The organism is Thermoanaerobacter brockii subsp. finnii Ako-1 (assembly GCF_000175295.2).
Lineage (GTDB): Bacteria > Bacillota > Thermoanaerobacteria > Thermoanaerobacterales > Thermoanaerobacteraceae > Thermoanaerobacter > Thermoanaerobacter pseudethanolicus.
Genome location: NC_014964.1, coordinates 2,117,229 through 2,174,899 on the forward strand (window position 1 = coordinate 2,117,229; position 57,671 = coordinate 2,174,899).

62 protein-coding genes and 1 pseudogene (2 of these 63 cut by a window edge) are annotated in these 57,671 nt (G+C 33.8%); 3 read left to right on the forward strand and 60 right to left on the reverse strand.

Annotation, left to right across the window (positions count from 1 at the left end):
* The 28 genes and pseudogenes from gndA to THEBR_RS10580 form a co-directional block, all read right to left on the reverse strand.
* Window positions 1-900, reverse strand: partial view of an NADP-dependent phosphogluconate dehydrogenase gene (gene gndA / locus THEBR_RS10450; RefSeq protein WP_012269743.1) — the 5' portion only. 510 nt of this gene lie to the left of the window's left edge; the window shows 900 of its 1,410 coding nt (coding positions 1-900); the start codon lies at window positions 898-900; the stop codon falls past the left edge of the window.
* A gap of 194 nt (window positions 901-1,094) precedes the next feature.
* Window positions 1,095-2,102 carry a D-isomer specific 2-hydroxyacid dehydrogenase family protein gene (locus THEBR_RS10455; protein ID WP_012269744.1) on the reverse strand — a complete coding sequence of 336 codons (1,008 nt, stop codon included), beginning with the start codon at window positions 2,100-2,102 and terminating at the stop codon, window positions 1,095-1,097.
* A 125-nt stretch (window positions 2,103-2,227) separates the two neighbouring features.
* Window positions 2,228-2,860 (reverse strand): bifunctional 4-hydroxy-2-oxoglutarate aldolase/2-dehydro-3-deoxy-phosphogluconate aldolase, encoded by a 633-nt coding sequence (locus tag THEBR_RS10460; protein ID WP_009051961.1) that lies wholly within the window; start codon window positions 2,858-2,860, stop codon window positions 2,228-2,230.
* 29 nt (window positions 2,861-2,889) lie between these two features.
* Window positions 2,890-3,852 carry a phosphoglycerate dehydrogenase gene (locus tag THEBR_RS10465; RefSeq protein WP_012269745.1) on the reverse strand — a complete coding sequence of 321 codons (963 nt, stop codon included), beginning with the start codon at window positions 3,850-3,852 and terminating at the stop codon, window positions 2,890-2,892.
* 123 nt (window positions 3,853-3,975) lie between these two features.
* Window positions 3,976-4,476, reverse strand: coding sequence for a PTS sugar transporter subunit IIB (locus THEBR_RS10470; RefSeq protein WP_012268571.1), 501 nt, complete (start codon window positions 4,474-4,476; stop codon window positions 3,976-3,978).
* A gap of 118 nt (window positions 4,477-4,594) precedes the next feature.
* Window positions 4,595-5,482 carry a PTS system mannose/fructose/sorbose family transporter subunit IID gene (locus tag THEBR_RS12550; RefSeq protein ID WP_009051964.1) on the reverse strand — a complete coding sequence of 296 codons (888 nt, stop codon included), beginning with the start codon at window positions 5,480-5,482 and terminating at the stop codon, window positions 4,595-4,597.
* Window positions 5,483-5,500: 18 nt separating this feature from the next.
* Window positions 5,501-6,280 carry a PTS mannose/fructose/sorbose/N-acetylgalactosamine transporter subunit IIC gene (locus tag THEBR_RS12555; RefSeq protein ID WP_009051965.1) on the reverse strand — a complete coding sequence of 260 codons (780 nt, stop codon included), beginning with the start codon at window positions 6,278-6,280 and terminating at the stop codon, window positions 5,501-5,503.
* A gap of 229 nt (window positions 6,281-6,509) precedes the next feature.
* The gene (locus THEBR_RS10485; RefSeq protein ID WP_009051966.1) at window positions 6,510-6,920 is read right to left on the reverse strand and encodes a PTS sugar transporter subunit IIA; all 411 of its coding nucleotides are present in this window, start codon (window positions 6,918-6,920) and stop codon (window positions 6,510-6,512) included.
* A gap of 170 nt (window positions 6,921-7,090) precedes the next feature.
* On the reverse strand, window positions 7,091-9,838 hold the full coding sequence (locus THEBR_RS10490; RefSeq protein ID WP_012269746.1) for a sigma-54-dependent transcriptional regulator: 2,748 nt from the start codon (window positions 9,836-9,838) through the stop codon (window positions 7,091-7,093).
* 118 nt (window positions 9,839-9,956) lie between these two features.
* Entirely contained in the window at window positions 9,957-11,117 is a 1,161-nt protein-coding gene (locus THEBR_RS10495) for an MFS transporter (protein ID WP_003868262.1), read from the reverse strand.
* A 73-nt stretch (window positions 11,118-11,190) separates the two neighbouring features.
* Entirely contained in the window at window positions 11,191-11,838 is a 648-nt protein-coding gene (locus THEBR_RS10500; protein ID WP_003868263.1) for a bifunctional 4-hydroxy-2-oxoglutarate aldolase/2-dehydro-3-deoxy-phosphogluconate aldolase, read from the reverse strand.
* A gap of 19 nt (window positions 11,839-11,857) precedes the next feature.
* Window positions 11,858-12,820 carry a phosphoglycerate dehydrogenase gene (locus THEBR_RS10505; RefSeq protein WP_012269747.1) on the reverse strand — a complete coding sequence of 321 codons (963 nt, stop codon included), beginning with the start codon at window positions 12,818-12,820 and terminating at the stop codon, window positions 11,858-11,860.
* 45 nt (window positions 12,821-12,865) lie between these two features.
* Window positions 12,866-14,011, reverse strand: a complete 1,146-nt coding sequence (gene dgoD, locus THEBR_RS10510) for a galactonate dehydratase (protein ID WP_012269748.1) — start codon at window positions 14,009-14,011, stop codon at window positions 12,866-12,868.
* 91 nt (window positions 14,012-14,102) lie between these two features.
* Window positions 14,103-15,272 (reverse strand): UxaA family hydrolase, encoded by a 1,170-nt coding sequence (locus THEBR_RS10515; RefSeq protein ID WP_012269749.1) that lies wholly within the window; start codon window positions 15,270-15,272, stop codon window positions 14,103-14,105.
* Window positions 15,269-15,559 (reverse strand): UxaA family hydrolase, encoded by a 291-nt coding sequence (locus tag THEBR_RS10520; RefSeq protein WP_004399938.1) that lies wholly within the window; start codon window positions 15,557-15,559, stop codon window positions 15,269-15,271. Before THEBR_RS10520 ends, THEBR_RS10515 begins: the two co-directional genes overlap by 4 nt.
* Before the next feature lie 33 nt (window positions 15,560-15,592).
* Entirely contained in the window at window positions 15,593-16,552 is a 960-nt protein-coding gene (locus tag THEBR_RS10525; RefSeq protein ID WP_012269750.1) for a phosphoglycerate dehydrogenase, read from the reverse strand.
* Between the two features lie 142 nt (window positions 16,553-16,694).
* A pseudogene (locus THEBR_RS12725) lies at window positions 16,695-18,074 on the reverse strand (PTS transporter subunit IIC).
* A gap of 2 nt (window positions 18,075-18,076) precedes the next feature.
* The gene (locus THEBR_RS10535) at window positions 18,077-18,403 is read right to left on the reverse strand and encodes a PTS sugar transporter subunit IIB (protein WP_003868991.1); all 327 of its coding nucleotides are present in this window, start codon (window positions 18,401-18,403) and stop codon (window positions 18,077-18,079) included.
* A gap of 465 nt (window positions 18,404-18,868) precedes the next feature.
* The gene (locus THEBR_RS10540) at window positions 18,869-19,342 is read right to left on the reverse strand and encodes a PTS sugar transporter subunit IIA (RefSeq protein WP_003868990.1); all 474 of its coding nucleotides are present in this window, start codon (window positions 19,340-19,342) and stop codon (window positions 18,869-18,871) included.
* 54 nt (window positions 19,343-19,396) lie between these two features.
* A complete protein-coding gene (locus tag THEBR_RS10545) occupies window positions 19,397-22,336 on the reverse strand; it encodes a sigma 54-interacting transcriptional regulator (RefSeq protein ID WP_012269751.1) in 2,940 nt (979 codons plus the stop codon).
* A 178-nt stretch (window positions 22,337-22,514) separates the two neighbouring features.
* Window positions 22,515-22,931 carry a type II toxin-antitoxin system VapC family toxin gene (locus THEBR_RS10550; RefSeq protein ID WP_013570855.1) on the reverse strand — a complete coding sequence of 139 codons (417 nt, stop codon included), beginning with the start codon at window positions 22,929-22,931 and terminating at the stop codon, window positions 22,515-22,517.
* Between the two features lie 53 nt (window positions 22,932-22,984).
* A complete protein-coding gene (locus THEBR_RS10555) occupies window positions 22,985-23,218 on the reverse strand; it encodes a type II toxin-antitoxin system Phd/YefM family antitoxin (RefSeq protein ID WP_012269753.1) in 234 nt (77 codons plus the stop codon).
* A 141-nt stretch (window positions 23,219-23,359) separates the two neighbouring features.
* Window positions 23,360-24,172, reverse strand: a complete 813-nt coding sequence (gene pgeF / locus THEBR_RS10560) for a peptidoglycan editing factor PgeF (RefSeq protein WP_012269754.1) — start codon at window positions 24,170-24,172, stop codon at window positions 23,360-23,362.
* A gap of 47 nt (window positions 24,173-24,219) precedes the next feature.
* Window positions 24,220-24,345, reverse strand: a complete 126-nt coding sequence (locus THEBR_RS12660; RefSeq protein ID WP_012269755.1) for a hypothetical protein — start codon at window positions 24,343-24,345, stop codon at window positions 24,220-24,222.
* A 103-nt stretch (window positions 24,346-24,448) separates the two neighbouring features.
* Complete coding sequence (locus THEBR_RS10565) at window positions 24,449-25,567, reverse strand: DUF362 domain-containing protein (RefSeq protein WP_012269756.1); 1,119 nt, start codon at window positions 25,565-25,567, stop codon at window positions 24,449-24,451.
* A gap of 21 nt (window positions 25,568-25,588) precedes the next feature.
* On the reverse strand, window positions 25,589-27,154 hold the full coding sequence (murJ, locus tag THEBR_RS10570; RefSeq protein ID WP_003867289.1) for a murein biosynthesis integral membrane protein MurJ: 1,566 nt from the start codon (window positions 27,152-27,154) through the stop codon (window positions 25,589-25,591).
* Between the two features lie 12 nt (window positions 27,155-27,166).
* On the reverse strand, window positions 27,167-27,595 hold the full coding sequence (gene fabZ, locus THEBR_RS10575; RefSeq protein WP_003867290.1) for a 3-hydroxyacyl-ACP dehydratase FabZ: 429 nt from the start codon (window positions 27,593-27,595) through the stop codon (window positions 27,167-27,169).
* A gap of 164 nt (window positions 27,596-27,759) precedes the next feature.
* Window positions 27,760-28,950 (reverse strand): RNA-guided endonuclease InsQ/TnpB family protein, encoded by a 1,191-nt coding sequence (locus THEBR_RS10580; RefSeq protein WP_003867291.1) that lies wholly within the window; start codon window positions 28,948-28,950, stop codon window positions 27,760-27,762.
* A gap of 89 nt (window positions 28,951-29,039) precedes the next feature.
* Here THEBR_RS10580 and THEBR_RS11935 point away from each other — a divergent pair, with 89 nt between their 5' ends.
* Window positions 29,040-29,120, forward strand: a complete 81-nt coding sequence (locus THEBR_RS11935) for a MerR family DNA-binding transcriptional regulator (RefSeq protein ID WP_244261819.1) — start codon at window positions 29,040-29,042, stop codon at window positions 29,118-29,120.
* A 484-nt stretch (window positions 29,121-29,604) separates the two neighbouring features.
* Here the strand turns inward: THEBR_RS11935 and THEBR_RS10585 are convergent, their stop codons facing one another.
* The 11 genes from THEBR_RS10585 to THEBR_RS10635 form a co-directional block, all read right to left on the reverse strand.
* Complete coding sequence (locus tag THEBR_RS10585) at window positions 29,605-29,940, reverse strand: rod-binding protein (protein WP_012269757.1); 336 nt, start codon at window positions 29,938-29,940, stop codon at window positions 29,605-29,607.
* Between the two features lie 23 nt (window positions 29,941-29,963).
* Window positions 29,964-30,764 (reverse strand): flagellar basal-body rod protein FlgG, encoded by an 801-nt coding sequence (flgG, locus tag THEBR_RS10590; RefSeq protein ID WP_012269758.1) that lies wholly within the window; start codon window positions 30,762-30,764, stop codon window positions 29,964-29,966.
* 14 nt (window positions 30,765-30,778) lie between these two features.
* Complete coding sequence (gene flgF, locus THEBR_RS10595; protein ID WP_004399953.1) at window positions 30,779-31,534, reverse strand: flagellar basal-body rod protein FlgF; 756 nt, start codon at window positions 31,532-31,534, stop codon at window positions 30,779-30,781.
* A 12-nt stretch (window positions 31,535-31,546) separates the two neighbouring features.
* Complete coding sequence (gene mreB / locus THEBR_RS10600; RefSeq protein WP_003868977.1) at window positions 31,547-32,578, reverse strand: rod shape-determining protein; 1,032 nt, start codon at window positions 32,576-32,578, stop codon at window positions 31,547-31,549.
* Between the two features lie 131 nt (window positions 32,579-32,709).
* Complete coding sequence (gene spoIIID / locus THEBR_RS10605) at window positions 32,710-32,970, reverse strand: sporulation transcriptional regulator SpoIIID (protein ID WP_003868976.1); 261 nt, start codon at window positions 32,968-32,970, stop codon at window positions 32,710-32,712.
* Window positions 32,971-33,100: 130 nt separating this feature from the next.
* A complete protein-coding gene (locus tag THEBR_RS10610; protein WP_012269759.1) occupies window positions 33,101-33,937 on the reverse strand; it encodes a M23 family metallopeptidase in 837 nt (278 codons plus the stop codon).
* Window positions 33,938-34,004: 67 nt separating this feature from the next.
* On the reverse strand, window positions 34,005-35,048 hold the full coding sequence (spoIID, locus tag THEBR_RS10615) for a stage II sporulation protein D (RefSeq protein ID WP_012269760.1): 1,044 nt from the start codon (window positions 35,046-35,048) through the stop codon (window positions 34,005-34,007).
* A gap of 365 nt (window positions 35,049-35,413) precedes the next feature.
* Window positions 35,414-37,117 (reverse strand): PEP/pyruvate-binding domain-containing protein, encoded by a 1,704-nt coding sequence (locus tag THEBR_RS10620; RefSeq protein ID WP_012269761.1) that lies wholly within the window; start codon window positions 37,115-37,117, stop codon window positions 35,414-35,416.
* A 122-nt stretch (window positions 37,118-37,239) separates the two neighbouring features.
* A complete protein-coding gene (ald, locus tag THEBR_RS10625) occupies window positions 37,240-38,364 on the reverse strand; it encodes an alanine dehydrogenase (RefSeq protein WP_012269762.1) in 1,125 nt (374 codons plus the stop codon).
* A 167-nt stretch (window positions 38,365-38,531) separates the two neighbouring features.
* The gene (gene murA / locus THEBR_RS10630; RefSeq protein WP_003867302.1) at window positions 38,532-39,782 is read right to left on the reverse strand and encodes a UDP-N-acetylglucosamine 1-carboxyvinyltransferase; all 1,251 of its coding nucleotides are present in this window, start codon (window positions 39,780-39,782) and stop codon (window positions 38,532-38,534) included.
* A gap of 6 nt (window positions 39,783-39,788) precedes the next feature.
* Window positions 39,789-40,538 carry a YwmB family TATA-box binding protein gene (locus THEBR_RS10635; RefSeq protein ID WP_009051980.1) on the reverse strand — a complete coding sequence of 250 codons (750 nt, stop codon included), beginning with the start codon at window positions 40,536-40,538 and terminating at the stop codon, window positions 39,789-39,791.
* A gap of 348 nt (window positions 40,539-40,886) precedes the next feature.
* On the opposite strand from THEBR_RS10635, the gene THEBR_RS10640 reads away from it, so the two are divergent.
* The gene (locus THEBR_RS10640) at window positions 40,887-41,183 is read left to right on the forward strand and encodes a hypothetical protein (protein WP_003867305.1); all 297 of its coding nucleotides are present in this window, start codon (window positions 40,887-40,889) and stop codon (window positions 41,181-41,183) included.
* 33 nt (window positions 41,184-41,216) lie between these two features.
* On the opposite strand, the gene THEBR_RS10645 is transcribed toward THEBR_RS10640, so the two are convergent.
* The 6 genes from THEBR_RS10645 to THEBR_RS10670 are packed head-to-tail and all read right to left on the reverse strand — an operon-like array spanning window position 41,217 to window position 45,078.
* Window positions 41,217-41,666 carry a deoxycytidylate deaminase gene (locus THEBR_RS10645; RefSeq protein ID WP_012268568.1) on the reverse strand — a complete coding sequence of 150 codons (450 nt, stop codon included), beginning with the start codon at window positions 41,664-41,666 and terminating at the stop codon, window positions 41,217-41,219.
* A 17-nt stretch (window positions 41,667-41,683) separates the two neighbouring features.
* Entirely contained in the window at window positions 41,684-42,316 is a 633-nt protein-coding gene (gene upp / locus THEBR_RS10650; RefSeq protein WP_003867307.1) for a uracil phosphoribosyltransferase, read from the reverse strand.
* 49 nt (window positions 42,317-42,365) lie between these two features.
* Window positions 42,366-42,812: a ribose 5-phosphate isomerase B gene (gene rpiB / locus THEBR_RS10655; protein WP_003867308.1), complete on the reverse strand. Its 447-nt coding sequence runs from the start codon at window positions 42,810-42,812 to the stop codon at window positions 42,366-42,368.
* Window positions 42,809-43,270: a low molecular weight protein arginine phosphatase gene (locus THEBR_RS10660; protein WP_012269763.1), complete on the reverse strand. Its 462-nt coding sequence runs from the start codon at window positions 43,268-43,270 to the stop codon at window positions 42,809-42,811. The genes rpiB and THEBR_RS10660 overlap by 4 nt, the downstream gene beginning before the upstream one ends.
* Window positions 43,267-44,331 carry an L-threonylcarbamoyladenylate synthase gene (locus THEBR_RS10665; protein WP_012269764.1) on the reverse strand — a complete coding sequence of 355 codons (1,065 nt, stop codon included), beginning with the start codon at window positions 44,329-44,331 and terminating at the stop codon, window positions 43,267-43,269. The genes THEBR_RS10660 and THEBR_RS10665 overlap by 4 nt, the downstream gene beginning before the upstream one ends.
* 27 nt (window positions 44,332-44,358) lie before the next feature.
* Window positions 44,359-45,078: a ZIP family metal transporter gene (locus tag THEBR_RS10670; RefSeq protein ID WP_003867311.1), complete on the reverse strand. Its 720-nt coding sequence runs from the start codon at window positions 45,076-45,078 to the stop codon at window positions 44,359-44,361.
* A 430-nt stretch (window positions 45,079-45,508) separates the two neighbouring features.
* Here THEBR_RS10670 and THEBR_RS12270 point away from each other — a divergent pair, with 430 nt between their 5' ends.
* Window positions 45,509-45,667: a hypothetical protein gene (locus tag THEBR_RS12270; protein ID WP_013570856.1), complete on the forward strand. Its 159-nt coding sequence runs from the start codon at window positions 45,509-45,511 to the stop codon at window positions 45,665-45,667.
* 19 nt (window positions 45,668-45,686) lie between these two features.
* Here THEBR_RS12270 and prfA read toward each other — a convergent pair whose 3' ends face one another.
* From prfA to rsxC, 15 genes are all read right to left on the reverse strand, one after another.
* Window positions 45,687-46,757 carry a peptide chain release factor 1 gene (gene prfA, locus THEBR_RS10675; RefSeq protein WP_012269765.1) on the reverse strand — a complete coding sequence of 357 codons (1,071 nt, stop codon included), beginning with the start codon at window positions 46,755-46,757 and terminating at the stop codon, window positions 45,687-45,689.
* Between the two features lie 48 nt (window positions 46,758-46,805).
* Window positions 46,806-47,645, reverse strand: a complete 840-nt coding sequence (gene prmC / locus THEBR_RS10680) for a peptide chain release factor N(5)-glutamine methyltransferase (RefSeq protein ID WP_003867315.1) — start codon at window positions 47,643-47,645, stop codon at window positions 46,806-46,808.
* A complete protein-coding gene (locus THEBR_RS10685) occupies window positions 47,632-48,558 on the reverse strand; it encodes a DUF1385 domain-containing protein (RefSeq protein WP_009051985.1) in 927 nt (308 codons plus the stop codon). Before THEBR_RS10685 ends, prmC begins: the two co-directional genes overlap by 14 nt.
* 15 nt (window positions 48,559-48,573) lie before the next feature.
* Window positions 48,574-49,155, reverse strand: a complete 582-nt coding sequence (locus THEBR_RS10690; RefSeq protein ID WP_009051986.1) for a thymidine kinase — start codon at window positions 49,153-49,155, stop codon at window positions 48,574-48,576.
* A 68-nt stretch (window positions 49,156-49,223) separates the two neighbouring features.
* A complete protein-coding gene (gene rpmE, locus THEBR_RS10695; RefSeq protein ID WP_003867319.1) occupies window positions 49,224-49,433 on the reverse strand; it encodes a 50S ribosomal protein L31 in 210 nt (69 codons plus the stop codon).
* 62 nt (window positions 49,434-49,495) lie between these two features.
* Window positions 49,496-51,022, reverse strand: a complete 1,527-nt coding sequence (rho, locus tag THEBR_RS10700; protein ID WP_009051987.1) for a transcription termination factor Rho — start codon at window positions 51,020-51,022, stop codon at window positions 49,496-49,498.
* Window positions 51,023-51,328: 306 nt separating this feature from the next.
* Window positions 51,329-52,180, reverse strand: a complete 852-nt coding sequence (locus THEBR_RS10705; RefSeq protein ID WP_003867321.1) for a class II fructose-1,6-bisphosphate aldolase — start codon at window positions 52,178-52,180, stop codon at window positions 51,329-51,331.
* Between the two features lie 124 nt (window positions 52,181-52,304).
* Window positions 52,305-52,655 carry a response regulator gene (locus THEBR_RS10710; RefSeq protein ID WP_003867322.1) on the reverse strand — a complete coding sequence of 117 codons (351 nt, stop codon included), beginning with the start codon at window positions 52,653-52,655 and terminating at the stop codon, window positions 52,305-52,307.
* 251 nt (window positions 52,656-52,906) lie between these two features.
* On the reverse strand, window positions 52,907-53,287 hold the full coding sequence (locus THEBR_RS10715) for a NusG domain II-containing protein (protein ID WP_038016313.1): 381 nt from the start codon (window positions 53,285-53,287) through the stop codon (window positions 52,907-52,909).
* Window positions 53,288-53,407: 120 nt separating this feature from the next.
* The gene (locus THEBR_RS10720; protein WP_003867324.1) at window positions 53,408-54,223 is read right to left on the reverse strand and encodes an RnfABCDGE type electron transport complex subunit B; all 816 of its coding nucleotides are present in this window, start codon (window positions 54,221-54,223) and stop codon (window positions 53,408-53,410) included.
* Window positions 54,224-54,234: 11 nt separating this feature from the next.
* Window positions 54,235-54,807, reverse strand: coding sequence for an electron transport complex subunit RsxA (rsxA, locus tag THEBR_RS10725; protein WP_003867325.1), 573 nt, complete (start codon window positions 54,805-54,807; stop codon window positions 54,235-54,237).
* Window positions 54,782-55,432 (reverse strand): electron transport complex subunit RsxE, encoded by a 651-nt coding sequence (rsxE, locus tag THEBR_RS10730; protein ID WP_003867326.1) that lies wholly within the window; start codon window positions 55,430-55,432, stop codon window positions 54,782-54,784. Before rsxE ends, rsxA begins: the two co-directional genes overlap by 26 nt.
* 22 nt (window positions 55,433-55,454) lie before the next feature.
* A complete protein-coding gene (locus tag THEBR_RS10735) occupies window positions 55,455-56,036 on the reverse strand; it encodes an RnfABCDGE type electron transport complex subunit G (RefSeq protein WP_003867327.1) in 582 nt (193 codons plus the stop codon).
* Window positions 56,037-56,996, reverse strand: coding sequence for an RnfABCDGE type electron transport complex subunit D (locus THEBR_RS10740; protein WP_012269767.1), 960 nt, complete (start codon window positions 56,994-56,996; stop codon window positions 56,037-56,039).
* 15 nt (window positions 56,997-57,011) lie between these two features.
* On the reverse strand, window positions 57,012-57,671 hold the end of the coding sequence (rsxC, locus tag THEBR_RS10745) for an electron transport complex subunit RsxC (protein WP_003867329.1). Its footprint extends 672 nt past the window's final position; the window shows 660 of its 1,332 coding nt (coding positions 673-1,332); its start codon lies off the right edge, out of view — the gene reads right to left on this strand; its stop codon occupies window positions 57,012-57,014.

The following is a 57,671-nucleotide window of genomic DNA, read 5'->3' on the forward strand; positions in this document are numbered from 1 at the left end:
TAAAGTTTTTCTTTCTTCCTTGTAATGAGAAATAACTCTGGCCTCTACCGCCAAATTCAATGTTGGTGTAGGAACTCCTAAATCCAAAGAAGTTTGAGCAGTCCACTTTCCAGTGCCTTTTTGTTCTGCTTTATCTAAAATGTAATCTAATAAAAATCCTCCAGTTTCTTTGTCTTTATATCTCATAATTTTATAAGAAATTTCCATTAAATAAGAATCAAGTTCTTCCTGATTCCACCTTTCAAACACATCCCCTATCTCTTCATTAGTCATATTCAATATTTTCCTCATAAAATCATACACTTCAGCAATCAATTGCATAATAGCATATTCAATACCATTATGAACCATTTTTACAAAATGCCCTGCAGAATCGTTGCCCACATACGTACAACAAGGCCCATCTTCTGTTTTTGCAGCTACTTTTAAAAGTACATCTTTTATCAACTCATAAGCTTCTTTTGTTCCACCTGGCATTAAAGAAGGACCATATAATGCACCATATTCTCCACCAGAAATTCCCATGCCTAAAAATAAAATATTCTTTTCTTTTAAAACTTTTAACCTCCTGGAAGTATCCATAAAATAAGAATTCCCACTGTCAACAATAAGATCCCCTTTTTCTAAATACGATAAGAGTTCGTTTATCACATCATCTACAGGTGTTCCTGCTTTTATTATAAGTATAATTTTTCTTGGTTTTTTTAGACTTTCGACAAAATCTTTTAATGTGTAAAAAGGATAAATTTTCTCTTCTTTTACTTTCTCATCAATAAACTCTCTCGTCTTTTCCTCTGTTTTGTTAAATACAGAGACAGCATATCCATTTCTTGCAATATTTAATGCTAAATTTTGTCCCATCACCCCAAGGCCTATTAAACCAATGTCAGCTTTTATCATACATTACCTCCCATTATATAAATAGTTTACTTGCATATTTTTAAAGGCTTTGTTGAATTATACCCTTTCCCTTTTGTCCTATTCATTTCTTCTATAATTGTAACATTTAATTTTTTGTATCATTGCTTTTTCGTTAATAATTTCCAATAAATGGTTGTTATTTGCTTTCTTTATTTATATATCAACAGAAAAAATCAAATTTTCCATGGCCTACCCTCCAAAACTTCTGGATTTATTACCCCTTCAGGTATTTCTCCTCTTAAAACTTTCTCTACATCAGAAACCACTTTGTCCCCCATGCCTTTTAGGCATTCATAAGTGTATGCAGAAGTATGAGGCGTTATTATGACGTTGTCAAATGCCAAAAGAGGATGATTTTCGTCAATAGGTTCCCCTTCTATAACATCTAACCCTGCTCCTAAAACTATTCCTTCCTTTAACGCCTTAATTAAAGCCTCTGTATCTATAAGTTCTCCTCTTGCTGTATTGACAATAAATGTACCTTTTTTCATCATGGCAAATTCTTTATGAGAAAGAATGTGATAATTGTCGCGATTTAGCGAAGCATTTAAAGAAATTATATCTGCCCTCTTTAAAAGTTCCTCTAATGTGACAGGCTCTGCTCCCCTTTTTTCTATTTCTTCTGCTGAAAGATTAGGGTCATAAGCCACTACTTTAGCACCAAACCCATATTTCAGGATTTCACAAACTCTGCTTCCAATATTTCCAATACCTATAATTCCTACAACTTTGTCTTTTATTTCATATCCAATGAAGCTCGCTCTTTCCCCCCACTTTCCTTCTTTCACTTTAAGTGAGGCAGACCTTACTTTTTTCATAACATCTAGTAAAAGTGCAATAGCGTTTTCGGCTACAGCTTCCCTTTCTACAATGCCTTCAACTTTCGTTACAATAACTCCCTTTTCAGTAGCACTTTTAATGTCTATTGTATCATAACCTATGCCGTGACGTGTTATTAAAAGAGTTTTGTCTTTATGCTCAAAAAACTCCTTATCGTAATATGGCTTGACACTGGCAATTATTACAGAATACCCCATTAGCTTTTCCGCTAAAGCCTTCCCTCTCATATCGTGGGGAAGTTCAAATCTTTCGACTTCTCCTAATGCTTTTAACCTTTCAATATGTTCAGGAAAGTGCTTGCCAAAACTGCTGGAATTTACAATGGCAATTTTAACACCCATTTTTATGCCTCCCAAATTTAATTTACTAATGAATTACGTATTGTCTGTCATATTAAATTTTATGATGGTTCCTTAAGTCCTGATAAGGCTAAACCTGCTGCTGAATCAATGCCCTTTCATGTAAACTAAACTTGATTTACCAGCCTTACAAACTCAATAGCTTTTTCGGTTATTTTGTCAAACATGCCTTTTGCAATAAGTTCTTTATCTACTAATGCTCCGCCTAAGGATACGCCTGTTGCACCTGCTAAAATAAAATCTTTAATATTATTTTTATTAATTCCTCCCGTCACAAAAATGGGTATATGTTTGAGTGGCCCTAAAATTTCTTTTAAATATTGAGGTCCAAAAACTCCTGCAGGAAAAACTTTAATAAAATCCGCTCCTGCTTCATAACCTGTTAAAATTTCTGTCGGAGTAGTAGCACCAGGAATAACAGGTATACCATACCTATTACATAATTTTATTACATCAAGTCTCATAACCGGTGTAAATATAAATTTTGCACCTGCTATAATAGCAGCCCTCGCAGTTTCCGCATCTAATACTGTTCCAGCACCAACAAAATATTTATTTGCTTTACTTAATTCTTTGATTACATCTATAGCACCGGGCGCTTCAACAGTTATTTCTAATGCTTCAATACCACCTTTTTTTAAGGCATCAGCTAAAGAAAACATTGTGTTTATATCACTATTTCTAATTACAGCTGTAATTTTAAGTTGTTTAAGTTTTTCAATTATTTGTTGTTTTTCCATCTTCCTACCTCCTATTTTTTAAAATTATTTTATTTCTGCCTTTTATAAAGATATTTTGGTTCCATGCCTTCTAATACGCTGATAAGTCCTTCCACTGCCATAATTCCCATCCTATCTGTCGCATCTTTGGTAGATGCTCCACAATGAGGTGTTAAAATTATATTGTCTAATTTCAATAATTTACTATCTATCGGTGGTTCTATTTCAAAAACATCTAATGCCGCTCCTGCAATTTTTTTATTTTTTAACGCGTTATATAGAGCATTCTCGTTTATAATTCCACCACGCGAAGTATTAATTATATAAGCTGTATCTTTCATAATTTCTAATTCTTCCTCATCTATAAAATGATAGGTTTCTTCTGTCAATGGTAAATGTAATGTTATAAAATCAGACTCTTCTAATAATGCTTTTTTATCAACGTATTTCATGCCTATGCTATTTGCAAACTCATAATTAGGGTACTTGTCATATGCTAATATTTTCATATCAAAACCCGTAGCTCTTTTGGCAACACATCTACCAATGGCTCCCGTCCCAATAATTCCAATTGTTTTCTTATAAATTTCGTTACCAATTATTTTTTCCCATCGGTTGTTTCTAACTATATTATCTAACTTTATGATTTCTCTGCTTAAACCCAACATTAGAGCAAAAACTAAATCTGCTACAGATTCTTTATTTGCATCAGGCGTATAAGTAATCTTTATCCCCATTCTTTCTGCTTCATCAACATCTATATTATCTACGCCAACTCCATATTTTGTTATAACTTTTAATTTTTTTGCATTTCTCAACACATTGCTTGTTATCTTATCTAAACCAACAATTATACCATCCACATCCTTAATGAGATCAATCAATTGTGATTCTTCATATGGTTGTCCGGATTCATTTTTTATAATTTCATAATCATACTTTTTTAGCATCTCAAATGGGAGATTACTACTTTTCCCAAAAGATCTTGGCGTAATCAATATTTTTTTCCTCATTCTTATTAAACCTCCCTTTATTTTTAAAGAAAGAAACCTATTTATGTGTTCTATGAATTTTATTTTTAATGACCTTGGTTTAACATTTTGTTCATGTCTATAATAGTAAAATGTAGTGTTTATTTATTTTAAACCAAATAACTTTAGGGCATCCTCTAAATCAACTCTTTTACTATCTGGAACTGTTTGAAAAAAGACTTCCACGCCAAAATTATCCGCAAGTTCCACAAGTATTTCTAACTCTTCTTTTTTCAAGCTAACACTGGGTATTATAAATTTCCTATCTTGGCTTTTAGCAATACCTCCTATATTCAATTTTTTTATTGGCAAGCCATTGGCAATTGTTTCTTTAACCGAAATTATATCCTTATAAAGTAAAATTACTCTAAATCCGTTAAACTTATCTTTTTTCCATAATGTTATCGTTTCTTCTGTACTAAGTATTTTCAGTGCTACATGAGCTGCTGAGGCAGACATCATATAAACTTGTTTCATAAACTCATCATTCGCAAGGGAATTATCAATTATAAAAATAGAATTACAATTATATCCTTTTACCCATTTGGTCATTACTTGACCATGAATTAATCTGTCATCTACTCTAGCAAACACTATTTCTCCCATTTTAATCACTCACCTTTCTTTTTTATCTCAAAATTCCTTGCAGAACCCAAAGATACATGAATTTTAAGGGTTCTGCAAGGATCAATAACATATATTTAAATTTAAAATCTTTATATTTTTAAAGTATACCTATTACTCCTAACACTCCAAAAATAACTACTAACCATAAAAGTGCTTGTATTATTTTCAAGCCTTTTTTGGAAAAATATAAATAAACTAATAACACAGTAAGTAAAGGCAATAACCCAGGTAGAATTTTGTCCAATATATCTTGCAACACAAACTCTTTCCCTGAAAGGCTCCATTTTAGAGGAGTACTAACTGATACATATAAAGCTGCTAAAATCCCCATCATAAATGTGCCTAAAATTGATAATCCATCAATTATACTCCTTATTCCCTTGCCACTAACTATTTCAATGGCTGCAGCTCGTCCTAACCGATACCCTAGCTGAGTAAAGTAAAATCCATAAGTAAAAGTTAAAGCCACAAATGCAATCCACGGAATTAATGCACCTAAAGCACTACCTGCTTTCGCCCAAGGAAGGAACATACCTATTAAAATATATTGAACTGTACCAGAATCTATAGCATCTCCTATACCTGCAAGTGGTCCCATTAAACCAACTTTAGTGCTATTAATTACATCCGGAGTAACAACATCCTCTCCTTTATTCTCCTCCAATGCTCTAGCCCTCGCCTCTTCTAGAGAAGCTGTAATTCCAAGTATCGTCCCACCGCCCCAAATTGCTTGAGTATTATAAAACACGAGATGTCTTTTATATGCTTCTTTTAAATCTTCACTCTTTTTATACAGTTTTCTCAAAATAGGCATCAACCCCCAAAGAAGAGAAGGGGCTATCATTCTGTCATAACTATGAGGAATTTCATTTGCATACCACCATCTAATCCAACTCAAAAGTAAATCTTTTTTCGTAATTTTACTATCAGTAGAATTAGATTGTGTACCCTTTAAATCATCCTTAGCTTCTATGTTTTCCATCATATGCCATTTACCTCCTCTTTAGATTTCTTGCCCTTCAACCTGTGAATGTGTAACAAGTACATATAGATAAGCTATTATTCCTCCTAAAATTGCGTATGTCACAGTATTGACATTAAGCGGCTTTAAAATTACAGCCATAAAATAAGCTAAAAGAAAGAACACAAGAAATTTTCTTTTTCCTATTACAGTTAGTGTTAACGCAATTCCTAATGCAGGTAGTCCTCCTCCAACAACATTTAACACATGAAATGCCTTTCCAACAGTTAATGTTTTTACTAAATCAGCTATTAGAGGTGTTCCTTTATAAAGTGCAATAAACATTAGTGGAAAGAACAGAACCAAACTTACAAGTATAGGAAGTACAATAATGCTTAAAGTTAATCCTTTTTCATTAAGCTCATCCGCATATTTATCGGTTAAACGAATGATAAATGTATTAATAAAAAATCTTAGAGAATAAAGATAAGAACCTAAAAGTCCTACAGGAACAGCTATAGCAATTGCTGCTTCTGGAGTTAGGCCTCCTAAAATAGCAACCGGTACTGCTATAGCAGTCGCTACAGCAGGTTCACTTGGCATAGCACCTCCTGGAGCAATTAAGCCCATATAAATTAATTGAATGGCAGCTGTAATAGTCATCGCTGTTGGAATATCATGCATAACTATCCCAACTATTAAGCCTGTCATCAAAGGACTAAAACGAAGCATTAATGTAGAGTAACCAAGAGCACGTGCCTCTACTATTGCTATCCATAAAGCTATCAAAGCTGCCTGTGAAATACTTAAACTCATTTGCATTTTTCATTTCCCCCTATCTCGTATAATATAATTTTGGAAATTTCTGGCTAAAGCTTCAGGCTTTAAGCAGAAAAATATTATCTTCTGGTATTATTGTATAACTGTTAACAAGAACTTGGAATCTCTAGCTTACCTCTGTAGAGCCTTCTTTGTTATTACTCGAGTTAGACTGTATTCCCTCCAACTGTCTGCTATTTTTTTACTCGTATGCTGTTTCACCTCTCTTTCTTCACAAACTAAGTGAATTCTTCTCAATTACCTTAATACCATCAACACCAACTTTGTATATGTTATTTATCAGTTCTTTTGTGTCACATGCATTAAGTGAAGACAGCAATTCTATAAGCATAGGCATGTTAACTCCTGTTATAACTTTTACATCGTAATTTTTCATAACATAAAGTGCAACATTAAATGGACTTCCCCCAAATAAATCCACAGCAATTATTACTTCCTTGTTCTCTCTTAGCTTTTCTCTAACAATCTTTTCAACTTCAGCTCTTAAAAGCTCGATATTATCCCCTAAATTAAGTCCCAAGGCTAACACATTTTCCTGTTTTCCCATAATCACCTCAATTCCGTTTAATAATCCTTTCCCAAAATTTCCATGTGTAATAATTAGTACGAATTTTTCTTTCACTACTACACCTCCGCTTTGCTAATATCTTTAACTTTGAATTTTAAAATACTTCTTTGAAACTTTTTTAAAAGTTGATGTTAACTATACTTTATTTTAAATTTTTATCTGCTTCTTTATAATGCAAAAAGCATGCCAAATAGTGTACTAACTATTCAGCATGCTTTGATTAATTACACATTTAACTCTGCTACTCTATCTTTTATAATATCATATATCAGCCTTATTTCTGATGTAGGAATTTCAATTTTGTACATCTCTTCTATGACACTAAAAGAAGATTTAACGAAATTTATGAACTGTCTATGACACTGTTCAAACTCTTCTAAACTACTGTAAAACACAATGGGCTCTTTCATTACTAATCTTTCAATCATTACACTAACGTGTATATATAAGCTTATTTTTAAATCATTTGAAAGCCTCACACCAATGAATCTTTCTAAATCGGAAATAGCTTTTTCAACTTGAGCAATTATTTTATCAGGATTTAATATTGTCAAATGATGTAACACATTTTGCAAAGAAAAAAGTCTGACTATCGTTTGATTGATTCGCTGAATTTTTTCAGCATCCGCAACCCCTCTTAAAACTTTACTCAATAGTACATCGCCCTTTCCAGCAATCAAATCTTCTAACGACAAATAAGGTATTTCTTTTATGCCAGGATCTGCTGTACCAATAATTAATTTAACATTAAAGTCTTTAAATATCTCGTCTTTTACACCATTACCTTTAAGTCTATTATAATCGTACGCAATTATTTCAATATCTTCATTTACAAAGCATTCTTTTAAAAGTTCTTTTATTTTTACAGCAGTTCCTATTCCCGTTATACAAGTAGCAATAATAGCATTTCTTTTATTTTTTTGCGACTTAATGAGTTTATAACTACTGCTATTTCTTTGGATTGATTCTGTAACAATTTGTTCTATAGGCTGATTTTGCATTATCTTGTTGCCAACGTCTAAAGCCAATTGAGTAGTAATATTATTAATAATTGCTATGTCTCCCTCGACAATGTCAGTCAAAGACTTGTATATCTCCTCTAAAGAACCCATATCAACCAATATAATGATTCCTTTGGAGGTATCTATATTCTTTAAATAATCTTGAACTTTTAGCATAATTTCCTGTGTTGACATCTCAATTGGCATATCAAAAGCTTCAAAAACAAACTGTCCCAAAAGCCTATTGGCGACGCTGGCTATGCTACTGGCAGTTGAATAACCATGGGCTATTATTATAGAATTTATGAGATTTGTATTGTCACTTTTATTTAAACTTTTAATATAAAGCGTAAAATAAATTACAGCTATTTGGTTGAGCTTGACGTCCAGGTTAACTTCAATAAGTTCTACCATTTTATTAGCTATTATAAACTCTTTGGGAAAAACATTTTTCAAAACTCTGTATACCATTTTTATATTCTCAGAATACTTCTCGTAAGTTACATCGCTTAATAAATAATTAATAAAATGCGTCAATACTAAAACTGAATTACCATAATATTTAATCCCATACATATTTTGTATTATATTTAACACATTCTCCACTACGCTTTTGATAGCATTGAAAACTATCGAATCTATATAAGTATTGTCATTTTTAAAAATTATTTTATCTGTAAATTCATTCAAATAAATTAAAGCGTCTTTTTTAAAAGTATCCTCACTTATTTCTTTGCTGCTATATCTCTCAAATAGTTCAAATAGCTTGTTCACTACCTCATAAACCTCTCTATCGTCTCCTTTATCCCATGTTAAATCTTCATCTTTCCTATTGTGAGAAATTAACATGCCGTTAAAGTGAAAATTACTTTTTATTATATCTAAATCAGCCTGCATTTCTCTCGGCAGGTCATATAGATGGATTCGCAATATATTTGTCTTCTCTCTTATGACATGGTTATAGGCTTGAGCACAGCTGTATTTTATGACATTCATAAGCTGGCCAATGTTGCCGGATATTTTGGTCTTAAGAAGAACATTCAATACTTGCTTGCTTATTAAAATATCCATTCCCAGATTTTTTGCCTCATTTTTGTAAAAGTTATAGATAAGTTGTAACCTTTCATGTAAAGGTCTGTCATAAAGGGAAGGAATATTTACAACTAATGGGATTCTTCTTAAAAAAGTCTTTGTAAGAGTTTGCTCAGGGTCTTCTGTTGTAGCAAAAATAAACCTCACTTTCGCCGTTCTCCAATTGCCTGTCTCACCAAGCCTTCTAAATATTCCCTTGTCCAAAAATAGAAACAGTTTTTCCTGCCCTTCTGGCGGCAATCTGTGAACTTCATCCAAAAACAAATATCCTCCATCCGCTTCTTCTAAAAGGCCGGGTTTATCTTTATCAGCACCTGTAAATGCTCCTTTTACATAGCCAAAAAGGTTTGCGGAAAGTAGTTCAGGATTGTTAGCATACTCAGCGCAATTAAATATCACATATGGAGCATTTTCATCTATGGCATTGATCGATTTTGCATATTCGTAAATAAGTTGAGCAATGAAGCTTTTACCTACTCCTGTATTTCCAATAAGTAAAATAGGTAGTCCATTGGGAGGATAGGAAGCAGCAGATTTGCATAATTTCACTTGTGTTTTAAGACTGCCGTTATATCCTATAAGCTTTGTAAAAGGGTCATCGTTTGAAACCTTTACAGTTGAATCCAAAGTTTTAGCCGTTTCTTTGAATTCTTTTGCCTTCTTTTCATAAACTTCTTTGTCTAAAAAATAGACAGGCCTTGTGTTTATTTTTATTATTTTGCCCTCTTTATAAAGTTCATTTAATAAATGGCTTGCCACATTCCTTCTTAAATTCAATTTTTTTGCAATTTCTTGGGCAGTCAATCCCTTCTTTTCTTTAATATTTATATCTTTTGACAAATCCTTTATCAAATTAAATACTCTTTCTTTGTTTGTCAAGGATGATCTCCCCTTTAAGGCGAATTAGTAAACTATCGCACACCTCCATACTGTATTTATAAAAAGTATACCACAGAAAAGTAAAAATTTTTAGAGGAAAGTTAAGCTAGTTTGTAAATCAGACTTTCTCTAAATCATCAGTTGTTTCTGTTTTCGCTAAAATTAAAGACATAAATACGACTAAAATCATAAATATCAATATAGCTGAAAATCCAATAAAAACTCCAAAAATGTCGTTTAATCTTCCAATTAAAAAATTTGCCAACATATTTATTGTTGAACTTATTGTCAAAATAATGGCGATTATAATAGTTACATGTTGTTTAAATTCTTTCATGACTATAGCAATTGTCGTTGGGAAAATTATTGAATAAAAAAATCCTGCTACTGAAATTAAAAATGCAAAATTTCTTCCGGCCATTCCAGATGCAATAAGTATTGAAGAAACCAAAGAAAATATAAACAAACTTTTTATATAACCAATTCTTTCAACAATAAACCCCCCAACTAATCTGCCAAAAGTGAATGTCGCAAAGAAAAGCCCAAGATAGAGAGAACTTATTGTATTGTCCATTTTATATTGTGCGCTAAAAAATGTGACAGCCCAATTGCCTATGCCAAGTTCAGAGGCAACGTAAAATCCAAGCATACTTGCAAAAAGCCACATGCGTTTGTCACTTAGGATTTGTATGTAATCTATTTTATCTCTCGCAATGTGTTTTTCCTCTCCATGCATCTTAATCTCAAGTGCAGCTAACATTAGTATAAAAACTATTGCTCCAACAGTTAAATAAACTTGTTGCCACGAAAAATTGATATGTAACAGTTTTGCTGTCATATTTGGGGAAATAATAGCTCCAACTCCGTAAAAAAAGTGAAGCAAATTCATCATAAGTGCTTGGTTTACTATAAAAACTATTGAAGCAACTGCATTTATGCCAATCTCCAATAGTCCCATCCCCATGTTCATCACAAAAGCAAAAATAAGAAATACAATAAATTTACGAGCTGCAAAAATTCCAAGTATTCCGGCTATTATAAGGATTAGACCACTTATTAATACTGACTTACGGCCTATTTTATCGGCTAAAAATCCTCCTAGAAAAGTTGATAAAATAAATCCAAAACTTCCAGCTGACAAAAATAAGCCCATCATAGTATAGTCAACACCATAAAAAGTCTTGATATTTATTATCAGCGGTCCTTTGACATTTTCTACTATTCCTATTAACATCATTAAAAGGTAAATTATTGCAATTGTATACGCGTTTTTTCTCAACAAAATATCCTCCCCTGTCTTGTTTATCCTGCACATTAATTATACAGAAACAGGGGAGGAAAAACAAATTTGGTTATTTACCATTAACTTCTTTAAACGCATTTACGAATGCTGCAGCTCTCTTTGTTATTTCATCAAACTTTCCTTCCTCGACAAGCTTATTATTTACAAGCTCACTGCCTATTCCTACAGAACATGCTCCAGCTTTTATAAAATCTTTAAAATTGTCAAGATTTACTGCCCCAACTGCCATCATTTCTATTTGCGATAAAGGTCCTTTTAACTGTTTTATATAGTTTGGCCCAAAGACTCCAGCAGGAAACACTTTAACAATCTGCGCTCCATTTTCCCACGCTGTTACTGCTTCTGTAGGTGTCGAAATGCCCGGAACAGGTAGTACATTGTACCTTTGGCATATTTTTATCATTTCTAGATTTAAAGAAGGTGATAATATAAATGATGCTCCTGACAGTATAGCAATTCTCGCAGTTTCAGCATCTAAGACAGTACCTGCACCTACTAATACCTGATCACTATATTTTTCAACAAGTTTTTCTATCATCTTAGCAGCACCAGGGGTATTAAATGCAACTTCAATAGCTTTTATTCCCCCTGCAATCAGTGAATCTGCAATTCTATATAATGAATCAACGGATGTACCCCTTACAATTGCACAAATTCCTACTTCCTTAATCTTATTTAATACCTCATAGCTTTTCATAATCATTCCCTCCTAAAAATTATTCGCCATTAACTATGTGTGCGCCTTGCTTTTTATTTAACACTAGTACAACATTTTTTGCAGCCACAATTCCCATATTAGTAATGGCCTCACATGTGTATCCTCCAATATGGGATGTTATTACAACATTGTCAAGCTGAAGAAGTGGGCTATTAATGGGTGGCTCTTGTTCCATAACGTCAAGTGCAGCCCCTGCTATTTTCTTATTCGCTAAAGCATTGTATAGTGCGCGTTCATCTACAATACCACCTCTTGATGTATTTATCAAGAAAGCAGTTGGTTTCATCATGCCAAGTTCTCTTTCGCCAATAAGACCTTTTGTCTCCGGTGTCAATGGAACATGGATAGTTACAATATCTGACTGCTTCAAAAGTTCCTCAAATGAGCAATAAGTTACTCCATATTCTTCTGAAAATTTTAGATCTGGATAAACATCATAGCAAAGTACATTCATATCAAAACCCTTAGCTCTCTTTGCAACACCTTTCCCTATCTTTCCTAAGCCAATTATGCCCAGAGTCTTTCCGTAGATTTCAGTACCCATTATTCTCTTCCATCCGCCAGATTTCACAATTCTATCTACAGCAAGTAAATTCCTTGCAAGCACGAGCATGAGCCCAATTACCAAATCAGCCACGGAGTTATTATTAGCGTTTGGAGTATTTGTTACAACAATTCCTTTTTTCTTTGCAGCATTCAAATCAACATTATCATATCCAACCCCGTATCGAGAAATAACCTTCAACTTCTTGCCTGCATTAATTACATCTTCAGTTACTTTATCGTTACCTACTATCAGTGCATCAGCATCTTTCACTAAAGGTATAAGTTCTTCTGCACTTAAAGGCCTATCAGCAGGAATCTTAACCACTTCACAGTCATTCCCTTTTAATATATTGAACGGCTCATCACTGCTCTCACCAAACGATCTAGCAGTAATCACAACTTTATACTTCGGCATTGTATCACCCCTTGAAAATCCAATGTTATTTACTGCTTAATAATATTACCACTCAGCTACCGTTCCATCGTAATTCCTCCATTTTGGATTAGTCCAATGTAATCCTTCCATATCAACTTTTTTGACTAATTCTTCATCGATTTCAATACCTAGTCCTGGGCCCGTTGGAATATCAACAAAGCCATCCTTATACGCAAAGATTTCTTTATTCTTTACAAAATCAAGTAAATCAAAACCTTGATTATAGTGTATGCCTAAACTTTGTTCTTGTATAAACACATTAGGTGTACAGATATCTAATTGTAATGTAGCAGCAAGTGCAATTGGACCATACGGAGCATGTGGAGCTACAGCTACATCAAACGCTTCTGCCATAGCAGATATTTTTTTAGCTTCAAGAATACCCCCTGTTAATGCTACATCGGGTTGAATTATATCTACAACACCGCTTTTTAATACATCTTTGAATCCCCACCTAGTATATAATCTTTCACCTGTGGCAATAGGTATGGATGTATGACTAGCTATTTCTTTTAGTGCTTCATTGTTTTCAGGTAATACAGGTTCTTCTATAAACATCGGCCTGTATTTTTCCAATTCTTTAGCTAAAACTTTAGCCATTGCCTTATGAACACGTCCGTGGAAATCTATCCCTATCTCCATTTCATAACCAATAGCATCTCTTATTGATGCCACTCTTTCAATAACAGCTTCAATTTTTTTATATGAATCAATATAATGAAGTTCCTCTGTGGCGTTCATTTTTATTGCCTTGAAACCTTTATTCTTCCTATCCAAAGCTGCTTCCACTACATCTGAGGGTCTATCTCCACCAATCCATGAGTAAACCATTATTTTGTCTCTTGCTTTTCCGCCCAAAAATTCATATACTGGCATATTATAATATTTGCCTTTTATGTCCCATAATGCCATTTCTATGCCTGATAAAATTGTCATATTTATAGGACCGCCTCTAAAAAAGGACCTATATATTACTTGCCACATATCCTCAATTTGTCTCGGGTCTTTATCAATAAGATACTCTCCCATTTCATATGCGCCTGCAACAACTGTTTCTGTTTTAGTACCCGAAATCAATTCACCCCATCCACTAATCCCTTCATCTGTATCTATCTTTAAAAATATCCATCTTGGTTTTACCTTATATACCTTTAATGATGTAATCTTCATCTTTATTTCTCCCCTCCTCATTTTAATGTCTTACTTGTGTTGAACCTTTTTTACTTTCAGCTTCTTATAATCTAAGGAATGTTTTATTACCTTACCACGAACACCAAATCTCTTGATTTCTATATATACACGTTTCTGAAAATCCATATATCTCTGCTTTTGTTAATTTACCATTACATACATCTATTATCTCTTGTAAAAGCATTTCACCACATTCTTTAATGTCTTTTTTACCTTCAATTATATCCGAAACATCTAAATCAATATTATCCGACATGTTTTCATACGTTTGTTTATTTCCCGTTATTTTAATTAAAGGTATAATAGGATTACCAATAGGGGTACCTCTCCCTGTGGTAAATACACATATCTGCGCTCCTCCAGCTACCATCCCCGTAACAGATTCAATATCATAACCTGGTGTATCCATTATAATGAGACCTTTTTCTTTCGGAATTTCTCCATAACGTACAACTTCATTAATAATACTTGTTCCACCTTTCATAATCGAACCTAATGATTTTTCTTCTAAAGTACTCAATCCTCCTTTAATATTTCCCGGTGAAGGATTCGCGCCCCTAACATCTATTCCTAATCTAATAAACTCGTTTTCTAAATTTTTAACTATTGTTAATAAGTTATTCCTAACTTTTTCATTTTTTGCTCTTCTGGCTAATATATGTTCCGCTCCAATGAATTCTGTAGTCTCACCCAAAAATACTGTAGCCCCTTCTTTTATTAAAATATCACTGCAATATCCTAATGTTGGATTAGCAGCTATTCCAGAAGTAGCATCAGAGCCTCCACAATTAGTTGCTAATGTTATATTAGAAATGTCAACTTCTTCACGCTCTATTTTTGACATCTCTTCTACCATTTTTCGTGCTAATTTAATTCCCTTCTGTATGGTTTTTAGTGTTCCTCCCTCTCTTTGTATACTTATGACTTCTACTGGTTTATTACTCCTTTTTTTAACTTCTTCATATAAATCATAAGCTTGAATAGTTTCACATCCCAATCCAACTATAATAGTTCCATATACGTTAGGATTTAAAGCCAACCCTATTAAAGTCCTGTGCATAAGCTCCACGCTACTTCCAATTTGTCCGCATCCCTTTGGATTAGTTATATATGTCGTACCTTGAACTTGTTCTGATATTAATCTCGCTGTTTCATTTGCACATCCTACAGAAGGCAAAATTAAAACTTTATTTCTTATTCCATATTTACCATCTGGTCTTTTGTATGCCTTAATTTTCATTTCTTACCCCTCACGCTCTCTATATTATCTATATGAACACACTGGCCAATTTCTATAGATTTAATAGCTTTACCTATAACCTCCCCATATTTATAAACGTTATTTCCGGATTGAATAGGTACTACTGCGATTTTGTGGTATATTTCTATATCATCTAATGCAATTAGTCTATTAACTGTTTCATTATTATAGATAATATCTACAACATCACCCTTTTGAATCTGTGACAATGCTGTTGCAACACTATCCGCTTTATTTAAAAGAATTGCTTTTTTTATACTAGGCATTTAATATCTCCCCCCATTTACTTTAGCTTAACTCTAATCAACCAAAACAATATTAGGAGGAGTTTCGCCTTTTAAAACTGCAATTACATTATCAACAGCAGTATTACCCATTCGTTTATTTGATTCAACAGTTGTTCCACCAATATGAGGTGTTAATATAACATTGGGTAAATCAAAAAGAGGCAAATGCATTGGAGGTTCAAAATCATATACATCAGTAGCATACCCCTTTAAAGTTCCATCTATCAAAGAGTTGTAAAGAGCTTCATTATCAATAAGTTGACTCCTAGCAGTATTAATCATAATAGCACCTTTTTTTATTAATTTAAATTTATCTGCATTAAGAATATTTAATGTATCGTTGGTTAATGGTAAATGCAAACTTATAAAATCTGCTTCTGATAAAAGTTCATCTAGCCCCACATACTTTACTCCTAGCCCCAAGGCTAATGGATTTTTCTTGATATCATATCCTAAAATATTCATATCATATCCAGTAGCTCGTTTTGCCACTGCAGTACCTATTGTACCAACTCCGATAATTCCAATAGTTTTTTTGCTTAAACTTATACCAACTGGCTTAATCCACTTACCATTTTTTGTATCAGTATTTGCTTGATAAAGCCCACGAGCAAGCATATGAAGTAATCCAAAAGCTAAATCAGCAACTTCTTCGCTATTAGTGCCAGGAGCATTAGTAACAACAATGCCTAATTGATTTGCAGTTTTAACGTCGATGCTATCTACTCCTACTCCATGTTTTGCAATAATCTTGAGTCTCTTACATTTTTTGATAACATCCCCTGGAACTTTATCATTTCCTACTATCAATGCATCCGCATCAGAAGCATATCTTATTATTTCTTCATTTGTAAAAGGTCTTCCAAAAGGATTAAGTACAACTTCACAACCAAATTCTTCAAGACGTTTTACTGGTTCTTTATTAATTTTTCCAAATGTAACTGCTGTACTAACAACTTTCCATTTTTTCATTTAAATATTCCTCCCTCGTCTCACAAACAGATCTGCCTATATTCATTATTATGATTCACATCAACAAATTATAGTACCAAACAAGAATAAACTATCAACTATTCTTGTTTGGTACAACTAATTGCATTTTATTATAATATGTTTAAATTTTTGCTTTGCTTTCGTTGCCTTTATAACCAAATGCTTTATACCATACTTCAGGACTTCTCTTAAAGAAAAATAGCATCGCAAAAATACCTATAAATGCTACAACAAGTCCTATAGGTGATTGCCCCAGTAACCAAAACAATCCATGTAAAGGTCTCATATCAGCGCCAACAATGGCTTTACCAGTATCAGGTAACTGGGTTCCTATCAAAGTTACTATATGGGCAAAAAGTGGAGATGCTGCACTGGCAAAGTATAATGTTATAATTACAGCAATAACTGTAGTGATATAAGAAGCAATAATATTTCCTCCCATTATTGCTGTTACAGCTGAAGCTAAGAAAAAGGGTGTTACTCCTAAATCTGCTAACATGATAAATTTATTACCTGGTAGCAAAAATATAAGAGGTACAGTAGTCAACATAGTCAGAAGCCCTGTAGTAAGAACATCCGGATGTCCAATAGTAAGAGCTGAATCCATCCCAAAATTTAATTTTCTATTAACGCCTCTCTTAGAAAGTACCTCTCTTACTCTCTCATTAAGAGGTACAAATCCTTCCAAGAGAGCTCCGGTTGCTTTGGGATATAAGTAGATAAAAGCACCTGTTCCTATGCCTAATGCCAATATCCCAGACCAAGTTTGCATATCACCTAATTTATTTCTCTATGCAATAAACCCTATAATTGTAGCTATTATAAAGCCCACAACAACAGAATCTCCTAAAATACCAAATTTTTCTCTTATAGTTCGTGAACTAATTTGTATCTTGGTTAATCCAATTTTATCAAAGAACCATTTCAAAGGAACAGCTATTAATGTTCCTCCTTGACCACTTGCATGCGGAAAAGCAAGCCCTGGTAAATTAAAGAATGTTTGCATGGTAGGAGCAGTTATATCGGCAAGTATAAGAAGGAACATTTCAACTGCTACCGCAGTTAATAACCCATATACCAGATTATTAGTCGCATAATAAACCATGCTGCCTATAAAAGCCCAATGCCAGAAATTCCATACGTCCAAGTCTAAAGTATCTGTCCAGTGTAATAAAAGCATTATAATGTTAACAATTATACCAATAGGAATAATCAGTGCCCCAATTTGTGTTGAATAACCCACTGCTGCTAAAAGAGCCCAACCAGTATCAACATATGGTAAATGCACTCCTCCCGTAGTTATCATATCCGAAACTGCTTTCCCAATTAATCCCATGAAATACGGATTTAAGACTGATACTAAACCATTAAGACCTACACCTATGTAAAGTGCTGATCTGAGAGCTTTAGAAAACTTTACTCCAAGAATTAATTCAAAAATTAGTATTACAATAGGAAGTAGAACAGCAGCCCCAAAGGTTTTCACAATCATCGTAAACATTTTTACTTACCCCCTCTTTCTTTATTGTTAATAATATCTTGAATTTGAGTAAAAACTTGGTCTTTTCCTATGCCAGTTAAGAACGGAACTCCACTAATAACAGGAATATTTACATCTAAATCTGTTCCAGCAGTAGAAATCACAAAGTCAAAATCTCCATTTTTTACCATATTATCAACATCTACTACTCTTCCTTGTACAAATTCTGCGTGAATACCTTTTTCCTCCAAAGCTTCTCTTAAAGATACCAGCGCAATTGTAGAAGTAGCAACACCATCTGCGCACACAACAAGTACACGCACATTCTTGTAATTCTTTCCTGTCATCATATTTTATCTCCCTCCTATCTCTAAAGTTATGTTTCAGGAACACCCTAGCTACAGTCAACAATCTTAGCTTTTTTCTTCACTTTCTCATAATACTTCAGGTGCTGATTCCATTATCCCTTTGAGGTAATTTTTTATCCTAAAGCTACTAATGCTTCGTGTATCAGGTTTGATACGATACTGTTAGTATGACTTTGATCACGGCTATTGAAAATATTATAATTTCTTTAGTTTCCAGTTTAAAAAGTCGGATAAAGAAATCCCAAAACATCTTAACGCATTCGCCAAGAATTTGCTTGCCTTGTGTGAAATAAATTATCAATCTGGCAGCTTTAGTGCTGAAGACGCCTCTTTAGCTAAGTGTAGTAATCAACTCTTTAATTTTCAAGATTCCAATAATTACTAGTTGACATTACACCTCTAAGCCTAAATTTATAAAGCTTACTATTTTGCTTCATTTACTAAAATTTAATTCAATGTAAATGAAGCATTTTTTATTATATCAATGATTTTATCACCTCCATTTGCTTCAATTATTTTCTCAAGTAATGTGTCATTCTGTATTAATTGAACCATTTGTTGAAGCATCTCCACCTGGCTATGTGCTTCATTTAGTGCCATCATAAATACAATGCTAACATTTACTTCTTCCAACGGATTTGCCATGTTTTTAAATATAACAGGTTTTGACAATGTTGCAATAGCTATTGCAGGTTTTATTACATGTTCTGGATCTGTATGAGGAATTGCAACATTATACGTATTTAATTGCAAACCTGTTGGAAAAGTTTTTTCACGTTTAATAATTGCATCTAAAAAACTCTCTTTTACAAAACCGTTATCATATAGTTTTTTAAATAGTACTTTAAATATTTCTTCTTTACTTTTAACATCTAAATTTGTAACAATTAATTCTTTATTGAAATACTCTGATATTCTCATCAACAATTACCTCCTCATCTACTGCCCTTCTATATAGTGCAAATATCGTGCCAATTAATTGGCCGGTAGTGTATTTTTTAATATTATTTCTTTTATTTGAACCGGACTTTTAGCTCCCTTCAAAGCATTTACAATCTTTTCGTCTGTCATTACTTTATATAAATCAAGCATATAATCCTTCGAATCTTCTTTTAACGCTATCATAAAAACTAAATCCGCTTTAAGCTCTCCTTCCCAAAAAATAGGTTTTTTTAATTTTGCAATTGCTATGGCAGATTTCGTAACGTTTTTCGTGTATCCATGTGGTATAGCTATACCGCCTTTCATCCAGGTGGCTCCCATTGATTCTCTTTTGTATACACTTAGCAAAAACTTATCATCTACATAACCTTTATCTTGAAGCAATTCTACTAATTTATCTATGACATCACTTTTCATAGAAATATCCACATCACATAAGATAAGGTTTTCATCAATGATTTCTTTCAATGGATTTTCAACCTTTAAATTGAGGATTTTTTTAAGCTTTTCAATCCCTGTGCCATGTAAAATATCTTCAACAGATATAAAAGGTATACTTTTTATGCCGGGATTTATTGTACCAACAAAAGCTACCACTTCATTTTCTTCTCTTATTTTTGAAATTTCTTTTTCAATATCTTCCTGCCGGAGCATTCCAACAGGTATTATTTTGTAATCATCTTTTAGTTGTGGTAAGACATCTTCAATATATTTCTTTATTTTTAACGCTGTTCCCTCTCCTGTAATACATACAGTTACAATTGCTTTTGGAAGCTTATCTTTACTCTTTATACCTTCAACTCTTCCTATATATGTTTTATCTACGTCTAACGCATCTGCTATTTCATCTAAAGTTGTATCCGGAATAATCGCTCTTCTGACAGCTTCTAATACCATAACAGTATCTACTCTCCCTATCACTCTTGTAGGTATCCCTGTCCTTTTGGTTATAATTTCACCAAAGGTAATTAATGAACCCATGTCAACCAAAATAATGCAGCCTTTGCCTTCGTCTATTTTTTTTACTACTTCAATTGTCCTTTCAAGAACAGATTCTGGGCTTTCATCAAGAGTCATATCTATACCGACTGCATGATTTACCCCTAAGAGTTTATTTGCCACCTCTGCCATGCCACTTGCAACATGGCCGTGTGTAAGCACAACTACACCCACTCTGCCCTTTACTATTTCTTTTTCGCCTGAAAACGTCCTCAAATACATGGCAATAAAGCCTATTTCTTCCTCTGGCAACTCAATGCCTAATTCTCTCTCTATTTGTTTTGCCATTATTTTAGCGGTAGAATACTCCGCTGGATATTCTCTTATAATATTTTCCAATTGTGGGTTGATTATAGGCTTGCCGCTTAATATTCTTTCATAAGTTGCGCTTAAATGTATAGCAAGTGAATAAAATAAATTTTCCTCTAACCTACTAAAGCTTTTTTTAGCAATTTCATAAGCTTTTTCAGCCGCCTCCACAATTTTTTCTCCTACTATCCCTTTTAAATCCTTTTTTGAAATTGCGATGTTTGATTTGACATTTATAGCAAACTTTTTTAACTCCTCTTCTATTTCTTTCCCCACAATTTTATCTATTTCTTCTTTGCTAAGACCTTGATTTTTCAAATCAATAAACCTTTCTTCTATAAATTGATATATTTCATCCGGAAGCATGTATCTGTCTTCTTTTGGATACAACTTATTTTCTTTATCAGGATATACCAAAACATCTTCATTTGAATACTTTTCAATTTCAGGGCTTCTCTTGTTTACTCTGATTATTCCCATCTTTACATGGTTGGGTAAGTCTGAAAGGTTTATTGTCACAAAAGAGTCTTTGCTTCCCATAGAGTTCAAAAAGGCTCTAGCACAAGCAACCTGTATATCACTTCTCAATTGGCCAATATTGCCTGGGCATTCATATAGCATAAGCACTCTTACTGCATCTTTCTTTATGAGAATTGGCTTATTAATCCTAAAAGATTCTTTTGAAAAAAAGGTATATATGATTTCATACCTCTCTTCTGGAGGCCTGTCCGCTAAAGAAGGCAGTTCTATTAAGACAGGAATTCTTCTTCTAAAAGTAAGCAATAAAGAAGATTCAGGGTTTTCTGTGGTTGCAGCAATTAACATGATTTGAGCCTCACGAGTACTTTCTGTTTCTCCTAATCTTCTAAATTTTCCTTTGTCAAGAATAGAAAAGAGTATTTCCTGCCCTTCACTGGGAAGCCTATGAACTTCATCTAAAAAGAGTATTCCTCCATCAGCTTTTTCTACTAATCCTGCTTTAGGAACATCTGCACCTGTAAAAGCTCCTTTAACATAGCCAAAAAGCTGGGACATAAGAAGCTGAGGATTGTCTGCATAATCAGCACAGTTAAAAACTACAAAAGGCGCATTTTTGCTAAATCGCCCAGACTCTATGGCGAAACTATACATCGCTTCTGCAAGCTGGCTTTTACCAGCGCCTGAAGGCCCCACTATTAAAGTATGAAGTCCATGGGGAGGATATAAAACAGCAGCTTTTGCAAGGCTTATTTGAACCTTAAGACTTCCTTCGCTTCCAATGATATCTTTAAAGGACAATGTATCTTTGTTGGAATTATGGTCTTTATCAACATTCTGTTTTTCAACGTTTTGGAAAATTTCTGATTTAACTAAAGTTTTACTACTTTCGCTTTTTAAAATTTCCTTTTTTATTTGTGCAGCCACAAAGCGAGAAATGTTGTATCCTAAATTGTTTAACTCTTTTGTCAAATTTCTATCTGAAATATTTGGGTCCTTTGAAATTATTTTTTTTGCATCTTCTAAAAGGTAAGGTTTTCTTCTTTCTCTTGAGTCGGGAATATTATTTTTCAGTCTAAATTGTGTCACATCTTCTCTTTTAATATTAAGGATTGATGCTATTTGGTCATCTGTTAAAGGATTCTTTTTATCCTCTTTTTGTATAATTTCAAAAATTCTATCAATCATGGTCACAAGCCTCCCTTCAACATATATTATGCAAAAAATATACCATAAATATGGCAGGAATTGTAGCGGAATATTTAGTAAATTGCATAAGTTTGAATAAAAACTTTTTAGATAAAAATAAAAAAGACCTTGAATAGGTCTTTTGGCATACAAAGTATGGTAGCATTTGTATTGGTCTTTAAGTTAAGCCCTTATTGGATAAAAAATCTTTTGGTGATATTGCTTTATTAGTTATTTTTTGGAATTCCTCATCTCTTGTAATAATCAAATCACCCTTTAACTTTTTCAAACATTGCATTTGTAAAGCATCTTCTAAATCTCTAAACTCCTTAAAATTCATTGCTTTCTTTATATCATGTTTTGTTATACTCACTACTTCTACTATACTTAACAAAGCTTCTAATGCTTTTATGCTTTCATTGTGAGAAAGGTTTTTATTTATGAAATAATATATATCCGTAATTGAAAAAGCAGCTAAATAAGCATTTATCTTTTTTTCTTCCGCTAATTTTAATATGTTATAAGCATCTACGTCAAAGGGAGTTCTTTTTAATAAAACATCAAGAATAACGTTAGTATCAATTAACACTTTCATCATTTAACCTATTATACCCATATTGTTATTTAACGGGTAATCTTCCCTCCCCTTTAATTGTATTTATTTCTTATTCTTTCTTCCCGTATTTGCTCAGCAGATATATTTTTGTCAGGATAGTCAGATAAAATTCCATACAAAAAATCTGCATTTGGAGTACCTTCTTTTTTTGCTGGAATAAGTTTTGCAACTTCACGTCCATTTTTCGTTATAATAATTTCTTCTTTATCAACTAATTCTAAATATTTACCAACTCTTGTTTTGAATTCTGTAGCGCTTACTCTCATTTTTATCACCTCTTTTACTATGCCTATTCTACATGTTATCCAATTTGATTATATTATTCAGCATAGAAATAGTCAATATATAAAAGACACAAATAACCATTTTTCAATTTATGTATTAGAACAAATATCATAAAAGAAAAACTACCTAAGTTCCATAAAAGCCGCCATACTTCCTGTCATGCCTTTATCCCTTCTATAAGAATAAAATTCACTACTGCAATGGGTGCACATTTGGCTTACTGTAATGTTTTCATCTGGTATGCCAGTATTTATAAGTTCAATATAGTTAGTATGCTGCAAATCCAGCATCCATTTTTCATCTGCCTTTTTTACAAGAACTTTTTCCCAATCATCAATAACATCTTTAATTTTATTCGCAACATCATCGCCTACTTCATAGCAACATTTGTATATAGAAGGGCCTATCCCTACAAGTATATCTTTGGGATTTGAACCATATTCTTCATCCATGGCATTAACCGTTTTAGGCCCAATATAGGCTACTGTGCCTCTCCATCCTGCATGTGCAAGGGCAATAACTTTTTTGACAGGGTCTAAGAAAAACAAAGGCACACAGTCGGCATAAAATGTAACAAGAGGAGTACCTCTTTCATTAGTCATAAGGGAATCTACACCAGAAATATCGCTTCCTCCAAAGTTTTTACCTTTGTCCTTTAGAGTCACTTTTCTTATAACATCCCTGTGAACTTGGTCTGAAAAGACCATATCTTCGTATGAAAAACCGCCAACATCGCAGATTATTTTAAAATTTTCATAGACTTCCTCTTTAGTGTCATATCTTTTTAAGCTTAAATTCAAGGAAGCGTATTTGCCTTTGCTTACACCGCCAATTCTAGTAGTAAAAAGGTGTTTGACAAGCCCTGTCTTTTCAAAAGATGGTATTGTGTAAAAAACTATTCCTTTTACCTCATTTCTTTTAAAACCCACTTCCAAAATACCAACTCCTTTTTATACTGCATCAGTTTTTTTCTTCTCTATCTTTATCTTTTTTCATCTTTAATTCCGAAAAGTTTCTCTGTCCATTTGATAAAAGCTATTTGTATTAAAAAGAGTAGTATCACTGTTATCATAGCAATTATAGGAATGATAATAAAATATTTCTCCATTAAATTTCTTTCCTTTATCCTCCACTAATTTTCCTAATAATATAATACTATAAACACTGTCAAAAATCATTAAAAATTTTAAAAAAATAGCAGGATTAACCTGCTATTTTAGTTCAATAAGTTCATAATCTCTTGTACCCAAGCCAATTTCTTCGCCATATTTTAATTGTAGTTCTCCTTTTGTTTCAGGATGCAAAGCTTTAAATTTGTCTTCTCCAGGATTCATGCCGTATCCCGCTTCTTCTAACGCTGTGCCTCTGTGGCCAAATTGCTGATTTACAAGGTCATAGCTTGCCTGGTCTATGGCTACAGGATCAAAGGAAGCCAATATTCCTATATCAGGAACAATCGGCGCATCACTCCAAGGCGTACAATCGCAAAGTGGTGTAACATTCATGACAAAGTTTATAAACGCAATTTTGCCTTTTTTTGTAGAATAAGCGCCATAAGCATATTCCGTCATTCTCTCTACAAAAGCATCCATATCAGTTCCCCATTGAGGCTTTATGACACCATATTGGCAAATTGACACGCATTCTCCACACCCTATGCATATAGAAGGGTCAATATAAGCAGAACTATTGACTAAAGATATCGCATTTACGGGGCAATTCCTGATGCACATTTGACAGGCAGTACATCCCTTTCCTACAACAGGCTGCACTGTTGAATGCTGCTGCTGTTTTCCTGCCGCAGGAGCACATCCCATAGCCAAGTTTTTTATGGCTCCTCCAAAACCAGCCAATTCATGGCCCTTGAAATGGGACATTACAATCATTGAGTTTGCAAAGAAAATATTTGAAGCAATCTTTACAGTGTCAAAATGCTTTTTACCAATTTTCACTTCTACAGAGTCTTTACTTAAAATACCATCGGCAATTATTATTGGTGCATTTACAACTGCATAGGCAAAACCATTTTCAATTGCTGTCACCAAATGGTCAACCGCATTTGAACGGCTGCCTTTGTAAAGAGTATTTGTATCTGTTAAAAATGGTTTACCCCCATAACTTTTAATTTTGTCAACCACTTTTCTTACATATATGGGGTTTATGTAGGCGTTGTTTCCCTTTTCTCCAAAGTGAATTTTAATAGCTACCAAATCATTTTTATCAATAATGTTTTTAAAACCCGCTACATCAAAAATTCTCGCTACTTTGGAGGACAAACTGCTGCTAGCTTTGTTTGCCCTCAGATTGTAAAAATATACTTTTGATTTCATAATACCACCTCATTTACAAAATTAATTTCTTACAAGTTTAGAATTTACAAATCTTATGCCCCTTTTAAAATAAGAGAGGGCAGATTTGTCAGTGATTAATACAATGGCAGAGTAAATTATAGTTCCAATTAATATGGTCATAAACAAGACTATAACCTCATAAATTCTTTTATCTGACGGCATCTTAATAATCATATTATTATACACAAAATGCACTACAACCCCCATTACAACTGATGCAAACATTGCCCTTATAAAACTCATAAACATGTATTTCCCGCCTATTTTACCAAGTTTTCTTTTTAAAGAAGTAAATAAAAGAAAAGTAGCAAATATGGCTGCAATAGAAGTAGAAAGAGCAAGTCCACCTAATTTTAAATATCTTACCAAAATTAAGTTAAGTGCAATATTTAGTAATACAGCTATGGCACCATTTATCATGGGAGTTTTTGTGTCTTTCATAGAGTAAAAACTTCTACTTAAGACATCTCTAAGGCCATACGCAGTCATTCCTATGGCATAATAAAAAAGGGCGATTGAGGTAAGATATGTGGACTTCTCATCAAAAGCTCCTCTTTCAAATAATACTTTTATTATAGGCACTCGGAGTACCATTGCACCAACTGATACAGGTATTAATACATATAAAATACCACTTACTACAAAATTTAAACTTTTTAGAAAACCTTCTTTGTCGTCTGCTACTGAATGTTGCGATAAAACAGGATATATAGCAGTTGCAATTGATGTTGAAAAAACACCTAATGCAAACGTCTTAAGCCTATTGGCATAACTCAATGCCGCAATACTTCCGTCAGGCAAAAAAGAAGCTATCACTCTATCCACATAAACATTTATAGTCTGCACCCCTGTCCCCACAAGCACAGGCATTGCTAATAAAATGACTCTTTTTACTCCTTCATCTTTAAAATTCACTCTCAACTTGAATCTGTAACCTAATTTATATAAAACAGGCAAATGAACTAATGTTTGTATAAAAGTGGCGATAATTGTAGAATAAGCTACTGCAGTAATTCCAAATTTGCCCCCATATAAAATTGCTACTGTTATTACAATAATATTGTAAGGTATACCAATCATGGCAGGAACAGTGAAATGTTCCATCGCCTGAAGAGCACCAGTAAAAATATTAGATGCAGCTATCAACACCATTGTAGGCAATAATATAGTCGTAATCTTTACTGTCAACTCAAATTTTTCTCCAGTAAAAGCTGGCGCCACAAATTTTACAAGATAAGGTGCGAATGTAAAACCCAAGAAAGTTAAAATTACTGTTGCAACCAATACAACACCTAAAAGGTTATTTATAAAATCAAATGCCTTTTGCTTTCCTTCTTTTTGAAAGTATTCGGTAAATATTGGCACAACAGTGGTAGCTATTGCGGCAGTTACCGCCACAAAAAGTGTCATAGGTATAACAGTTGCTATATTGTAGGCATCCATGGAAACAGAAGTACCAAATTTAGCAGCAAAAGTTATTTCTCTCAAAAATCCAGATACTTTACTTAATAAAGTTATTATCATTATGACGCTAGCTGCTTTTACAGCTTTTTTAGCCGTCGACATATATTAAGCCTCCTATCCTTCTTCAGTCATTATAAACATAAGCTCTGCAGTAGCTGCAACTTCATCTCCAACTTTTGCAACACCTTTAGCTTTAACAAGCCCCATCTTTATAGAATCTATTAAAACTTCTAAAACAAGTTGGTCTCCCGGCCTTACTACTTTTTTGAAGCGGCACTTATCAATCCCTGTGAAAAGCCCTAATTTACCTTTGAATTCTTCTATATTCATAACAGCAATACCTGCTACTTGTGCCAATGCCTCAACAATAAGAACTCCTGGCATTATAGGATTGTCTGGAAAATGCCCTTGAAAAAAAGGTTCATTAGCTGTCACATTTTTTATTCCAACAGCTTTTTTACCTTCTTCAATTTCTATTATTCTATCCACTAATAAAAAAGGATATCTATGAGGAAGAATTTTTCTTATGTCTTTATTTTCCACCCTATGTTTCAGCTCTGTAAAACCTATAAAGATCTAAAATTATCTACAATATTTATAGGTTTTACTCATACACTCAAGCCTTTATGGCTTAGTGTACATAATGGCATCTCTCTACAATGCCATACCGTGAGCCAACGGTACTTTTGTTCACTCCTTTCTTTAAGTCAAGCAACTAATTTCCCATATCGGAAATGTAGAGTAGTTACTTGACTTATTTCTTTGTAATTTAACTCTTTATTCCCTTTATACTTGTTAAATATGTTTATGCTTGAGTTTATATCTCTATCTAATTCCATACCACATTGGCACTTATACACTCTTTTGGATAAATTCATATCTTGTTTTCTACCACAATTTGAGCATGTTTTAGAAGTATAGGCTTCATCGATATAGACAATATTAACACCATGCAATTTTGCCTTGTATGTTAATACTGTCTTAAATTTACCCACTCCCCAATTTTCCTTTATACTTCTGTTTAGAGCTTTCATTTTAGATTTTTTTACCATCTGTTCTTGAGACAGATTGCCTAATATTATTTCTTTATTGTTTAATACTAAATACTTTGTTATTGCATGAATGAAGTGTTCCTGCTGTTTTCTTCTCTTTTCATACAACCTGTTTAATGTTTTTGTAAGTTTTTTATATCTTCTACTTCCTTTTTTCTTTTTATCTCTCATTGACCTTACTTTATCTATCTTCTTGTTCCAGTATTTATCGTATCTTGGATTTATAATCTCAATAACTTTACCATCTTGGCTTATTCCTGTTATAAATTTAGAAATACCTAAATCAACTGCTAAAATATTGTTTGAATTGTTTTCTATTTTCTCTACTTCATAGGTTATTGAAAGCATATACTTATTTCTTGACTTTATTATCCATACTTCACCATAATTTTTAGGTATTTCATTAATATCTATATCAAACTCATAAAAACCCAACTTAATTTTATTGTCATTTATTTTTACATATTCTTTCGGTGTTTTTAATGGGTAAAAGTAATCTTTATTTTTATATCTTGGAAGTTTAGATTTTTTACCATTTGCTCTTTTCTTTAAACAATTCTTATAATCTGTATCTAAATCTATGCAAACTGCGTGTAAATGTTTTGCATATACTTTAGCATACTCTGTATTTTGCTCTCTTAATAATTTAATCTGACTTCTTTGCTCTGACATTGTTATAGTTTTACCATAACAGTTATAATATTCAATCCTCTGGCGTAGATAGGTGTTGTAAAGTATTTTACATAAGTTACTATCCCTCTCTATACACTCTATTTGTTCTTTTGTTGGGTGTATAGCTATCTTTTTGCATAGTATAATTTTTTCTTCATTCTTCTTGAATCTCACGCTCAAGCACTTCCTTTACCACTTTTTTTAACTTTTTTTGTTTATAACTTCTACTACATTTGAGATATAATATGATTGAGGTGATTGTAATGTATTCAATAGGTGAGTTTTCTAAAAAATTAGGAGTATCAATACAAACTTTGAGAAATTGGGATAAGGAAGGTATATAACGTATCCAATAGGTTTTTATATATTTTTATATATTTTTGTCAACTGTTTTAACCACCTCTTTTTAGCGGAATTAGAAGATATGACAAAACAGTGGCTTATCATTGATTATATCACAAAAAAATGAAAAATAAAAAGGGCAAGCGCCCTTTCAAACTTTTGAAAATAGGATATTTTGCATAAGGAACGACTTGTGACAAAGCGACCCGGCACTCAAGTAAGAAAGTTTATAAAGCAAAAATAGAAAAACAATCATACTTACCTGAGTGCCGGGAAACTTAACGAGACCAAGGGTGGAAGCAGGGCCGAAGCCATGGATGGCGGAGGCGGGCACCTTAAGGCATGGATGCCACTTGACGTAGGTACCCTGCCGGAACCCGAAGGTCGAGTTTAGTTTTGTCGCTTTGGAACTCCGGAGTGACGATGCAAAATATCCTATTTATATATTTTTGACTTTGTCAACAAGATGAAAGTGCAAGCGCCCTTTTACACTTTCTTAGAAAGTTGATTATATATTTGGTCAGCCAGTCCAAAAGAACCATTTTGCGCCAATATTTCAGCATATTTATCGTACAGCATAGAAGTAAAAACATCATTTGCTAGGCTATCTCCCGTCAATGGGTCTTCTGGAATTGTCTTTATCATCTCATTTAACATAAGCCCTATAAAAGTTGCCTCTAATTGCTGACATGCTTCTTTAAGCTTTTTACTGTCTTTGTCTTTTATCGCCTGTTGTATTATTCGTTCAAAATCACTTCCATCTTTTTGCAAATCAATTTGAAATCTATTTATATCACTGTTATTCATAGGATTTATTTCCATGCAAGGTCATCCCTTTCAATAAATTATCTTCTCAGATTATTTGCAATTCCCAGCATTTCATCAGCTGCTTGTATAGCTTTTGAATTTATTTCATAAGCTCTTTGTGCGGCAATCATGTCCACCATTTCCTTTACAACTTGGACATTTGAGGTTTCTAAAAATCCTTGCATGACTTTGCCCATTCTTCCTTGAAAGTCATCTCTTGTACTAGGCTGCCCTGAGGCTTCTGTTGGCTCATAGAGATTACTACCCACACTTAAAAGTCCCTGAGGATTGACAAAATTATAGATTCCTAAAGTAGCTACTTCTTGAGTAGTTCCATCAGGATTTTTTACGCTTATTACACCCATTGGCGATACTGATATATCTTTTTCAGTGCTGTCAAAAACTATGGGATTACCGCTGTCATCTAATACAGGATAGCCGTCAGCAGTTACAAGCATTAAAGTGTTACCGTCAGCACTTAATTTAAAACTTCCATCCCTCGTGTAATAAACTTTGTCATCCGGTCCTAACACAGCAAAAAAGCCTTCTCCATCCAATGCCAAATCCAAAGGATTCTCTGTCTGCTGGAGGCTTCCTTCCGTAAAATCTTTTACAATTGCTGAAGGTCTCACGCCTACCCCTACTTGCATATTGACAGGTTTACCTTGTCCACCATATACGTTTTCTCTTTGTAAAGTTTGATATATTAAATCTTTAAATTCGGCCCTATCTCTTTTAAAAGCAGTAGTATTTACATTCGCAAGATTATTCGCGATAACATCTACGTTAAGTTGCTGAGCAGTCATGCCAGTTGCTGCAGACCACAATGCCCTCATCATAATTTTCATCCTCCTTATACTTTTCCAACTTCGTTGACAGCTTTTCCAAGAGTCTCATCAAAAGCAATTACAACCTTCTGATTTGATTCATAATTTCTCATCACGCTTATCATATTTACCATTTCTTTAACTGAATTCACATTTGACTGTTCTAAAAAACCTTGCTTTATTTTCCCTGTTGCAGGAATAACTTGTACATTGGCACTGTTATCTATAAAAAATAAATTATTGCCCTCTTTTCTTAAACCATCATAATTATCAAAATCCACAATTCTAAGCCTGTCCACCAATTGACCATTGTTTATAATATTGCCCATCTCATCAACAGAAATGTCTCCTTGTGACAACTGTATAGGCCCATTTTCCCCTTCTACAATATATCCCTCTTGTGTGACTAAATACCCATCTTTGGATAAAGTAAAAGAGCCATCCCTTGTATACCTTTGACCATTAGGGGTATTTACCACAAAAAACCCATTGCCATCTATCGCAAAGTCTAACTTACCATTTGTTTGAGAAAAAGCACCTTCTTCAAAATTTGTATGAAAAGTGTCAACTAACACGCCGTAATCCATTGTTCCAATTTTCCCGTTAGGCGGTGTGTTATCGCCACCATGTCTTGTTACTTCAAAATTTGGGAAAGGGGAAGTAACTACCACATCTCTTTTATATCCTACTGTATTAACATTTGCAAGATTATTCGCCAAAACATCCATTATCTTAGTTTGGGTAATCATCCCCGAAGAGGCAGTGTAAAGCCCTCTTAACATAAAATCACCTTCTTACTTATTGATTTTGTATACGTCTATTACAGTTTCTGATTTTTCTAATAATTCAAGAGAATCCAATGCCTTCCCTGCACCTAAAGCCACACAACTTATAGGGTCATTTGCAAGATATACAGGTGTATTCATCCTTTCTCTTAAAAGCCTGTCCATTCCTTTTAGCAATGCTCCGCCCCCCGTGAGTACTATCCCTTTGTCACTTATGTCCGCCGCTAATTCAGGAGGTGTTCTTTCTAATACACTGTGGACAGCTTCAACAATTTCTTCAAGAGGCTCTTTTAATGCTTCACATATTTCACTGGAAGTCACTTCTACATTCTGAGGCAAGCCTGACATTAAACTTCTCCCTTTTACTAGCATTTTCTCTTCTTTACCGTCAAAGTAGGCAGTACCTATATTTATCTTTATTTCTTCTGCCATTCTTTCTCCTATTATTATATGATGTTTTTTTCTCATATGCCTTATAATTGCCTCATCAAAATTGTCCCCCGCTACTTTAATATTTTTAGACACCACTGAACTCCCCAAAGAAATTACGGCTATGTCAGTGGTGCCTCCCCCAATATCTACAATCATATTTCCACTAGGCTGTGATATATCTAATCCTGCTCCTATGGCTGCCGCAATAGGTTCTTCGATTAGATAAGCTTTTCGCGCTCCTGCTTGTAATGCTGCATCAATGACAGCTCTTTTTTCTACCTGTGTTACGCCACTTGGAATACAAATCATTATTTTGGGTCTTAATAAAAACCTTCCCCCGCAGGCTTTGTTTATAAAATACCTAAGCATTTTCTCTGTAACGTCGTAGTCAGAAATTACTCCCGCCCTCATAGGCTTCATGGCTAATATATTCCCTGGCGTCCTGCCTACCATTCTTTGTGCTTCTTCGCCAACTGCAAGAATTTTATTAGTATTTCTATCAATTGCTACAACTGATGGTTCTTTTAAAACAATTCCTTCCCCTTTGATGTAGACCAGGACAGATGCCGTGCCAAGGTCAATTCCGATATCCTTAGAGATCGCAAACATCCAAACACACCTTTCTTATGTATTTCGACAAAAATGGCATCCACTTAAATTATCGACATTGATGCCGAAATGTTTAATTTATTATCAATTTATTAATTCGCTACAAATTTACAAAATCCTCTTTTATTTTCTTAAAATTTATTGTTCGTTTTTTGATATTTTATTTTAGTTGCTTTTCCTCCTCTTATATGCCTTTCCGCTTTATTTTTGCTTAGAATCTCTCTCACTTCTTTATATAATTCAAAGTTTATATCTGGAAGCCTTTCTGTCACATCTTTGTGAACTGTGCTTTTGCTAACTCCAAAAACCTTCGCAGCTTCTCTTACAGTTGCTTTGTGTTCTACTATATATTTTGATATTTCTAGTGTTCTCTCTTCTATGTAATCTTTCAAACCCAAAACCCCCTTTAAATTTTTCAAATCTCATTAATATGTATATGCCAAAACAAAGCCATTAGAATATTTATAAAAACAAAAAAGACTTGAATACGGGAAGTATCCAAGTCTTTTTAAGCAGGTGTTCTTATTTAAAATATGCTATTGGATCAACAGGTATTCCATTTTCTAAAAGTTCAAAATGTAAGTGGGGTCCTTCCCCAACTTCAAACTTTGCTGATTCTCCTATTTTCCCTATTTGCTGTCCTCTTACTATTTTTTCTTGTTCCTTTGCTAAAATCTCATCGTCTAAATTTGCATACCGTGTTTCCCATTTTCCATTTTTTATAACAACAGTATTCCCTAATTTTGGATCTTTATATACCTTTGTCACAATTCCATCCATAGCTGACAATACAGGTTCTCCTAAGTTTGATCCAATATCTACACCTTTATGAGTTGTCCATTCTTGAAGGGTTTTTGAAAATACAAGCTTATCTTTAGCAAATTCTAATATTATGTCTCCATTTACAGGCTTCAATAAAACTAACATCGTAGAAGATAAATTACTATCTTTTTTTATTGTGGATGTAGTACTTGCCATAACAGTTGCTACTTTGCTGTTTGTTAAACTATCATTTTTCCCTGAACTTTTAACCTCGTCACTATTTTTTGTTACCGGTTGAGGATTTTCTTTTTTGTCAGATACGTTATTTTCTTGTTGTTGGCTGATAACAGCTGTAGAATTATTTTGCTGTTCTTTTTCTTCCTGAGCTTGCGCTAGTTCTTCTTCATAACCCCAATCACTTTCAATAGCTGAATTAATTTCTTCTTGCTGTGCTTTTCTGAGTTCTTCTAATTTTTTTAAATTATTATTAGTAACATAAACTGATGTAGCGGCTATCACTACTACGGATAAAAATAATACTATGTAAAAACCCTTTCTATCAAAAAATCTTATTAAATTTTCCCTGTTTATTCTCACATTTTTCACCTCCAAATGGTATTTTAACCATTAACTTAATTATTTATACAAAAAATACAGCACTTTATCAGTGCTGTATTTTCAATAAATCTTCAATTTTTACTATTTCTATCCCTGTATAATAATATTTCAATATTTCGTCAAACTTTTTCCCTTGTTTCGCCATTGCATTTGCTCCATATTGACTCATTCCCACTCCGTGACCATAACCTATGACGGTTATTACAATGTTATTTCCTTGTGCCTCAAAGCTAAAATTTGTAGAATTTAAATCAAAAATTTCTTTTATATCTTTACCATTAAAAGTTATATTCCCTATTTTTAAAGTTTTAACGTGCCCAACTTGTGTTCTTTCTACATCTTTTATTTGAGTTAAAATATTGCTATTATCCAATTTCAAAGAAGGCTCTTTTTGCTTTAATTTATTTATAAATTCTTCTTTTGACACTATAACAGTAGTTTTATATTTTGATGCTACCTCTTCTCCAGGAGAAACCACACTTCTTAAATAAGGAATTTTACTCTGCCATACGTCCTCAGAATTCTCTGTTTTCCCTCCACTTATAGCATGATAAGCTGGCACAATTAAAGCATCATCGTACACTAAGACAAGTCCTCTTGTATCTTCTACTGCTTGAGATATTTTGGCATAGTATTTATCAAAATTTTCTCCCCATTTTTGCCTCAACTCCCCCTCAGATTGCCATGCTTGGCAATGTTCAGAATCGGCGCACACATCAGCTCCTGGATGTAATTCGCAACCCTTTCCTCCCAAAGCTATTTCCTTTGAGAGAGCATAAGTCCTCGCTGCAACAGCTTGTGCCTTTAAAGCTTCCATTTCAAACTCCGCAGGCATTTCTGCAGCAACTACTCCTTTTACGTATTCCTCTAAATCCATTTTTTGTATTTTGTTTTGGTTTGTTATAAAAACATTTATAGTTTTGTAATTACTTGTGTCCTCTAATTTTACTAATTTCCCGTTATCCACTAATTTTATTTCTTGGGAAGGTACAGAAAAAGTTTTATGAAAATTAAAGCCAAACACTATTATAGATGGCAAAATTATCAAACTAAAAAATATTGTGAAAACTCCATAAGCAACATATCTCATTTTCCCCCTCCGACATTAAACATGCTAAATAAAATATATGTCCATAAATATATATTTATTCTTCCAGAGAATCCAAAATAACAATTAAAATAGTGGGAAAAGTTCCCACTATAGTAGAGGAGGATATAAGCATTTATTGCTTCATAACTTTCTATCGGCAGTTTTAATATAAAACTTTAATAAAACAAAAAAACAGCTGCTTTAAAGCAGCCTACATTGGGTTGGGGGTGCAGAATATATTAAATTTTATGGGGAAAAGGGGAATCATTCTTACAGTTTAAATTATATTACATTATTTTGGCGCTTTAAATAGGACTTAAGTCTCATTTTTTGTTATTTTTATATCTTTTTATACATAAATCGACTTACTTCTCATGAGAAATGACATACCCTATCATTTTGTCTCCATCTAAATAAGCATCAAATCGTCCTTCAAATATTTTGACAGCCGTGTCGATATATGTCCCCCTTTTAAACCATTCTTCATTGAAAATATTATTTTCATAACCATCAAATACCGGCATGTATAAAATGTTATCAATGTCTAAATCAGTAAAAAAGTGAGTCCCATAAGAAAGCTCTGGCATAAAATCGCCATTTTTTATTCCAAGCTCTACAATCATAGCAGCATTAGATATTTCGTTGTATATAACAGGTACCCCTAAATAGGGATTAGAGGAACCCCATCTTCCCGGACCCACAAGAATGTATCTATCTCCTATACTTTTATTGAGTCTACCTATTATTCTTGCAATTTCATGTTTATCTCTATATTGGCTGTAAACTTCATGGTCTACGTATACTATATATTTTATGTTTTTCAAGATGCCATTTGTAAGCATTCTATCCCCTTTCAACAAGACACATTTTTTTTCAATATCTTTAGGAATGTGGACTTTTCTGAAACTCTCATAAGAACTCAATGGTCGTGTTTGAAGAAGATAAAATTCGCCTTTTTTTAAGTCATAAGTGAATTCAATGTCAACTGCCATTCCCATTTCTTCCTCAAGATATTTAAACAAATTAGAGATTATGTTAAAAAATCCTCTGTGTTTCCTCGGAAAGTTTTCAAAAGTAAAAATATATTTATTAAAAACATCATTGCTGTTATTCAGTATATTGATATCAAAAATAGCGTTCTCTCTTTTTGAGTATATTTGAGCAATATCACCTATCTTATCGTGATATGTTAAAAATTGCGGTACTTCATTTATGTTATAGGTCTCAACTTCCCCTGTAATTAAATTTAGCACATCAAAAGTTTCCTGTGAATTTTTCGCTATTTCTTTTGGATTATTGCCTTCGGGCCTTAAACGCAAATTAGTTAGAGAAAAAATTCTCGCATATCCTCTACCTGTACACTTTGTCCCTAAACCAAAAACTAATCTCACAACCCCATCTTCTATTTTAATTCTGTCAGTCCACCGTCTGTAATTTCGAGAGAAGCCTACTCCAGAAACCTCTGGATAAAAATACATACCTTTTTGTGAACCTATCAGTTGTTGCACAATTACCCCCATTAATTCTTTTTGATCAGGAGCATGTTTTCTCCTATATGCGACGGCATCTGGGCCATATACGCTTACATAAATCTCTTTAATAGCTTTTTCTAATTGTTTAAGCCTTTCTCTATCTGTCCCCTTGTTAGGAATAAAAGTGGTATAATACTTGCCAGCAAAAGAATATTTTACATTATCTTCTAATAAAGAAGAAGACCTCACAGCTAAAGGATAATACATTTTATTTAAAATCTCTGTCAGCACTTTTTTAAATTCTGGAGGAAATTTAGCTTCTCTAAATCTCATTTCTACTTCCTCATAAGGAGTATCTTCCGTTATATCATTTAAATTATTATAATCTAAAAACATTTGATAATAATCAGTAGCTATAAAAAAACTTTCAGGTATCTTTACACTTTGCTTAAAAACATCAATATATTTTTCTAATACCTCTTCTGCAAAGCAAAGTCCTGAAGCTTTTCCTCCAATATACCCTTCCCCAAAAATTCTATCTTCGTTTTTTCTGTTTAAGCGAGGATTGTAATTTTTATATAATAAAGTCTCAGACATTTTTCCACCGCCTATTGAGATTTTAATTTTACAAAAATTATAACATGAGATTTTTTAGTAAACAACAAAAAACCTCCCACAAAATTTCTTTGTGAGAGGTAGATATTTTCATTCAGAAAATCTTACTCTTTATCTAAAGCCTCAACAGGGTCAACATACTCTAAACCTTGAGCATCTGCAACAGGTTTGTAGGTTACCATTCCTTTATAAACATTTAATCCTTTTAATAAAGCTTTATTTTCAAGTAAAGCCTTCTTATATCCTTTATTTGCTATTTCTAAAGCATAATGCAATGTTACGTTAGTTAAAGCAAAAGTAGAGGTTCTCGGAACCGCTCCTGGAATGTTAGGCACAGAATAATGTACTACTCCATGTTTTATAAAGTACGGGTCTTTGTGAGAAGTCGTTCTATCACAGGTCTCTATACAACCACCTTGGTCTATTGCAACATCCACTATTACTGCACCTTTCTTCATCGTCTTTACCATTTCTTCTGTCACAAGTTTTGGCGCCTTTGCTCCAGGTATCAAAACTGCTCCTATTAGCAAATCTGCTTTCTTCACACTCTGAGCAATATTAAAACTATTTGACATCAAAGTTGTAACTCGTCCACCAAATATGTCATCAAGGTAAGCAAGTCTCGCTGGATTTACATCCAATATTGTAACTCTTGCTCCCATCCCCATAGCTACCTTTGCTGCATTTGTACCTACCGTTCCCCCACCTATTATTACTACTTCTGCTGGCTCTACTCCTGGGACTCCGCCCATTACAATTCCTCTTCCTTCATTTATGTTGGTAAGAAGATAAGCTCCTATTGTCACCGACATCCTTCCAGCTACTTCACTCATGGGAGTTAAGAGAGGAAGTGCTCCATTATCTAATTGTACTGTCTCATAAGCAATCCCTACTACTTTTTTCCTTAATAGAGCTTCTGTTTGTTGTTTATCAGGAGCTAAATGAAGATAAGTAAAAAGAATCTGTCCTTCTTTGAAATAGTCATATTCGCTTGGCTGTGGTTCTTTTACCTTCATAATCATATCTGCTACATCAAATACTTCTTTTGCAGTATTAAGTATTTTCGCTCCAACCTTTGCATATTCTTCATCAGTTATGCCACTTCCCATTCCTGCACTTTTTTCAATATATACTTCATGGCCATTTTTTATAAAAGCTTCAACTCCCGCAGGAGTAATAGCCACACGAGCCTCTGCAGTTTTTATCTCTTTTGGAACGCCAATTTTCATATCCTATCTCTCCTTTATCAATCTTTTATCAAAACCTTTTCAATATATTAATTCTACAAAGCTATTAAAAATCCTTCAACAAAAAATAGAAATTATAAAAACTTTTAAGTAAACAACATACTTTCTTAAAATTTTTCGTAAATTTAAAAAGGCGCAACATGACGCCTTTATATTCTATATATGATTGCACCAAGATTTTTTAACTTTTCTTCCATTTTTACATAACCTCTGTCAATATGATAAATATCGTTTATTTCAGTCCTACCTTCTGCAATAAGTCCTGCCAATACTAAGGCTGCTCCCGCCCTTAAATCCGTTGCTTTAACTTCTGCACCTGTCAAATGATCTACTCCTGTAACAACAGCGCTTCTCCCTTCTATCTTTATATTTGCCCCCATACGCTTTAGCTCATCCACATGCATAAATCTATTTTCAAAAACTGTTTCTATTATAACGCTTGTCCCTTTTGCCACTGTCATCATAACCATCATTTGAGCTTGCATATCTGTAGGAAAGCCTGGATAAGGAAGAGTTTTTATGTCCACTGCTTTATAATTTTTGATTCCTTTGACTCGCAGTCCCTTAGGTTCTTCTGTTATCTTAATTCCGCATTCTGTTAATTTCGCAATTATAGACCTTACATGATCCACTATGACATTTTCTATAAGAACATTTCCTCCAGTCATTGCAGCTGCTACCATAAAAGTCCCTGCTTCAATTCTATCTGGTATGACAGTATGCTCAGCCCCTTTTAGCTCCTTTACTCCTTCAATTCTTATTGTATCTGTCCCCGCGCCTTTAATATTTGCTCCCATCTTGTTGAGAAAATTGGCAAGGTCAACAATTTCCGGCTCTTCCGCAGCGTTTTCTATTATAGTAACTCCTTCCGCAAAAACTGCCGCCATCATGATGTTTTCTGTAGCCCCAACACTTGGAAAATCTAAATAAATTTTTTTGCCTGTCAATTTTTTGGCTCGTGCTTCTACATAACCATGTCCTATGGTGATATCTGCTCCCAAAGTTTGAAATCCTTTTAAATGCAAATCTATTGGTCGAGAACCAATAGCGCACCCACCTGGCATAGAAATTTTAGCGTGCCCCAACCTTGCAAGTATGGGTCCCATCACCAAAAACGATGCTCTCATTTTCTTCACCAAATCATATGGGGCTTCTACATCTTTAATATCCACTTTTATCTTTAATTTCTCATTTTCAAATTCACATATAGCACCAAAATGCTTAATTAACTCTATCATGACATTGACATCCTCTAAAGTAGGTATGTCATCTAACACTATTTCTCCTGATGACAACAAAGAAGCGGCAATTATAGGTAATACAGAATTTTTAGCACCACTTATTTTTACACTTCCTTTAAGAGGTGGGCTTTTTTCAACAATAAATTTCGTTGTTATCACCCTCTTTTAATATTCTATAGCTATAATAGGTGTCGCCACCCATATATAAGTTTTATCGTCAAAAGAACTATATCTTATTGCTACGTTTAAATTTATTTTTTCACTTCCTAATTTAATATATTCTTTTAATTTGCTCGAATAAGCAGAAACACTTATTATATTTTCATCTTCCATTCCTTCTACTTTTTGTGCATCTAATTTGTCAAGTATTAATTTAACTATACTACTATTTTTTTCTTTATTCAACTTCCCTTTAAAAGTCCCTACAAAGCAGGTTGTTATCTCCGGTTTCCCTTTTAATTCCTTAAAAGTATTATCGATAAGTTTTTTTTCTTTTTCAACATCTTGATATCCTTTTAGTAAATATTCATCTATTAACAAGTATGCCTCTCCTTTATCCCTATTCTTTATACTTTGCGCCACAATACTTATTGCTCTCATATTTTCTGAATAGTCTATTTCTATCTGTCGAAAATTATCTTTTTCGCTTTTTGATACCTTAATTTTTTCTTTGTCAATTTCCATGCTTTCAAGTGCTTTTTCAACATATTTTGTTAAATTGTCAAAATTTGTAAATACATTGTCGACTTTTGCCCACCCGTTTATATTCGCATATTCATAAGTGGCTCCTGTCGTTAAAAAGACTTCTTTTGTCAGTGAAACATCTTCCGTCAATGAAAGAAAAGTCTGTTTTTGAAATCCAAATGAAAATATTACAATAAAAATTATTAATCCTGTAAATATTTTTTTAAACACATTTCTTACCTCCTTTTAAAAAAAGGCGGTAAAATACCTGCGAATCCACAAGGGGGAGAATGGATCCGCCGATTTTTACCGCCCTTCTATTTTAAATTATTAACTGAAATAAAAAGATTTATTCATCAATCTAAAAAATTTTATTATTGACATAACAGGAAAAATGGGCAGCCATTAGAAATAATTAGATAAAAAGAGAATAAGTCAGAAAAGGTCAGATAAATATAGATAAATTTTCCTGATAAACTTTTTTGGTCAAAAAAGGTCAAAAATCAAATTTGTTTTATAATTTTGATAAAGTAAAATTATAAGTGGAAGGAAAAATATCTCAAAAAGGAGGTGTGAAATATGTTCTGGGTAACACTTATTGTAGTAGGACTTATATCTAGTCTTGTATTTCATCCTTTGTTCAACTCCAAAGCTGGAGAATCTTACGTCGAAAAGCTAAATAAAATTTACGGAACATACTGGGCAGCACTAGTTGCACATCTAATCGGAGCATGGCTTGGCGGCGCTTACCTAGGCAAATGGGGCTGGATGGTCGCTGATTACAACGTAATAGGCGGATTCATCGGAGCAATAGTAATTGGTTATCTGTGGTACCTAATCGCTAAAAGTCAAACAAAAGCAGAAGCTAATAAATAAAATAAATCTATAAAAGCGGGGTTTATTCCCCGCTTATTTTTGTCGCTCAATTTTTACTAAGTCAATATTTGCTTCCTTTAAAAGTTTAAAAGCTAATTCATCGGGATACTCCTCTTCATATACAATTCGCTTAACTCCTGCATTGATTAACATTTTAGCGCATATGACACAAGGACTGGCACTTACATAGAGAGTAGCCCCTTTAGTACTTACCCCATGCAACGCTGCTTGTATAATCGCATTTTGCTCTGCATGTACACCTCTACAAAGCTCTGGCCTTTCTCCCGACGGTATCCCTAATTGCTCTCTCAAACAACCTGTTTCTTCACAATGGGCGAGTCCTGTAGGAGGACCATTATACCCTGTTGAAATTATGTGTTTATCCACCACCAAAATAGCCCCTACTTGTCTTCTAAGACAAGTAGAGCGAGTTTTTACAACATCTACAATTTGCATAAAATATTCATCCCATGAGGGTCTCATTTGTACATCCCTCGCCATCACTTTGTGCCGAAAAGCCTATCTCCTGCATCTCCTAAACCCGGTACAATATAACCATGTTCATTTAAACCTTGGTCTATGCTGGCCACGTAAATTGGAACCTCTGGATGGTCTCTGTGAACTGCCTCAATTCCTTCTGGAGCAGCTATTAAATTCACCAATTTTATATTTTGTGCGCCTCTTTCTTTGAGAAAATGTATGGCAGCACAAGCAGAACCTCCTGTCGCAAGCATAGGGTCTACCACAATGAGGTCTCTTTCTGCTATGTCGGAAGGCAGTTTACAGTAATATTCTACAGGTTTTAAAGTTTCAGGGTCCCTGTAAATTCCTATATGTCCTACTTTAGCAGCTGGAATGAGTTTTAACATTCCATCCACCATTCCTAATCCTGCCCTTAATATAGGGATTATTCCTAATTTTTTCCCTGCAATCACTTTTGTCTTTGCCACTGCCACTGGAGTTTTTACCTCTATCTCCTCAAGAGGCAAATCTCTTGTGACTTCATATGCCATGAGCATTGCAATTTCTTCTACTAACTCTCTAAATTCTTTAGAACCTGTATTTTCATCTCTTATAAGGCTTATTTTATGTTGAATAAGTGGATGGTCAATGACAAATACATTTTTATACATTTTTTACCTCCTGTAAGTTTAAAATTTCTTTTCTAATAACAAATTAATATCATTTGCTATACTTTTTCTCAATTTCCGCTATTTTGTCAATCCTTCTCTGATGACGTCCTCCTTGGAAAGTTGCATTTAACCATTCTTCCACCATCATCACAGCAAGTCCTGGTCCTGTGATGCGTCCTCCCAAGCACAAAATATTAGCATTGTTGTGTTCCTTAGCGGCTTTTGCTGAAAAAACATCTTCTGCATGAGCAGCTCTAATTCCTGGTACTTTATTTGCCGCTATTGACATACCAATGCCTGTCCCACAGACTAAAATTCCTTCGCTGCACTCATGAGATGCAACAGCCTCTGCTACTTTGAGGGCATAATCTGGATAATCTACAGATTCTGTACCAAAAGTTCCAAAATCTTTATAGGCTATTCCTTTTTCATCTAAATACTTTTTTATAGCTTCTTTAAGTTCATAGCCACCATGGTCAGCTCCTAATGCAATCACCGTTTTTCCCTTCCTTCTGAAATTTTGGTTATAATCTTTGAAATTAGATTGTCTAACTCGCGAGCCGTTTGTCTATACACTTCTATAGGCATGCCATAAGGGTCCTCAACCTCTCCCTGTAGCCCTACAAATTCTTTTATAGTAAAAACTTTATGGGAATATTCTGGGTACTTAGAAAGTATGCTCTGTTTATGAGAATTCGACATGGCTAAAATTAAATCAGCCTCTTCTAAATCTTGACGTCTTAAACTTTTTGACCTGTGGTTTGAAATATCTATATTATAATCCTGTTTTAATACTTCTATTGCTTCTTGCGAAGCTGGAAAACCTTCTGGAGCAAATACTCCAGCAGATTTTGCTTCAAAGTCCTTACCGAAAGCTTTCGCTTTGTCATTAAAAAGTCCCTCTGCCATAGGGCTTCTACAGCTATTCCCAGTGCACACAAATAATACTTTCATGGCAATTCTCCTTCAGCACTTATTTCTTTATAACCGGCAGCTTTTTCTAATCTATTCATAATAGCAAGTCCAATATTGTCATATTCAAAACTTTCAGCAAAAATGACATCTACTCCCTTTTTGTCAAATTGTCTTAAAACTTCAAAAAGATTTTTCGCTATCGTCTCTGGTCTATTTCTATCCCCTACGACAATAATTTCTCCCTTTTCATATTGTGTCGAAGTTTGTACCGTTGCCATTATACCAACTTTTTTACCATATTTCAATTGTTCTTCTGTCAATTCTTGAATTTTTTTTACAACTTTCTCAAGGTCTCCTGTTACTATATAGACCTCCGCATTAGGAGAATAATGCTTGTACTTCATGCCAGGGGACTTAGGCTTTAAATCTTCTTGTGGCTTTTTTAAAAGTGAAGGATCCACTTCAACATTTCCTATCACTTCTCTCAGCATTTCCAAAGTAACTGCTCCCGGTCTTAAAATGACCGGCACCTTTTCTGTCAAATCCAAAACAGTAGATTCTACGCCAACATCACATTTTCCTCCGTCTATTATTACATCTACTTTTCCATACAAATCTTCAATAACGTGAGAAGCATCAGTAGGACTAGGCTTACCTGAAACATTAGCGCTGGGAGCAGATATAGGGACTTCTGCCCTTTTGATTAAAAGATGAGCAATTGTGTTTGAAGGCATCCTTATAGCTACAGTATCCATGCCAGCCGTATTAACATAAGGCACTTTTTGTGATTTTTTAAAAATAAGTGTTAAAGGGCCTGGCCAAAATTTCTTCATAAGAGTTTTAGCTTTTTGAGGTACTTCTTTCACAAGGTCATAAATCTGCTCTAATTCTGCAATATGAACAATAAGAGGGTTATCTTGAGGCCTTCCCTTTGCTATAAATATCTTTTTTATAGCTTCTTCATTGAAAGAATTGGCTCCAATTCCATAAACTGTCTCTGTAGGAAAAGCCACAAGTCCTCCTTCTTTTATCACTTTTGCTGCAAAATCAATAAGCTCAATTTCTGGATTATTTTTATTAACACGTACTATTTTTGTCATTTAAGGCACTCCCTGCATAAACAAAACTTACAAATACTTTGTTATTATTATACCACCAATAAAACCTAATATCATCCCCAAAATAGAAATTTTCCCTTTGTAAATATTTCTGGCCTCAGGAATTACATCGCCACAGGTCACATACAACATAGCTCCTCCTGCTATGCCTAAATTTAATCCAATAAAATAAGGGGATATACCACCCGTCACAACTCCAATTAAAGCCCCTATTCCTGTAGGAATCCCAGCCAATACGGTGTATATTACATTTTTATAAGGAGGTATACCGCCTGCAGAAAATGGCGTTGCCATTGCTAAACCCTCAGGAAAATCGTGCAAAGCAATAACTAAGGCGATGTCAATACCTAATGACTGAGATACCATAAAACCAGAACCTACAGCAAGTCCTTCAGGGAAATTATGTAAAGCAATTGCAATTCCTAATAGTACTCCTTCTTTTATGAAACTTCCGGCAATATCCATATTTTCTATTATCATGTCAAAAAAAGAAATCAAAATGGCTCCCATTAATATCCCAATTGTCCCCAATGTAAGACCTGCTATATCAAAAGCATGAGGCAAAAGGTCAAAAGCAACAATAGAAAGCATTAAACCTGCAGCAGTGCCCATAATCCCACTAAAAAATCTATTAGAAGGGTTTTTTAAAAAATATGTCGCAGCTCCCCCCATTCCCGTACCGATTATTCCGACCAAAGAGCCTATTATCATCCCATTGAAGGCAGACATAAAAACATCCCCTTAATTTTTAAATCTACTTCAAATGTATTAAATCGTTATTGAACTTATGCTTAGCACAAAAAAATTCGCTCGAAGGTAGGAGGACCATCGAGCGAATAAAGCGTCCTCTATAGAGGACAGCTGGGGGGCAATGTTAAATTGTATGTATTTTGTCACATACTGCTATTTCTTAGTTTAACTTAATAAAGTGTTTTTTTATAATTATAATTTATAACGATTATTTAGTCAAGCACAAAAATTTTAATTATACCTATATTTTTTGATAATATCATTATCTATACAGAAATAAAAAGAACAGGTTTTCCTGTTCCAGACTGTACGCAAACTTTCGTAAAAGAGATATTTTGCATAAGGAGCGACTTGGTACAAAACGATAACAAAACTTAGCAAGACCGAGGGTGGAGGCAGGGCCGAAGCCATGGATGGCGAAGGCGGGCACCTTAAGGCATGGATGCCACCTGACGGAGGTACCCTGCCGGAACCTGAAGGGGAAGCTTATGTTTTGTCGCTTTGGAAAACCGGAGCGACGATGCAAAATATCTCTTTTGAAAATTTTTTAAATTTTGTCACAAGCTAGAACAGGTTTCCCTGTTCCTTTAATTTAGATTCATATTCTTGAGTTTTTCTGCCTGGTCATTTAAAATTAAAGCATCTATAATTTCATCCAAGTCCCCATCAAGAACTTCCTGTAATCTATATAAAGTTAAACCTATTCTGTGGTCAGTAACTCTGCCTTGTGGAAAATTGTAAGTTCTTATCCTCTCGCTCCTTTCCCCAGTACCTACTTGGGATTTCCGTGTCTCAGCAATTTCTCTTTGTTGTTCTTGTAGAGCCATTTCATAAAGCTTTGCTCGCAAAATTTTAAGAGCTCTTTCTCTATTTTGAATCTGTGACCTCTCATCTTGACAAGTTACTACAATCCCTGTCGGAATATGGGTAACTCTGACTGCGGAATCAGTCGTATTTACACTCTGCCCTCCATGACCGCCTGACCTAAATACATCTATCTTTATATCATTTGGATTTATCTCTACATCAACTTCCTCGACTTCAGGCAAAACTGCCACTGTAGCGGTAGAAGTGTGTATTCTTCCTCCAGCTTCAGTGGTTGGAACCCTTTGAACCCTATGAACACCACTTTCGTATTTTAACCTGCTGTAAGATCCTTTTCCAGAAATATTTAAAATTACTTCTTTAAATCCTCCGATATCTGTTTCATTGGAGCTCATTATTTCTACTTTCCAACCTTTTTTCTCTGCATACATGGAATACATCCTAAAAAGGTCATGGGCAAAAAGAGCTGCCTCTTCTCCTCCTGCTCCTGCCCTAATCTCCATTATGACGTTTTTCTCATCATTTGGGTCTTTTGGTATTAAAAGAATTTTTATCTCCTCTAATAATTTTTCTTTTTTTTCTTCTAATTGAGAAAGTTCTTCCTCTGCCATCTCTTTAAGCTCTTCATCATTTGAAGACAACAACTCTTTTGTAGCCTCTATATCTTCCAAAACTTTTTTGTATTCTCTGTATTTTAACACAATATCTTCAATAGCCGCATGCTCTTTTACATACTTTCTCCATTCAGCTACATTTGAAATAATATTAGGGTCACTTATTTTCTGACTTAAATCTACATATCTATCTTCTATTGCTTGCAATTTATCAATCATCATCTCACCTCAAAAATTGATTATATCATATATTGCTATTTGTGAAAACTATAACTTATACCTTGCTATTACAACTCTATCAATTCCCGATAAATCCTTTATCACTTCAATATTTTTAAAACCACCTTTTGTCAATAAATCAGTTACCTCCTCTTTTTGGTCATATCCCATTTCAAAGCAAATTGCCCCTTCAGGATTTAGATAAAAAGGAGCTCCCTCTATAATCTTTTTATAAAAGAAAAGCCCATCTTCTCCTCCATCCAACGCTATAATAGGTTCTTTTTTTACTTCTTCTTGAAGGGTTTCAAGTTCGCCTCTTTTAATATAGGGTGGATTTGATACAATAAAATCAAACTTTATATTCTTAGGAACCTGTGAAAAAACATCACTTTCTATAAAAACAATTTTATCTAAAACGTTGTGTTTTTTTGCATTATATTTTGCCACCTCAAGAGCTTTTCTACTAATATCGACAGCATATACAAAGCAATCAGGAAAATATTTGACTACACTTACAGCTATAGCACCACTGCCTGTCCCTATGTCAATTAGTGTATTACCTTTCTTAAGCCTTTTTAATACTTCTTCCACAAGTATTTCCGTCTCAGGCCTTGGAATCAATACATTTTCATCCACGAAAAACTCCAAACCCATAAAATAATGTTTTTTTACAATGTACTGATAAGGAATGTGAGATTTTCTCATATTTAAAAGTCCTAAAAACTTTGCTAACTCCCCTTCCTCCACTTCATCTTCTCTTTTAATTATTAGATTTATCCTATCCATCCCCAAACAGTAGGCAAGGAGCAGTTCCGCTTCAAGTTTAGGATTTTCGCAAATGCCTTGAAGTTCTTTTGCCCCTAAATTTATCACTTCATATACTTTCAAATTCTTGTCCTCCCTCGTCCTCCAAAACACTTTTTAGTGATGCAATAGCAACTTCTAATTGATTGTCATCAGGCTCTCTTGTAGTAAGTTTTTGTAACAGCAAGCCAGGATATACAAAAGCCGCTATTATTTTATTGTCACTTCGCCCTGCCAATTTTATTATTTCATAAGATATACCAGCAACTACAGGAAGCAAAAGAATTCTACTGAGTATCCTTATATAAAGAGTAGGCCATTTCAAAAAAGAAAAAACTATTATAGAGACAGTCATGACTATAAAAAGGAAATTTGTTCCACACCTAGGATGTAAAGTAGTATATTTGCGAGCATTTTCTACTGTCAATTCCTCTTCATGTTCAAGGCAGTAAATAGCCTTATGCTCTGCCCCATGATATTCAAAAATACGCTTTATGTCTTTCATCTGAGAAATAAGAACAAGGTACAAGAGAAAAATGACAACCCTCAACAACCCCTCGACAAAATTTATGACTATGGTATTTTTTGTAAATAATTTCATGTAATCCGCTACATATGTCGGTCCGATAAAAAATATGACAATAGATAAAATTAAAGATATTGCGACAGAAAAATACATCAAAACATCATCTAACTTATCTCCAAACACTTTTTGTAAAAATGAATCAAATTTTGAAATATTTTCTTCATCTTCTTCTTCAAAAAGTTCTGCAGAATAAGTAAGGCTTTTTATACCTACGATAAGAGAATCAAAAAGAGCAAAAGTACCTCTTATAAAAGGTAACGAAAAAAATTTATTCCTTTTAGTCAAGGGTTTTACATACTCTTTCTTTATAATTATTTCATCTCCTTTTCTTACAGCTGTCGCTACACTATTGTGTCCTCTCATCATAACTCCTTCAATTACTGCTTGACCACCTATATCAGTTTTTTTCATTATTACACCTCTTTTCTATGTACGGGGAACTTCATGGCATTTTCGACACCTTGCTTCATAGGTTTCATGGGCCCCTACTAAAATGATTGGATCATCGTATTTTGCAGGTTTCCCATTGATAAGCCTTTGAGTGCGAGTAGCAGGATTGCCACATTTCACACATATAGCCGTCAGTTTATCCACAGACTCCGCAATTGCCATTACATCAGGAGTAGGCCCAAATGGTTCTCCCCTAAAGTCCATATCTAAGCCAGCACAAATGACTCTTTTGCCCAAATCAGCAATTTCCCTTACAACATCCACAATCGAATGGTCAAAAAACTGAATTTCATCAATTGCGATAACCTCTGTGTCTTCTTCTAAAAGCTCAATTATTTCAAAAGCTTTTACTACACTAATAGCATTTATATTAGTGCCATTGTGAGATACCACCTTGTCAATAGAATATCTATCGTCAATAGCCGGTTTAAAAACTTGTACTTTTTGTTTGGCAATTTGTGCTCTTTTAATCCTTCTTATTAGTTCTTCACTTTTACCGCTAAACATAGGACCAACTATAACCTCTATAAAACCATGATCCAAAGATCCGTATATCATGAAAACCACCTTTCTTAATGTCAAATTAAAAACAAAAGGTTAGAGTCTTCACCACTCTAACCCCCAAATTATTTTTCCTCTAAATTAAATCTCTTTCTAAATCTCTCGACTCTTCCACCTGTATCTACAATCTTCTGCTGGCCTGTAAAGAAAGGATGGCATTTGGAACATATTTCTACTCTAATTTCTTTCTTTGTAGAACCTGTTATAAAAGTATTTCCACATGCACACCTTACAACCGCATCATGATAATAGGTAGGATGTATATTCGGTTTCACAGCTTTCACCTCTTTCAACCAAAACTCATACGGAGAAATTATAACACAAGTTATACACAATATCAAGATTTATATAATTGTGCTCTTATCATATTTATAAACTCCGCATTAGATTTAGTTCGTATTAATTTTTCAATTAACATCTCTGTAACCTCTGCAGGCGGTAAATTTGACATGGCTTTCCTTAATATCCACATGGCCTCCAATTCTTCTTTAGTAAGCAGCAATTCTTCTTTTCTTGTACCCGATTTGTATATATCAATAGCAGGGAATATCCTTCTTTCTTGTAATTTTCTATCAAGGTGAAGTTCCATATTGCCCGTTCCCTTAAATTCTTCAAATATAACTTCATCCATGCGGCTTCCCGTTTCAATCAAAGCAGTAGCAAGGATAGTTAAACTTCCACCCTCTTCTATATTCCTGGCTGCTCCAAAAAATCTTTTCGGAGGATGTAATGCAGAAGGGTCAATGCCACCAGAAAGAGTTCTTCCTGAAGGAGGTGTAATAAGGTTATAAGCTCTCGCTAACCTAGTAATACTATCTAAAAGAATCACCACATCCTTTTTATACTCCACAAGTCTTTTAGCGTGCTCTAATACCATTTCAGCCACTTTAGTATGGTGTTCTGGGAGTTCATCAAAAGTAGAATATACTACTTCTCCTTTTATAGAACGTTTCATGTCAGTTACTTCTTCAGGGCGTTCATCAATTAAAAGCACAATGAGAATAACTTCTGGATGGTTTTGTGAAATGCTATTGGCAATTTGCTTAAGTAAAGTGGTTTTTCCTGCTTTTGGCGGTGCAACAATCATACCCCTTTGCCCTTTACCTATAGGAGCAATGATATCTACCAATCTCATGGAAAATTCTGTAGGTGAAGTCTCTAATCTCAATTTCTCATTTGGGAAAATAGGAGTTAATTCATCAAAGGGAATCCTTTTTTTAGCATTTTCGGGATCTTCACCATTTATAGATTCCACATAAAGAATTGCAGAATATTTTTCCCCTTCTCTAGGAATCCTTGTAATACCTCTTACTTTGTCGCCAACTTTTAAGCCAAAACGCCTTATTTGCGATTGAGAAATATATATATCTTTAGGCCCTTGAACAAAGTTTTCTACTCTTAAAAATCCGTAACCATCTGGCAAAATATCAAGAATGCCTTCTGCCACTACATCTCCTTGTGTCTGTATAAGTTCTTTCAATGGATCAGAAAGTTCTTTAGCAATTGGCAAGATGTCTTTTGAAGGCTTTGATTGAGCTTGTAATCCATTTGCGCTATTTTCAGTACTAATAGACTTTGCATATCCATTTTTCGATATGTTAGAATTTGTATTTGAAGTATCGTCTGTATTTTTCCCTACCCTACTTTCTTGTAATTCTTGTGTTGGCCCCTCATTTAAACCTTCCTCTTTTCTGTTATCCTCTTGAATTAAATTTTCTCCATTTAATTGACTAACTTTTTCCAAAATTTTTTCTCTCAGCTCTTGTTTTCTGTATTTCGTAATACTTTTAATGCCTAACTCTTTTGCAATTTCTCTCAGTTCCATCAAACTCAAATTTCCCAAAGTATTAATATCAAAATGCAAATGTACACCTCCCAAAAGTAGAATTTTAACAAACTAAGTCCTCATTACCTCATTTTTAAAAAAGTATAAGAGGGAACTTACCTGGAGGATAAAAATGAGAATTTCTGCGCAACACACTTCTCGCAAAGGATACTTATTAAAAACACAAAAAGAAAATGCTAAAAGAAATGAATACGTATAATCTTATTCTATTTTATTTATATTTTTTTGGAATGTCAAGTAGTTATTTTCAGTCCCAAATTTATAATTGACAATTTGTAAAAATTTATACATAAAAAATAAAAAGCGGTGAAACCCCGCTTTAAATTATGCTCTTCCTGCTGCTCCAAATAAAATCATTTTTTGCTTAATTACTTCTTTCATCGCATCTTTACACGGACCTAAAATTTTTCTTGGGTCGTATACTTCACTATCTTTTTCTAATAAATCTCTTAGTCTTCGTGCAAAAGCTTGTCTTATATCCGTATCTATGTTTATCTTATTTATGCCAAGGCTTACAGCCTTCTTTATAGCCTCTTCAGGAACTCCTGAAGCTCCATGTAAAACTAAAGGAATATTGAGCATTTCTTTTATTTTTTTAAGTCTATCAAAGTCCAGCTTAGGTTCTCCTTTGTAAGGTCCATGAGCTGTCCCAATAGCTATAGCTAAATAATCTACTCCTGTTTCTTTTGCGAATTTTAAAGCTTCTTCTGGGTCTGTCATAGCCGCTTCTCTTTCATCTACTGTGATATTATCCTCTGTACCACCAATTTTTCCGATTTCAGCTTCAACAGAAACTCCCATTCCGTGAGCAATTTGCACCACAGTTTTCGTCACTTTTATATTTTCTTCGAGTGGCAATTTTGATGCATCCATCATTACAGAAGTCCAACCATTTCTCAAGCATTTCATGACCGTATTGAAATCTGTACCATGGTCAAGGTGAAGGGCAATTGGAACTGACGCTTTTTCCGCCATTGTCCTGACAATCGCTGAAATCGTCTCAATACCAGCGTATTTCAATCCTCCCTCACTGACTTGTATTATGACTGGTGATTTAGTCTCTTCTGCTGCTTCCACAATGGCTTGAGTAATTTCTAAATTACTGGTGTTAAAAGCTCCAACTGCATATCCTTCTTTATGGGCCTTTTCCAATATCTCTATACCTGTCACTAACATTTCTAACAACTCCTTTATTATAACTGTTTTCAAAATACTACCTAATATTATGTAACTTTACTTTTTCATTATAGCATTTGTTTAAAGCTAGCTCAAGAAAAATATAAAAAGGTACAAACGTACCTTATACAAACATTTCTTGCTTTAGACTATCATAAACTAAATTTTTTAGTGTTATTATGTCAAAAGGTTTAGAGATAAAAGGAAACTCCGTAAAAGGCTCTTGTGGCTCATCTGCTGACATTATAATACCTTTCATGTTTGGATGAATATTCTTAACTTTTTTGATGATTTTTAGCATATCTTTTGCCATGTGTAAATCAAACAATCCTACATCAGGTCTAAATTTTTCTATCTCTTTGTCAAAATGGCTAATATCACTGTAAGTTCTCACTTCATGGCCATCCATCGTGAAAATTTCTTCTATTAAACTACAGATTCCCTTATTATCGTCTAAAACTAAAATTTTACTCATTTTATGCCACCTTTTACACCCATAAATCTTTCTTTAACACACACAATAATTAATATTCTACAAAAAAATAAATATTCCTCTTTTTAAATCAAAAATTTATTAAAAAATTTATGAATTAGCAATTTCTATTGCTTTATCTACAATTTTGTCGTCAATCTCTAACTCTAATAAATCTAAATTTTTCCTTACATGTTCGGGATTTTTCGTTCCTAAAAGCACTGAATAGATGCAATATTTTTATTCGTTCCCTTCTAGTAACTGATACCATCTATTTCCATTTCCTTCTCCCCTCCTTTTATTTCAACAACTAATCTATTGGGCAAACATACAATAGCCTCTCCAACTCGTGAAATATAGCCTTGTTTAACACACAATTGATCAGGACAATCCGCCTCAATTACTCTCACTTTATCCTCTCCAATTTCAAGTAAATTATAACCATATTCTGTCTTTATTGGTATTGTTTTTCCCACTAAACTACTATCAAATTTTATTCTCTTTACCTCTTTCCCATCTACTTGTATACTTATATACTTTTCTTCGTAACTAGAAACTGATTTATTTATAAATATAAGTGATATAACACTGATAATTACAATAGTAATTATTAAAAATTTGTCACCTTTTGTCACTTTTTTCACTCCTTGAAACAAGTTTATTTCTACAAACGTCATACTTAGTTTACCATTTATATTTTTTATTTACAAAATAATTATAAAAGAATAAAAAAGAGCCTAATTAAAGGCTCTAAATTATTGTACTTTCTTCCTTACCTGTTCTAGACTCGAAAATATGGTACCTGTAGGACATTTTTCAGCACAAATTCCACAATTAGTACATTTTTCATAGTTAATCTTTGCTAGATAATTTTCAAAAGTAATTGCATTTTCAGGGCAACTTTTAACACATATTTGACATCCAATACATCCAACGCTACAATTGCTTCTAACTACCTTACCCGGATCATTACTCTTACATTTTATTATCACTTCTTGGTCATAGGGTACAAGCTCAATTATTCCTTTAGGACAAACTTCTATACAAGCTTTGCAAGCCACACATTTTTCTTTATCTATAACAGCAACTCCATTAATAATTTGAATTGCACCATAATCACAAACATCCACACAAGTACCACAACCTAAACAGCCGTATGAGCAAGATTTGCTTCCTCCAGCTAATATATTTTGAGCCCTACAATCCCTTATACCATAATAGAGATATTTATCTTTTGCTTTATTACGATCTCCTTGGCATAATACAGTTGCTACTTTTCTTTCTACTTCTACAGCGTCGACTCCCATTATATTTGCCACTTTTTTTGCTACAGAATTTCCCCCAACACTACAAGCATTTACTGGAGCTTTCCCCTCTACAATTGCATTAGCATAGGCATCACAACCGGGATATCCACAAGCCCCACAGTTTGCACCTGGTAAAACTTCTCTTATCTTTTTTACTTTTGGATTTATCTCCACAGCAAAAATCTTAGATGCTAAAGAAAGACTTGATCCAAATAAAAATCCTAAACCGCCTAATACTACTATTGCATACAATATACCATCCATTTTATTACCTCCTAAACAAGCCCATTAAATCCTAAAAACGCTATGGATATAAGACCTGCAGTTATTAATGTTATTGGAACACCTTCTAAAGCCTTTGGAACATCTATTATTTCAAGCTTCTCTCTTATTCCAGCCATAAGCAACAATGCAATAGCAAAACCAATAGATGCTCCTAGGGCATTAAAAATCGTTTCAAATAATGTATAGCCTTCTTGAATATTCAATATAGCTACTCCTAGTACTATGCAGTTAGTAGTTATCAATGGAAGATATATACCTAATGCACTATATAGATTTGGACTAGTTTTTTTAAGAAATATTTCAACAAATTGTACTAAAGAAGCTATAACAAGTATAAAAACTATAGTTTGCAAATATTCTAAATTTAGTGGAACTAATATAGCATGATGTATTATATAAGTTATAACTGACGATAGTGTAATTACAAAAGTTACAGCCATACCCATTCCAGTAGCTGTTTCTGTTTTATTAGATACACCTAAGAAGGGACATATCCCTAAAAAACGGGCAAAAACATAATTGTTGACAAATATCGTATTAATCAATATTATAAATATATTCATCTAAAACTTCCTCCCTTACACCAGTCTCAGAAGCTTCTTTTCTCTTTCTAACATAATTAAAAATCCCAATTAATATCCCAAGTACAATAAACGCTCCTGGTGGCATTATAAAAATTAGTGCTGGTTCAAAACTTGCTCCAAACAACTGTATTCCAAACAAACTACCTGAACCTAATATTTCTCTTATGCTTCCTAATATTAATACTGCTAAAGTGTATCCTGCTCCCATACCTAGACCATCCACTATGGAGGGCAACAAACTATTTTTGGAAGCAAAAGCTTCTGCTCTACCTAAAATTATACAGTTAACAACTATTAAAGGAATAAAAATTCCCAGTGCGTTGTACAGATCAGGAGTATAAGCCTTCATAAACATTTCCACAACAGTAACAAAAGTTGCAATAACTACAATAAAAGCTGGAATACGAATTTTATCTGGTATAACTTTTCTTAATAAGGAAACAACTAAATTTGATCCAACTAATACAGCCGTTACAGCTAATCCCATAGCCAAACCGTTAATTGCTGAAGTAGTTACAGCTAAAACTGAACACATACCTAGTGCCTGGACAAATATGGGGTTCTCCTTGACTAGACCATTATAAAAAACTTTGGATAACTTCATTCTTTACACCTCCACGATTTAACTAATTAGCCAATTTTGAATTATATATTTCCCGAACCATATTTACACCGCTGACTATTGCATTAGACGTTATAGTTGCACCAGTAAGAGCTTGTATCTCATTATCAGCTTTAGGAGGATGCTTAACAACGACTAACTTGCCAGCTACAGATTTACCTTTAAAAGAATCAGTGAAGAAGCTCTTAGTTGCATTTGCTCCAAGTCCTGGAGTTTCTCTGTGATTCAAGATTTTGATACCTGTAATATATCCTTTTTTAGATATACCAACCATGAATTGAATTTCTCCACCATAACCATTAGAAGTAATTTTAAATACATATCCAACAAGAGATGAATTTGCATCATAACCCTCACTAATTTCTAATACATTTTGATTAGAACCGGCAACCTCTTTTAATCGCTTTTCATCTAATGCAACAAAATTTTTTGCTTCTTGTAATACCTCTTGTTTTGCTGCATTATTAGCAATTTTTTCTATTTCTGCTATCTTTTCTGAAGTAACTGCATTCGAAACTCCTAATATTACTCCAGCAACAGCAGTTATCAAAAGTAAAATTAAACCTATTTTTGTTATTTCCTTCATCTATTTCACCTTCCCAAATACATTAGGTTTAGTAAATTTCTCAATTAATGGAGTCGCAACATTCATCAATAGTATTGAATAAGATACTCCTTCTGGATAAGCTCCTTTAACTCTAATTATTGCTGTTAATATACCTGCTCCAACTGCAAATATAATTCTACCTAAAGGAGTTACTGGCGAGGAAGAATAATCTGTAGCCATATAAAAAGCACCAAGTATTAATCCACCGCCTAATATATGATATGGTAATAATTTAGGTTCAACTCCTAATAATAATAACATAATAAAGGTTGTCCCTATGTAAAATACTGGTATTTTCCAATCTATAACTTTCCTTATTATCAAATAAACAGCACCTATTAACAGCAATAATGCAGAAGTTTCTCCAATAACTCCAGGAATATTACCTATAAACATATCCCTCAATGTTGGAAGTTCAGCTCCTGTACCGTACTTCATTATGGATAATGGTGTAGCTGATGTGACTACGTCCGGTCTAGTGCCAGTATAGTTTGTCATGTGAACTGGCCATGAAGTCATCAACATTGCTCTCGCTGCTAATGCTGGATTCATAAAATTCGCACCTAAACCACCAAAAAGTTGTTTTACTACTATTATTGCAAAAGCAGAGCCTATTACTGGTAGCCACCACGGGGCACTGGCTGGTAAATTAAACGCGATTAATATACCGGTTATTGCAGCAGAAAAATCTGTTATAGTAATAGGTTTTTTAAATAATTTCTGAATTAGTGCTTCGAATAAAACAGATGAGGCTACTGAAATTAATATCAATTTTAAAGCATTTAAACCAAACAAGTATACACTTCCTATAATAGCCGGTGTAAGAGCTATTACCACATCTAACATTATCCTCTGTACCGATTCATTAGATCTTATATGAGGAGATGAAGAAACTAACAACTTATTCTCTAAAACGACTTCTTGCACTTTAGATGCCATTTTATATCCTCCTATCTATTTTGATTTCTTTTTAGCAATTATTTCTCTTTTTGCTAGTCTTATAGATTCTGCCAAAGGTCTTTTAGCAGGACATATATAAGAACATGATCCACATTCAACACAATCAAGAGCATTGTATTCTTCTGCCTTATCAAAGTTTTTCTTGAGAGAATAACTACTTATATACAATGGTAGTAAGTTTACAGGACATACTTCAACACATTTACCACATTTAATACATGGTTGTACTTGTTCTGGTCTTGCTTCCTTTTTTGTCAATATCAATATTCCACCAGTTCCCTTTATAATCGGTACATCTAGAGAATGCTGAGCTATTCCCATCATAGGCCCACCACTGATAATCTTGCCTGGTGAGTCTTCAGTAAATCCCCCACACTGTTCTATCAAATCTTTAAGAGGCGTTCCTATTTTAACAAGGAGATTTTTTGGTTGTTTAATTCCATGGCCTGTAATCGTAGTTACTCTTTCATATAAAGGTTTACCTTCTAATATCGCATCAGCCACCGCTTTAGTAGTAGCGGCATTGACTACTATAACTCCTACGTCCATTGGCAATCCGCCAGATGGTACAATTCGTCCTAATATAGCATTAATTAATCTTTTCTCATCCCCTTGAGGATATTTAACTTTTAAAGTTGCTATTTGAATGTTTTT

Coding starts and splice junctions, on each gene's coding strand:
- THEBR_RS10545 (WP_012269751.1), bottom strand. CDS start 22,336: ATGATTGATAGAATTTTTGAAATTATACAAAAAGAGGATAAAAAGAAT.
- THEBR_RS10470 (WP_012268571.1), bottom strand. CDS start 4,476: ATGGGAGAAATAGTGTTTGCTAGAGTAGATGACAGATTAATTCATGGT.
- THEBR_RS10455 (WP_012269744.1), bottom strand. CDS start 2,102: ATGGGTGTTAAAATTGCCATTGTAAATTCCAGCAGTTTTGGCAAGCAC.
- rsxA (WP_003867325.1), bottom strand. CDS start 54,807: ATGAATATATTTATAATATTGATTAATACGATATTTGTCAACAATTAT.
- spoIID (WP_012269760.1), bottom strand. CDS start 35,048: ATGAGATATGTTGCTTATGGAGTTTTCACAATATTTTTTAGTTTGATA.
- THEBR_RS12660 (WP_012269755.1), bottom strand. CDS start 24,345: ATGGAGAAATATTTTATTATCATTCCTATAATTGCTATGATAACAGTG.
- THEBR_RS10465 (WP_012269745.1), bottom strand. CDS start 3,852: ATGAGGAAAAAAATATTGATTACGCCAAGATCTTTTGGGAAAAGTAGT.
- THEBR_RS10710 (WP_003867322.1), bottom strand. CDS start 52,655: ATGAGTAAAATTTTAGTTTTAGACGATAATAAGGGAATCTGTAGTTTA.
- prfA (WP_012269765.1), bottom strand. CDS start 46,757: ATGATTGATAAATTGCAAGCAATAGAAGATAGATATGTAGATTTAAGT.
- THEBR_RS10550 (WP_013570855.1), bottom strand. CDS start 22,931: ATGAAAGTGTTAATTGATACTAACGTTATTCTTGATGTTTTATTAAAA.
- THEBR_RS12270 (WP_013570856.1), top strand. CDS start 45,509: ATGGATGGCGAAGGCGGGCACCTTAAGGCATGGATGCCACCTGACGGA.
- mreB (WP_003868977.1), bottom strand. CDS start 32,578: ATGTTTGCGATCTCTAAGGATATCGGAATTGACCTTGGCACGGCATCT.
- flgG (WP_012269758.1), bottom strand. CDS start 30,764: ATGATGAGGGCATTGTGGTCTGCAGCAACTGGCATGACTGCTCAGCAA.
- THEBR_RS11935 (WP_244261819.1), top strand. CDS start 29,040: ATGTATTCAATAGGTGAGTTTTCTAAAAAATTAGGAGTATCAATACAA.
- THEBR_RS10500 (WP_003868263.1), bottom strand. CDS start 11,838: ATGAAAAGCTATGAGGTATTAAATAAGATTAAGGAAGTAGGAATTTGT.
- THEBR_RS10660 (WP_012269763.1), bottom strand. CDS start 43,270: ATGAAAGTATTATTTGTGTGCACTGGGAATAGCTGTAGAAGCCCTATG.
- flgF (WP_004399953.1), bottom strand. CDS start 31,534: ATGTTAAGAGGGCTTTACACTGCCTCTTCGGGGATGATTACCCAAACT.
- ald (WP_012269762.1), bottom strand. CDS start 38,364: ATGAAAATTGGCGTTCCAAAAGAGATAAAAACTGCAGAGGCTCGTGTG.
- THEBR_RS10735 (WP_003867327.1), bottom strand. CDS start 56,036: ATGAAGGAAATAACAAAAATAGGTTTAATTTTACTTTTGATAACTGCT.
- rsxE (WP_003867326.1), bottom strand. CDS start 55,432: ATGAAGTTATCCAAAGTTTTTTATAATGGTCTAGTCAAGGAGAACCCC.
- THEBR_RS10535 (WP_003868991.1), bottom strand. CDS start 18,403: ATGATGACAGGAAAGAATTACAAGAATGTGCGTGTACTTGTTGTGTGC.
- murJ (WP_003867289.1), bottom strand. CDS start 27,154: ATGTCGACGGCTAAAAAAGCTGTAAAAGCAGCTAGCGTCATAATGATA.
- THEBR_RS10690 (WP_009051986.1), bottom strand. CDS start 49,155: ATGATATACGGATCTTTGGATCATGGTTTTATAGAGGTTATAGTTGGT.
- THEBR_RS10525 (WP_012269750.1), bottom strand. CDS start 16,552: ATGAAAAAATGGAAAGTTGTTAGTACAGCAGTTACATTTGGAAAAATT.
- THEBR_RS10665 (WP_012269764.1), bottom strand. CDS start 44,331: ATGACAAAAATAGTACGTGTTAATAAAAATAATCCAGAAATTGAGCTT.
- THEBR_RS10685 (WP_009051985.1), bottom strand. CDS start 48,558: ATGAAAAAAACTGATATAGGTGGTCAAGCAGTAATTGAAGGAGTTATG.
- THEBR_RS10555 (WP_012269753.1), bottom strand. CDS start 23,218: ATGAGAGTAAGCGCTACAGAATTCAAAACAAGAGTTGGTAAATATTTA.
- THEBR_RS12555 (WP_009051965.1), bottom strand. CDS start 6,280: ATGCAAATGAGTTTAAGTATTTCACAGGCAGCTTTGATAGCTTTATGG.
- THEBR_RS10505 (WP_012269747.1), bottom strand. CDS start 12,820: ATGCCGAAGTATAAAGTTGTGATTACTGCTAGATCGTTTGGTGAGAGC.
- THEBR_RS10620 (WP_012269761.1), bottom strand. CDS start 37,117: ATGTCTGAGACTTTATTATATAAAAATTACAATCCTCGCTTAAACAGA.
- THEBR_RS10585 (WP_012269757.1), bottom strand. CDS start 29,940: ATGGAAATAAATCCTATGAATAACAGTGATATAAATAGATTTCAAATT.
- THEBR_RS10670 (WP_003867311.1), bottom strand. CDS start 45,078: ATGTCTGCCTTCAATGGGATGATAATAGGCTCTTTGGTCGGAATAATC.
- upp (WP_003867307.1), bottom strand. CDS start 42,316: ATGTATAAAAATGTATTTGTCATTGACCATCCACTTATTCAACATAAA.
- THEBR_RS10740 (WP_012269767.1), bottom strand. CDS start 56,996: ATGGCATCTAAAGTGCAAGAAGTCGTTTTAGAGAATAAGTTGTTAGTT.
- THEBR_RS10705 (WP_003867321.1), bottom strand. CDS start 52,180: ATGTTAGTGACAGGTATAGAGATATTGGAAAAGGCCCATAAAGAAGGA.
- dgoD (WP_012269748.1), bottom strand. CDS start 14,011: ATGAAGATTACATCATTAAAGGTATATAAGGTAAAACCAAGATGGATA.
- THEBR_RS10565 (WP_012269756.1), bottom strand. CDS start 25,567: ATGAAATCAAAAGTATATTTTTACAATCTGAGGGCAAACAAAGCTAGC.
- THEBR_RS10460 (WP_009051961.1), bottom strand. CDS start 2,860: ATGGAAAAACAACAAATAATTGAAAAACTTAAACAACTTAAAATTACA.
- THEBR_RS10720 (WP_003867324.1), bottom strand. CDS start 54,223: ATGGATGGTATATTGTATGCAATAGTAGTATTAGGCGGTTTAGGATTT.
- THEBR_RS10520 (WP_004399938.1), bottom strand. CDS start 15,559: ATGCCTAGTATAAAAAAAGCAATTCTTTTAAATAAAGCGGATAGTGTT.
- THEBR_RS10515 (WP_012269749.1), bottom strand. CDS start 15,272: ATGAAAATTAAGGCATACAAAAGACCAGATGGTAAATATGGAATAAGA.
- THEBR_RS10640 (WP_003867305.1), top strand. CDS start 40,887: ATGTTCTGGGTAACACTTATTGTAGTAGGACTTATATCTAGTCTTGTA.
- THEBR_RS10540 (WP_003868990.1), bottom strand. CDS start 19,342: ATGAGAATATCAGAGTATTTCAATAAAGAATTAATTGTTACAAATTTA.
- THEBR_RS12550 (WP_009051964.1), bottom strand. CDS start 5,482: ATGATGGAAAACATAGAAGCTAAGGATGATTTAAAGGGTACACAATCT.
- THEBR_RS10645 (WP_012268568.1), bottom strand. CDS start 41,666: ATGAGACCCTCATGGGATGAATATTTTATGCAAATTGTAGATGTTGTA.